Origin of the sequence: Vibrio sonorensis (assembly GCF_001854765.1) — a bacterium.
Lineage (GTDB): Bacteria > Pseudomonadota > Gammaproteobacteria > Enterobacterales > Vibrionaceae > Vibrio > Vibrio sonorensis.
In genome coordinates this window covers 1-57,671 of the sequence record NZ_LJJE01000103.1, presented here as the reverse complement: position 1 = coordinate 57,671, position 57,671 = coordinate 1, and the positions used below count along the sequence as shown (strand labels likewise).

The window sequence follows — 57,671 nt, the reverse complement described above, 5'->3', positions numbered from 1 at the left end:
TACGGTTTGGGTACAGCTGATATGAAAGGTTTCTTTGCCTTTATTATTGAAGCGGTAAAATCCATCGATTGGAGTAAGCAGACAAAACCGCTGTATGTTCTCGCCACTTGTGATGAAGAGACCACCATGTTGGGTGCGCGACACTTTACCGATTGCGCTCCTATTCAACCTGATTACTGTATTATTGGTGAACCCACGAGCCTAGTCCCTATTCGAGGACACAAAGGACACGTCGCTAATGCAGTGAGGGTCACGGGTAAATCTGGACACTCTTCCGATCCTGCGTTGGGTGTTAATGCTATCGAGATTATGCACGAAGTGCTTTATTCTCTGATGCAGCTAAGGGATAAGCTGATTAAAGAGTATCATCACCCTGGCTTTGCAATACCCAGCCCTACACTAAACTTGGGCCATATTCACGGCGGTGACAGTGCAAACCGAATATGTGGCTGCTGCGAGCTTCATTACGATGTCAGGCCACTTCCGGGTATTAGCTTAGACGGTTTAAACAATATGTTGACCGACGCGCTAAAAGAGGTCTCAGCTAAATGGCCAGATAGAATCTCTATCACGCCGCTTCACGAGCCGATTCCCGGTTATGAATGTGATCACCAACATCACTTTGTACAAGGCATGGAAGGCATATGTGAAATGCCAACTGAAACCGTTAACTATTGTACCGAAGCGCCTTTCTTGCAACAGCTTTGCCCAACCTTAGTACTGGGGCCGGGATCGATTGATCAAGCGCACCAACCGGATGAGTTCTTAGCGTTTGATTTTATCGACCCAACCATCAAGGTATTGTCAAAAGCCATCTACAAATACTGTTTTTAACAAGTAAAATGCACTTATTCGCTTTTTTTTAATCTTTGCCGATAAGTGCATTGCTAAACCCCTTGCTGTAATTAACTTTCAGCATTTGTCACAAATTCGTGTAACCAACATTCGTTACATTCAATTGCATAATTTTTGCAATCTAATCTTGCTAAATTTGACTCGCAGCAATACTTTTCGCTAGATTGTCTACTTAAATAAAGAACATTGGATGTAATTTTTTTACAAGGCAGGATATCAATGAACGAAAAATACTCTGCGCTACGTAGCAACGTGAGCATGTTAGGACATTTGCTCGGAAACACCATTAGGGACGCACATGGTGACGTGATTTTGGAGAAAGTGGAAACCATCCGCAAACTCTCCAAGTCTGCGCGCGGTGGTAGTCAAGCAGATAGGGACGCCTTAATCGAAGAGATTAAAAACCTGCCTAATGAGCAACTAACACCTGTTGCGCGTGCGTTTAATCAGTTTCTTAACCTGACCAACATGGCAGAGCAGTACCACACTATCTCTCGCCATTGTGAAGAGCACGTATGTGAGCCAGACGCAATTAACTCTCTTTTCTCTAAGCTTAGCCAGCAAGACGTCAGTAAACTCGACACGGCAGAAGCGATCCGAGATCTTAACATCGAGCTTGTGTTAACAGCGCACCCGACTGAGATTACTCGTCGTACCATGATCAACAAACTGGTCAAAATCAATGAGTGCCTGTCAAAGCTTGAGCTGACCGATCTTTCACCAAAAGAGAGACACAAAACTGAGCTACGCCTAGAGCAGTTGATTGCTCAGAGCTGGCACTCAGACGTGATCCGCAAACAGCGACCAACACCACTAGACGAAGCCAAATGGGGCTTTGCCGTAGTAGAGAACTCTTTGTGGGAAGCGGTACCAGACTTCCTTCGCGAACTCGACGAACGACTAACCAGCTATCTTGGCGAAGGTCTACCGATTGACGCGCGCCCAGTTCACTTCTCATCATGGATGGGTGGTGACCGCGACGGCAATCCATTTGTCACCCATACGATTACTCGCGAAGTTCTGCTGCTATCCCGCTGGAAGGCCGCAGACCTATATCTAAATGACATCAACGAGCTGATCAGTGAACTCTCTATGACTAAGTGCAACGACCAAGTTCGCGCCTTAGCCGGAGATGATCAACACGAACCTTACCGCGCGGTTTTAAAAGCTTGCGCAAGCTTCTCGGAGATACCCGAGACATCTTGGATGCCAAGATCAATGGCCAGAAGATGGCAATCAAAGCGCCATTGCAACGCGTAGAGCAACTGTGGGAACCTCTGTACGCGATTTACCAATCTCTTCACGAGACAGGTATGGGCGTTATCGCAGACGGCTCTCTGCTTGATACATTGCGCCGCGTTCGCGCTTTTGGTGTACATCTCGTTCGTTTGGATATCCGTCAAGAAAGTACTCGCCACTCAGATGTACTGTCAGAGCTGACTCGTTACCTTGGCATCGGCGACTACGACCACTGGAGTGAACAAGACAAAGTTGCATTCCTAACCAACGAACTCGCCTCGAAACGTCCGCTACTTCCGCTCGATTGGGAACCATCGGAGCCGGTTAAAGAAGTCCTAGATACCTGTAAGATCATCGCGGCACAGTCTAAAGAAGCCTTCGGTGCGTACGTTATCTCTATGGCGCGAACGGCTTCGGATGTGCTCGCCGTTCACTTACTGCTTCAAGAAGCGGGCTGCCCTTACCGCATGGACGTGTGTCCTTTGTTTGAAACACTTGACGACTTGAACAATGCCGAGTCGGTTATCAAGCAGTTGATGGATATCGACCTTTACCGCGGCTTTATCCAAAATCACCAAATGGTGATGATCGGCTATTCCGACTCAGCGAAAGATGCGGGTGTAATGGCTGCAGGCTGGGCTCAGTACGATGCGATGGACGCACTAGTGAAAGTGGCCGAAGAAGAAGGCATCGAACTGACACTGTTCCACGGCCGTGGTGGTACCATAGGTCGCGGTGGTGCACCTGCACATGCTGCGCTGCTATCTCAGCCACCTAAGAGTTTAAAAGGCGGCCTTCGCGTTACCGAACAAGGTGAAATGATCCGCTTTAAACTTGGTCTACCCGATGTCGCGGTTAACAGCTTTAACCTATACGCTAGTGCGATCTTAGAAGCGAACCTACTGCCGCCACCAGAGCCGAAACAAGAGTGGCGCGATCTGATGGATGTACTGTCAGAAGTGAGTTGTGAATCCTACCGTAGTGTTGTTCGCGGCGAAGCGGACTTTGTTCCTTATTTCCGTCAGGCAACACCTGAACTTGAACTAGGCAAACTACCGTTGGGCTCTCGTCCAGCGAAGCGCAACCCAAATGGCGGTGTGGAAAGTCTGCGTGCGATTCCTTGGATCTTCTCTTGGAGCCAAAACCGCCTTGTTCTTCCAGCTTGGCTCGGTGCTGGTGAAGCGATCCAATACTCGATCGATAAAGGGCATCAAGCTCTGTTGGAAGAGATGTGCCGCGAATGGCCATTCTTCTCTACGCGTTTGGGTATGTTGGAGATGGTTTACTCTAAGTGTAATATCGAGATTTCTCGTTACTACGACGAACGCTTAGCTCAGCCTGAACTGGTTAAGCTAGGAGACCGTTTGAGAGATCAGTTGCAAAAAGACATCAAGGCTGTATTGAATGTTGAAAACAATGAAAACTTGATGCAAAGCGACCCTTGGGGCCTCGAATCAATTCGCTTGCGCAATATCTATGTCGAACCATTGAACATGCTTCAAGCGGAGCTGCTATACCGAACTCGTCAGTTAGAAGAGAGTGATGCTGAACTCGAAGAAGCGCTAATGGTCACTATCGCCGGTATTGCGGCTGGTATGCGAAATACCGGTTAACGCAAGTACCACTTAAACAAAGGCCGATGGATTCCATCGGCCTTTTTGTTTACCTTTTAAACACGTTTTTACATAGGGCAACACAAAATATTCAACACATTCTTCTTTATTAGGTATAATTAGAACCATCAACAAGGAATATTCATCTCAAGAACATTCCTATTGAGATTTTTGTCAGTTTTTAGGGTAATTTTGTCCATCTATTCCACTTTATGCTTATTATTTAGATATACTACTGCTCTTTTGCGATAAACAATAAAACCAAAATAATCGCAAAGGGTTAACAACCCAACCTACCTAGGTGATAAACGGCTTTTAAGGTGACATGGCCAACGCAGTTTAGTTGGCACGGCTTAACTCCACTAAGCAGAGTGCACAAAGCACCACAGAGAGTTAAGTATACGTTTGTAGTTTATTGACCATTTGGATTGAAGACATGTCATTACCACACGTTATCCTAACCGTTCTAAGTACACGAGATGCAACCGGGTACGATATTACGAAAGAGTTCTCCTCGACTATCGGTTACTTCTGGAAAGCAAGCCACCAACAAGTTTACCGTGAGCTAAACAAACTGGCCCAAGGCGGATACGTAACTTGCGTTCTAGAGCCTCAAGAAGGTAAACCAGATCGCAAGGTTTACTCCATCACTGATGCAGGGCGTTCTGCACTAGGTGAGTGGTTTGAGCAACCGACTGCGCACCCAACAGTTCGCGACGAGTTTTCTGCAAAGCTAATGGCTTGCAGTGTTCAAGCATCTCACGCCTACCGCGATCAACTCGCTGAGTTAGTAGAAGAGTCGCGCAAGCTAGTCGCACACTACCAAGACATTGAAAACGCTTACTACGCCAACACGGCGACCCTTGATAAGCAGCAACGTTTGGAGCGTCTAACTCTGCGTCGCAATCTACTGACTAGACAAGCGTGGATTGTTTGGGCGGATGAAGTACTAGCGGAGCTAGAAGCGCTGGGATAAACAAAAAGCGGTCTTTCAGACCGCTTTTTTGATGTTCTCTGCAGTGTGCGGAGTTGGTTAAATACCATCTCCGCCTATAAAACTTTGTGAGCGGCCGTTAAACTGCTGGTCCATTTCTAGGGATGGTTTATCAGTCTTAGGGCGTCCGACAATTTTAGCCGGTACACCTGCTACTGTGGTGTGAGCGGGTACCGCCTGCAACACGACAGAACACGAACCAATCTTCGCACCTTCTCCAACCTCGATATTGCCTAAAATCTTGGCTCCAGCGCCAATCATCACGCCTTCGCGAATTTTAGGGTGTCGGTCACCACACTCTTTACCTGTCCCCCCTAGGGTTACATCCTGCAAAATCGATACGTCATTTTCTACAATGGCGGTTTCACCAATAACGATACCTGTTGCATGGTCGAGCATGATGCCATGACCCACCTTGGCCGCAGGATGAATATCAACCTGACAAGCGACAGAAATCTGATTCTGTAGATAAGTTGCTAGCGCTCTCCTACCTTGCTTCCAAAGCCAGTTCGCCACTCGATAACCTTGCAGGGCGTGGTATCCCTTTAAGTACAATAGTGGCATAGAGTACATCGCTACAGCAGGATCTCGGTTGACGGTTGCACAAATATCACAAGCCGCCGCGGAAGTGATACTGGGATCCGCATCAAACGCTTCTTCTACCACTTCTCGAACCGCCATTGCTGGCATAGAAGCCGTGTTCAGCTTATTGGCTAAAATGTAGCTCAGTGCCGCGGCCAAGCTGTCGTGTTTAATTATGGTGGCGTGGTAAAAACTCGCAAGCATAGGCTCTTGTTCCGTCGCTTCCCGCGCTTCTTTCACTATGGCTTGCCACACCTTCTGTTTTTCACAATGTTTCATCAGTTAATCCTTTACGACAGCTCCAAGCTCGGCTTGGTGTTACTTCCCTTCTGCTTTTTTATCGCGTGCCAGCAGATCTTGCGCTGCCAGTCTTGCATCTTTTCCTTGATACAATACTTGATAGATTTGTTCAACTATTGGCATCTCAACACCGTGCCTTTGAGACAATAACCATACTTCTTTGGTGTTTCGATAGCCTTCTACTACTTGGCCTATCTCAGTTTGGGCCGTATCGACGTCTTTGCCTTCACCTAAAGCCAAGCCAAATCGACGGTTTCGAGACTGATTGTCGGTGCAGGTCAGGACGAGATCACCTAGGCCAGCCATACCCATAAAAGTTTCAGGCTCTGCCCCAATAGCGATACCCAATCGGGTCATTTCAGCCAAACCACGCGTAATCAAAGCGGTACGAGCGTTGGCACCAAAACCAATACCGTCAGACATGCCTGCGCCAATTGCGATCACGTTCTTCACTGCTCCGCCTAATTGCATTCCGGTAAAGTCGCTATTGGCATAAACGCGGAACGTTTTACTACAGTGGATTTTTTCTTGTAGTTCTTCTACAAACTGATCATCCGGAGAGGCCACTGAAATCGCGGTAGGCAGCCCAGCCGCCAACTCTTTTGCAAAGGTAGGGCCAGAGAGTACCGCTAGCGGATATTGTTCCCCTAGTGTTTCGTGAGCCACTTCTTTTAATAGTCGGCCGGTTTCTGGTTCAAGCCCTTTAGTCGCCCAACAAATTCGACTGTCGTCGCGCAAGTGTGGTTTCAAGCTCGACAAAACAATGCCAAATACATGGCTAGGTACCACAACCAACAAATCACGACTGGCGGACACGGCCTTAGAGAGGTCATCTTCTACGATGAGTGAAGGTGGAAAATCAATCCCAGGCAGGAACTCATGGTTGGCTCGATCTTTTTCTAGTCGGGCCATATGATCCGCTTCATGCCCCCAAATCACTACATTAGCGCCATTGCGGGCCAGTGAAATTGCCAATGATGTGCCATATGAACCGGCGCCTATCACCGTCATTGAAATTTCTTTGCCGTATACATCATTGTTACGTATATCTGTCATCTCGATGCCTGTTAACTTGTTGGTATGATTTGGGTAAACACCAGCACTCTTCTCAGAGGTTACTTTTAATCTAGCTTACTTTGTCTCAGGTGCATTTAAACAAAAAATGCACAACTCATCAAAAGATGCTTTGTGCATTTTATAAATGGACTAAACCTTATAATAAAGCGTTGGCTTACGCTTCAGGTTGACCTTCCTGCTCAGCTTGTTGCTGTAGGTAGTTCATAAATAGTGCATCGAAGTTTACTGGCGCTAGGTTTAGTTGAGGGAAAGTACCCTTAACGACTAGGCTAGAAATCGTTTCACGTGCGTATGGGAATAGGATGTTTGGACAGAATGCACCTAGGCAATGTGCAAGCTGACCTGCTTCCATTTTCTCAGCAGTGAAAATACCGCCTTGCTGAACTTCACATAGGAAAGCCGTTTCTTCTTCGTTTTTCACGGTTACGGTTAGGCGTAGAACCACTTCGTAAACACCTTCGCCTAGTTCACGGCTTTGAGTGTCTAGATCCAGCTTAACATCTGGGTTCCACTCTTTTTGGAACATAGTTGGTGAGTTTGGCGCTTCAAAAGAAACGTCTTTTAGAAAAATACGTTGAATCGCAAAGTTTTGTTGCGCGTCTTGTGGTGCTGCTTCAGCCATTGTTGAATCCTTAATTCCTTCAAAAATTTCTAGTCTGCGTTGAGACTAACTGAGAGAAGCGTCTGTGACTAAATCCTACGAAAAAATCGTGCGGCCGTTCACATCTCTCTCCGTTAAGCGCTGACAAAGTGTTCAGCGCTTGTCGTCATTGGGTGATAGCGATTACTTTTTGCCACGTACAAGCGGCATGTTTGCTTCACTCCATGCAACCAGACCATTTTTCAGCATGTGGACTTTTTCAAATCCTGCTTTAGCCAACAAGTTGGCGCTTTCTTGTGCCGTCTGACCGGTCTTGCATACCACAATGATTGGGTCTGCTTTGCGGTTTTCAAGGCTGCCGAAGTTACCTGCTTTGATTTCTGAAGGCAAAATGTGAACTGCATCCGTAATGTGACCCTTGCGGTACTCATCTTTAGAACGAATATCAACCACAACACCATTTTCATGGTTCATAAGCTGGGTAACTTGGTTAGCTGTGATTTCTTTGTATGCCGACGTCGCAGACTTAACAACGTTCATAATCAAAGCGACAAACAGACCGATCCACACCAAAGATAGGATCATATTTTGTTGAATAAAGTCGATGTACTCTTGCATATCCTGTGCTCTTGCAATCTCGGGGATAAAATTCAGACATGGAGTATAGCGAGGATGGTGGGCAGAAGCGAGTTATGAAAAGTAAGAAGTGCGACCTCAGGTGTTTCAGAGTGAAACCGCACGGTATTTTTAGCGATTTAATTGGTTAGATGCTTTTCCAATCGGGAAAATGACCAACCTCTAGAAAGGTTTATCCCACTTGGAAGCCGTATTACGCTCTCGGAAAAGCGAATGCCGTGACTTGATCGATATGGTCACAACCTAACGCCAACATGATCAGCCGATCAATGCCAAGTGCAACGCCGGCACACGATGGTAGCCCAGCGTCTAACGCCTCAATTAAGTTCATATCTATAGGTTGTGGCTTAAGGCCCATTTTACTGCGCATTGCATTGTCTTGTTCAAAGCGTTTTAGCTGTTCTTTAGCGTCATCTAACTCGTGGAAACCATTCGCGAGCTCTATCCCTTTAAAATAGACTTCAAAGCGATCGGCAACTCTTGGGTCGTCAGCGTTAATTTTGGCTAATGCCGCTTGCGAAGCGGGAAAATCGTATACAAATGCGGGGGCGTCATTGCCAATTTTTGGTTCCACACCGATGCTAAACAGCAGTTGTAGTAGTGTGTCGCGGTCTTGCTCTTTTTCAGCGATGTCTTGCAAACCTAACTCGCCTGCGACTTTTTTCAATGCTTCCATTGAGGCGTCGAGCGGACAAACAGACAAGACGTCAATAAACGCTTGCTGATACGTCATTCTCTTTGCCGATTGGCAATCCAGTATTTGTTGCAGCAGTTCATCCATTTCATCCATCAGCTTGTGGTGATCAAAACCGACTCGGTACCACTCTAACATCGTAAACTCAGGGTTGTGATACCGACCACTCTCTTCATTGCGAAAGGCTTTATTGATTTGATAGATACAACCACTGCCTGCTGCCAACAGACGCTTCATATGAAACTCTGGGCTTGTCATAAAGTAGAGTCTCTGCCCATTGGCATACCCTGGACCAACAAACTCGGTATTGAAAGTGTGCAAGTGTATATCGGTCACGGTGGCATGACTCATGGCGGGAGTATCCACCTCTAACACCCCTTTGCTTGCAAAAAACTGACGAACCTTGGCGAGGATGTGAGCTCGTTGCTTAAGCCGTTCAATACTTGCGCTTGGAAACCACTGGGCGGTCATAATTTAAATCCCGTTTCTTTTACTGTCGGCTGAAAATATCAGTTAGCGCTGAAAATGCAACATTACGGGTTCTAGCACGCCACCTTGTAGCTCACTACTAGCGAGCTTCAATACAGTAAACATTGGCTAATAGTGGCTTTTATTGATAACGAAAATTGTTTACAACAAGCAATTAACAAGACCCTCAATACGGCCGCGCAGGGATTCTATCCTCTGCCGTGATTAAAATCACAATAAGCATAAAATTTATGCCTTTTGATGCATTATCGAGTAAAAAACCTAAACACATCAATATCTCTCTAATTTCCCTCTTCTAAACTAACCCTACTACTTTTGGGGTTTTCCCCAATCATTACAACAAGCGGAGCTCTCCGCAAATAACAACACACTGGAGGATAACTGTGAAAACTATCACCACAGATATCGCAGTCATCGGCGCTGGCGGCGCTGGTCTTCGAACTGCTATTGCAGCGGCTGAAGCAAACCCTGAACTGGAAGTTGCTCTAATTTCCAAAGTTTATCCGATGCGTTCTCATACGGTCGCAGCAGAAGGTGGCTCAGCAGCAGTTATCAAGGATGAAGACAGCTAGATAACCACTTTAACGACACTGTCGGCGGTGGCGATTGGCTATGTGAACAGGACGTTGTCGAGTATTTTGTCGCAAATGCTACCCGTGAAATGATTCAAATGGAGCAATGGGGTTGCCCATGGAGTCGAAAAGAAAACGGAGAAGTGAACGTTCGCCGTTTTGGCGGCATGAAGGTCGAACGCACTTGGTTTGCTGCCGATAAAACTGGCTTCCACATGCTTCATACTCTGTTCCAAACCTCGATGAAATATGAGCAAATCAAACGTTTTGATGAGTATTTTGTCGTCGACCTGCTGGTTGTAGACGGTGAGGTTCAAGGCCTTATTGCTATTCACATGTCAGAAGGCGAGCTTGTTACTATCAAAGCGAAATCGGTTGTCCTTGCCACTGGTGGCGCTGGACGCGTTTATCACTGTAATACCAATGGCGGTATTGTGACTGGTGATGGTATGGCTATGGCTTATCGTCACGGTATACCACTTCGCGATATGGAATTTGTTCAGTACCACCTACGGGTTTACCGGGCACGGGTATTTTAATGACTGAAGGGTGTCGTGGTGAAGGCGGTATCATCGTCAATAAAAATGGCTACCGCTATCTGCAAGACTACGGCATGGGCCCTGAAACTCCAGTTGGCGAACCCAAAAACAAATATATGGAGCTCGGTCCCCGCGATAAGGTTTCTCAAGCGTTCTGGCATGAACAGCAAAAAGGCAACACCATTAAACACCCTCTTGGTGATGTGGTTCACCTCGACCTCCGTCATCTGGGTGAGGAGTACTTACAAGAGCGTCTGCCGTTTATCTGTGAACTCTCTAAAGCCTACGTTAACGTAGACCCAGCTAAGGAGCCGATCCCCATTCGTCCAACGGTCCATTACACCATGGGTGGTATTGAGACCGACAAAGATTGTGAGACTCGAATCAAAGGGCTCTTTGCCGTCGGTGAGTGCGCATCTGTAGGTTTACATGGCGCTAACCGTTTGGGTTCTAACTCTCTTGCTGAATTTGTCGTCTTTGGCCGCGTTGCCGGTGAGAACGCCGTTCAGCGCGTCAGTGAGTTTAAAGGTTGGAATGATGACGCCATCTCAGTACAGGTCAAAGCGGTAGAAGATCGAATCGCGGCGTTAATGGCACAAGAAGGCGATGAAAATTGGGCTGATATTCGCACTGAAATGGGTCACACCATGGAAGCGGGTTGTGGTATCTATCGTCAGCAAGACCTGATGGAAGAGACCATCAAGAAGCTCACTGAGCTCAAAGCGCGCTACAAAAAAATCAGTATCAAGGATAAGGGCAAGGTGTTTAACACCGATCTGCTATATGCCATTGAAGTGGGCTACGGTTTAGAAGTCGCAGAGGCTATGGTGCATTCTGCCGTCCTTCGCACTGAATCTCGCGGTGCCCATCAGCGTTTAGATGATGGCTGTACGGAGCGTGATGATGCCAACTTCCTTAAACACTCACTGGCCTTCTATCAAGAAGACCAATCTCCTCGTGTTGACTACAGCGATGTGACTATCACTAAGTCGCAACCTAAAGCTCGTCTATACGGGGAAGCTGCGGAAAAAGCAGCGGCTGAAGAAAAAGCGGCAGCTGAGAAAGCGCAAGCCAAGCAAAGTGAGTCTAACCAAGAGGAGCAAGCATAATGTCAGCAAACCGCATTCAAAGAGTCGACATTCTGCGTTACGACCCTGAAAAAGACGCAGAACCTTATACGCAGACTTTCGAAGTCCCATACGATGAAACCATGTCTGTCCTTGATGCTATCGGTTATATCAAAGACAACTTAGATAAAGACCTGTCTTATCGCTGGTCTTGTCGAATGGCGATTTGTGGCTCCTGTGGCATCATGGTAAATGGCGTACCTAAGCTGGCGTGTAAATGCTTCTTACGCGACTATCAAGATGGCGTAAAAATCGAGCCACTGGCTAACTTCCCTATTGAGAAAGACTTGATTGTGGATATGACGCCATTTATCGAAAGGTTGGAAGCGATCAAGCCTTACATCATTGGCAATGACAGAAAACCTGAAGATGGTACAAACCTACAAACTCCGGAGCAGATGGCGAAATACAAACAGTTCGCTGGCTGTATCAACTGCGGCCTGTGCTATGCCGCTTGCCCTCAATTTGGCCTAAACCCTGAGTTTATCGGCCCAGCAGCACTCACCCTTGCCCATCGCTATAACTTGGATTCAAGGGATAACGGTGCCGCAGAGCGCATGAAGCTTATCAACGGTGAAAACGGCGCATGGGGTTGTACCTTTGTCGGTTACTGTTCTGAGGTGTGTCCGAAAAATGTTGACCCTGCTGGCGCAGTAAACCAAGGCAAAGTCGTGTCGTCTATGGACTTTGTTATCGCTATGCTTAAGCCCGATGGCAAACCAGTAGAACAGGAGGCATAAGATGAGCAACCGTAAACCTTATGTAAGACCAGTGACTCGTACTTGGTGGAAAGATCACCCTTTCTACCGTTTCTATATGCTTCGCGAAGCAACGGTATTACCTCTTATTTTGTTCACTCTGTTTCTGACAGTTGGGTTGGGGGCACTAGTGAAAGGGCCTGAAGCTTGGCAAGGATGGCTAGACTTTATGGCTAATCCTATTGTAGTGGCGATCAATATTGTTGCACTGGCGGGAAGTCTGTTTCACGCTCAGACTTTCTTTAGCATGATGCCGCAAGTTATGCCGATCCGATTAAAGGGCAAACTCGTCGACAAAAAGCTGATTGTGTTAACCCAGTGGGCAGCCGTGGCGGTTATTTCACTGATTGTACTCATCATTGTGTAGGAGGATAGCGTTGTGAATACAAACTACAGCATTGATAAAAATCCAAAACGCTCTGATGAACCTGTGTGGTGGAGCCTATTTGGTGCAGGTGGCACTTGGTTTGCCATGATCACCCCTGTAACCGTTTTGGTTCTTGGCATTTTAGTACCGCTCGGCATTATTGACGCCGAAGCCTTAAGCTATGAGCGCGTCACTGCATTTGCTTCTAGCATAATCGGAGCGCTATTTATCATTGGCACTTTAGCCCTGCCAATGTGGCACGCTATGCACCGCCTACATCACGGGATGCACGATTTAAAAATCCATGCCGGGGTGTTAGGAAAAATTGGCTGCTATGCGTTTGCCGGTTTAATTTCTGCTCTGGCGGTCGTCTTCACGCTAATGATTTGGTTGTAATTACTCGGCTGAATCTAAGCGCAGTCCGCGCAGGAATATAAAAACGAAAAAGCCGACTTCAAGTCGGCTTTTTGTTGGGTTAAGAATTACAGAATAAAACGGCTGAGATCTTCATCTTCTACAAACTCGCCTAATCGCTGATTAACGTACTCTGCATCGATGGTGAGTTTTGAACCTGATTTATCTGTCGCGTCAAATGAAATCTCGTCCATAAGTCTTTCCATTACGGTGTGCAGACGACGAGCACCGATATTCTCAGTGGTTTCATTGACCGTCCATGCGGCATTAGCAATTTGCTCAATGCCATCTTCTGTAAACTCAACATCCACTTCTTCTGTTTTGAGCAGTGCTGTGTACTGTTCGGTCAGAGACGCTTTAGGCTCTGTCAAGATACGCTTAAAGTCATCACTCGATAGGCTTCTAACTCAACGCGAATCGGCAAGCGACCTTGAAGCTCTGGGATCAAATCAGATGGTTTTGCCACCTGGAACGCACCTGACGCCACAAATAAAATATGGTCTGTTTTTACCATTCCGTGCTTAGTCGATACTGTACTGCCTTCAATTAATGGCAATAGATCTCGCTGAACACCTTCACGGGAGACATCAGGACCTGAGCTTTCTCCGCGCTTACAGATTTTATCTATCTCATCGATAAACACGATACCGTTGTTCTCTACGTTGTAGATCGCTTGCTCTTTTAGCTCTTCTTGATTGACCAGCTTCGCCGCTTCTTCTTCCGTTAACGCTTTAAAGGCATCTTTGATTTTCATCTTGCGCTTTTTCTTGGTATCCCCTGCCAAGTTGGCAAACATACCCTGTAGCTGATTGGTCATCTCTTCCATACCTGGAGGTGCCATGATCTCAACGCCCATTTGTGGCGCGGCTACATCAATTTCGATCTCTTTGTCGTCTAGCTTGCCTTCGCGTAGCTTCTTGCGGAAGATCTGACGAGTATTAGACTGCTCTTCGTTTTGCTCACTTTGGCCCCACGCGTCACGCGCAGGTGGGAGCAATGCATCGAGCACGCGTTCTTCTGCCTGCTCTTCAGCTCTGAACTTAACCTTGTCCATCGCCTGTTGGTGTGTCATTTTCACTGCGACATCTGTTAGATCTCGAATGATGGTTTCAACTTCCTTACCCACGTAACCTACTTCGGTAAATTTCGTAGCTTCAACCTTGATAAAAGGCGCATTCGCCAACTTTGCTAAACGACGAGCAATTTCGGTTTTACCAACACCAGTTGGTCCTATCATAAGAATGTTTTTTGGCGTTACTTCAACGCGCAAGCTCTCTTCGAGCTGCATACGACGCCAGCGGTTGCGAAGGGCAATAGCAACCGAGCGTTTCGCTTTATCTTGACCGATAATATGACGATTTAATTCATGTACAATTTCGCGAGGGGTCATCTCAGACATATTTCAATACCTTATAATTCTTTGCCACTACCAGAGTTTTATTTTTCAGATTCTTCTGAATACTCTAACTCTTCGACAGTATGGTGATGGTTGGTAAACACACAGATGTCGCCAGCGATTTTTAGAGATTTTTCAGCGATTTCTCGGGCATCTAAATCGGTATTTTCCAATAGCGCTGTCGCGGCTGCTTGAGCAAAATTACCACCTGAACCAATGGCAATAAGATCGTTTTCTGGTTGTACAACGTCGCCGTTACCAGTGATGATCAGAGAAGCCGTTTCATCGGCAACCGCAAGCAGAGCCTCTAACTTGCGCAAAGCGCGATCACTACGCCAATCTTTAGCTAGCTCTACCGCCGCTTTCGTCAAGTGACCTTGATGCATTTGAAGCTTGCTTTCAAAGCGTTCAAAAAGAGTAAATGCATCCGCTGTACCACCAGCAAATCCCGCCAATACTTTATTGTTATACAGACGGCGTACTTTGCGAGCATTTCCCTTCATAACGGTGTTACCCAAAGATACTTGTCCGTCACCGGCAATAATCACTTTATTGTTACGACGTACAGATACGATAGTAGTCACAGGTAGGGCCTCTCAATTTTATTCTCTGTGGAGTTAGTTTTGATATATGGGTCTAAAAAATGATTTTCAAGGTTTCCACTGTGAGCGAGGTAACGTCTAGAAAGGAATAAGCCCCGTATTACGGGGCTTATCGTTATATTTTACTGGGAAGACTTCCAAATCGCACAAGGCTCAATTTTGGCTCTTTGCAGTTTGTGACGGTCGCGTTCAGCATCGCGCTTAAACTTGTATGGACCTAGTACCACACGATACCAACTACTACCCTCTTTTTTGCGGATTTTACTATTGATACCTTGGAACGCGATATCTAATTTTCTCGCTTCCGCCTGCTCTTGGGTTTTATAGGCTCCACATTGCATTATGTATGGAACTTCGGAAACTTCGAGTTCTTTCGCCTTTACCTTAATTTCTTTGTTTGGTAGAGATTCGACGTATTCCCAAGGCTCATCCGGAGGCTTTGGCAAATCGGCTTTTGGCTTAGATTTCGGTTTGGGCTTTGGCTGAACGACAGGTGTCGGCGGCTCTGGATCCATGCTCAAGGTATACAAACCATAGCCAAATGCTCCTACAAGAAGAATAGCTATCAGGCCGCTTCGCCACGGTTTTCTTTTACGAGCAGGTTTTTTAGCCGTTTTATTTGTGCCACGGCCCCGCCTTACATAATCTTTATTTGCCACTTCAGTACATCAGTTCTAAACAAAATGGATTTCATGGTAATGCAGATTTACATTGGATGACAGTACAGAGTTGGAAGCGATGCAACAATTTACATCGCTTCCACCATTTTAGTTCACTCTCGGTGGCGCTGCGCTCTCTCGAACAACCAAATTGGTTTCTAGTAGACGTGAACCCGCTCTTACCTCGTGTCCGCGAAGTAACTCAAGCATCATCAACATTGCTTGGCGGCCTATCTCATATCTAGGTTGTGAAATTGTCGTCAACGGTGGATCGCAGTACTGAGCAAATTGAATATCATCGAAACCAACAATCGGCAAATCTTGTGGTACGCGAAGACCGCGGCGTTTCGCTTCTTGAATAGCACCAATCGCCATAACATCGTTGTGGCAGAACACTGCGGTTGGCGGTTCTGGCAGAGCTAACAATGCCTGCAGTGCTTTGGCACCGGCTTCAAAAGTGAAGTTTCCTGACACACTGTATTCTGGTGTTTGACTGATACCAGCACGGCGCAGAGCCTGTTGGTAGCCTTGATGACGGAACTGGCACAGCACTGCAGTCTCTGGGCCCGCAATCTGTGCAACGCGTTTGTGACCAAGTTGAGTTAGATAGTTCACCGCTTCAAATGCTGAAGTGAGGTTATCGATATGAACCGTTGGCAACTCAAGTTCTGGTGCGAACTCACACGCCATTACCATTGGCGGTAAGTTCTTTTGTTCTGGTTTACTCACATCAAACGGAAGATCTGTGCCTAACAACAACATACCATCTGCTTGTTTTGTAAAGACCAAATTCACAAACGAGCTTTCGCGTTTCTTTTGCTGACCACTGTCGCCAAGCAAAACAATGTAACCGTGTTCCATCGCCGCATCTTCAATACCTCTGATAATCTCAGTAAAGTACGGATCACAGATATCCGGTACGATTGCAATGATGGTTTTTGATTCATTCCTGCGCAAATTACGTGCTAGTGAATTTGGAGAATAGCCAGCTTCTAGTACCGCATCTTCAACTCTTTTCCTTGTCGCCGAAGACACTTTCTCTGGGTTCATTAACGCCCGTGAAACCGTCGCCGTCGATACCCCTGCAAGCTGGGCAACATCCTTCATTGTCGCCATAAAGATTAAACCCTCTTCATTTCCTTGGTAGCCATTTGCCACCTTAACCTTGTTGAATAGCTGCGGTGGGTTAAGCCCACTCTATTATCGCTGGCCTCGCCAGCGCAAACGATTACCCAAAAATAAAACTCAGACCGATAATCAACTGAGTTCTTAGTTTATTCATTTCGAAACATAATGTTACGGGCAGATTAACAAAATTTGTAGCGCAAGTGCGATTTTAATCACAATTTAATGAAATTACGTAGCAAAAGCTGAGTATGCCAAAGTTTACAGCCGGATATTCTTTGTACCCTAGCTGAGGTCTTGTGGGTCTATATCTAGTGACCAGCGTACTTTTTTGGCTGTTGGCAACATTTCAATGGCCGGTTTTGCGCTGTGCAATAGCTTCTGCATCAGAGGTCGACTCTGAGCTTGCAGTAGCAACTGCCATCGATGTTTACCCGCGCGCTTAGCCAAAGGAGCAGGTGTCGGTCCTAAAACCATGCACGCATCATCAAACAGTGGATGGGACTCTAGGGTATGTCGAACTTGTCTGAGAAACTCTTCGACCAAATCACTATGGTTGGCTTCGGCTCTAAACAGCGTCAAAAAGCTAAAAGGCGGTAGAAAAGCCATTTTGCGTTCTAGCAATGCGGTACGAGCGAACTCTCCATAACCTTTGGTCAACAGCGATTGTAATAAGCTGTGGTCAGGATGGTGGGTTTGTAATAACACCTCTCCTTGTTTACTTGCTCGTCCAGCACGACCCGCGACTTGGATAAAAAGCTGCGCCAAGCGCTCCGACGCTCTAAAGTCGCTGCTGTACAACGAGCCATCAACATCCAGTAACCCCACTAAGGTAACATCGGGAAAGTGATGTCCCTTTGCTAGCATCTGCGTACCGATCAAGATCTGGTACTCTCCGCGCCGGATGGCTTTGAGAGACTCTTCTAGTGTGCCTTTTCGTCGGGTGCTATCACGATCAATTCGAATGGCCTTAAACTCAGGGAATAGTTGATTTAACTGTTCTTCCAACTGCTCGGTGCCCACACCTACCGTGACGAGTTGCGTCGAACCACACCCTTCACATTGGTGCACCACTGGCTTTTGCGAGCCACAATGATGGCAGCGCATCTCGTTGCTGTGGTGATGGTAGGTGTAGTATGCATCGCAGCGTTGACATTCGGCTATCCAACCGCATTCGTGACACATCAACGCTGGTGAAAAACCTCTTCGGTTGAGAAACAGCATCACTTGATTACCCGCCTTCAAATGGCGACGCATTTCGGCGATAAGTGGAGCGGATAAGCCCGCTTCTAAATAAAGCCCTTTTACATCTAAAGCTCTATTCTTTGTTGGCGATGCCTGTCCCGCTCTTTCGGTCAGCGTCAAGTGGTGGTATTTCCCACTCAAGGCATTTTGCAATGTCTCTAATGCAGGGGTAGCCGATCCCAACACTACTGGTATATTCGCCTTACTCGCTCTCATTACCGCCACATCTCTGGCGTGATAGCGGAGACTATCTTGCTGCTTGTATGACGCATCGTGTTCTTCATCGACAATGATAATGCCGAGGTTTTTAAAAGGGGTCAGCAGTGCAGAACGCGTGCCTATCACAATGCCCGCTTCTTTGTCGCGAGCGCTGAGCCAAGCATTCAGCCTCTCCGTCTCATTCAATCCTGAGTGGATCACCTCAATGGGAACTTGAAAGCGCTTTTTAAAGCGATTGATGGTTTGCGGTGTTAGGCCAATTTCTGGTACCAGAACAAGCGCTTGTTTACCTTGTTCTAATACGGGTTTGATTAAATTTAAGTAGACCTCTGTTTTTCCTGAGCCAGTGACACCTTCAAGTAGATAACAGCCAAAACCTTGCGCGCTGTTTACTGTAGCGATCGCGACTGCTTGCTCCTCGTTGAGTTTCGGCTTGTGGTCGTCGGTTTCAACTTCTTTTGGCCAAGCCTTAACGGCTTTCTTGTGTTCTTGGGATGCTATCCAGCCTTTATCTTCGAGAGTGTTAAGGACGGTGCGGCTTACCTCCGCATCTAACATCACCTGATGCGATGCCGCCCCCCCTCTAAAATTTTCATCACCTGAGCCTGTTTTACTGCTCTACCAAAACCTTGCATCAACTGATCACGTCCCAACGGGGTCAATTGCCACTCTAACGTAGATTGAAATTCGGCTGGCTTGCCTTTGCGCAGCGCTGTCGGCATGGCATTGGCAAAGGTCTCCCCCAAGGGGTAAAGGTAAAATTTGCTACACCACGTCAGTAGCTCATAAACACTTTGTGGCCACAGTGGTGTGAGATCTATAACGCCTTTAATAGCCTTGAGTTGGGCGGAGCTAAACTCTGATGACTCAGCGAACTGCACAACAATACCCACCAGCGTTTGTCGCCCGAAGGGCACGCTGACTCGCCCCCCACAACGGGAAAAAGGTGATTGGGAATCAAATAGTCAAACTGTTTATCCAGTGGCACGGGAAGCGCCACACGGGCTATCTTGGGTCGCATACAGCGCAAATCATCGCAATATCAGAAACTAAAAACAGTCTACTGTATCCCCGCGACTAAATACAGGCTACTCATATCGTATCGCGAACTTAGCTACTCGTTGGTTTTAAGTGAGAAAACAGTGCTGAAAAAAGTAGCAGTATTATTCGAAAATAGGTTGATCAGGGGCTCGGTATTCTTTACTATATCGCGCCTCAGAGATATGGCTTGGTAGATTTTTAATCAGCTAGCGGTATCCTGACTATACTATTTATTTAACTACGTGTGGTGTCCGGCTAAGATTCGGATAGCGACGCGGCCTGATTAGAGGTTTTCCCCATGAAAGCTGGTATCCACCCAGAATACAAAGCAGTAAATGCTACTTGTTCTTGCGGCAACTCTTTCGAGTTTCTGTCTACTTTGACTAAAGAATCTATCCACCTAGACGTATGTGACAAATGTCACCCATTCTACACTGGTAAGCAACGTATCGTTGATACTGGTGGTCGTGTTGATCGCTTCAACAAGCGTTTCGGTGCTCTATCTAGCAAGAAGTAATTTTTGCACGGATAGTAAAAGGGCGCACAAGCGCCCTTTTTTGATCTTCCCAATCTCTTTTTCCACCTTTCTATTCTCTTTCTCTGGTCTTATCAGTCACTAATGACCTGTATTTCACTGAGCTGAGTCGCATTCCCACCTATGCAGCTTGACATTCTTCATTTAGAATTAAAGACCCTATTCCAATCAAGACTATAACGAGAATCAGCCATATGTCAGACGACAACCAGCAACCCAACTCCCCAGAAGAAGAGTTTCGCCAACGCGCTCTTGATTACCACGCTTTACCCACTGCAGGAAAAATTTCAGTAGAACTAAGCAAACCGGCAGAAACCGCCGAGCACCTCGCCTTAGCGTATAGCCCAGGTGTCGCTGAACCTGTTCGCGAAATTGCTCAAGATCCAGATAACGCTTATAAGTACACGGCTAAAGGTAACATGGTTGCCGTGATCTCAAACGGTACTGCTATTTTAGGCTTAGGTAATCTTGGCCCTCTGGCTTCTAAGCCTGTAATGGAAGGTAAAGCACTTCTTTTTAAACGTTTTGCTGGCCTTGATTCTATTGATATTGAAGTAAAACACCGCACCATTGATGAGTTTGTTGATACGGTGGCTAACATCGCCGACACCTTTGGCGGTATTAACCTTGAAGATATCAAAGCACCTGATTGTTTTGAAATTGAACAGCGCTTAATTGAGCGATGTGATGTGCCAGTGTTCCACGACGATCAGCACGGGACAGCCATCGTTACTGCTGCGGGTATGCTTAATGCAATTGAACTGCAAGGCAAGTGCTTGTCTGAAGCGACGATTGTCTGTTTAGGTGCTGGCGCTGCTGCGGTTGCTTGTATGGAGCTGTTGATCAAATGTGGTGCGATGCGTGAACGCATTTACATGCTTGACCGCAAAGGCGTGATTCATACTCGCCGCGATGACTTAAACGAGTACAAAAAGTTGTTTGCCAACAATACGGATAAACGCACCCTAGAAGATGTGATTGAAGGTGCTGACCTATTCCTTGGCGTCTCTGGCCCTAACTTACTTCCTGCGGAAGCATTAAAGCTGATGGCGGATAAGCCGATTGTTTTTGCTTGTTCCAACCCTGATCCTGAGATCAAACCAGAGCTTGCACACCAAGTTCGTGACGACTTGATAATGGGTACGGGCCGAAGTGACTACCCTAACCAAGTCAACAATGTGCTTTGTTTCCCATTTATTTTCCGCGGGGCGCTTGATGTTCGTGCCAGTGAAATCAACGATGAAATGAAGCTTGCCGCTGTCGACGCAATTCGCCAGCTAGCGAAAGAATCTGTCCCTGCAGAAGTTCTCTCTGCTGCGGGCGTAGATAAGCTGGAGTATGGTTCAGATTACATTATCCCGAAACCTATGGACCCACGCTTGTTGCCGCGCGTTGCAAAAGCCGTTGCACAAGCGGCCGTGGATTCTGGCGTCGCCCGAATTGAAATGCCAGAAAACTACATGCAGTAATAAAAACGAGTCGTAAGGCTCGACCCGCTTCGCTGTAGCCCCTTAACGCGCTTTACTTTTAAGGGGCTCATCAATCCAATATCATTCTAGATCGAAGCGATCCGCATTCATTATTTTTCCCCACACAGCAACAAAGTCTTCGACAAATTTTACTTGATTATCATCCTGCGCATAAACTTCAGCGTACGCCCTTAAAATGGAATTAGAACCAAAAACAAGATCGACTCTTGTCGCTGTCCATTTAACTTCACCACTAGAGCGAACCACGATATTGTATAAATTACTGCCTACTGGCTGCCACTGATACTTCATGTCAGTGAGCACAACAAAAAAATCATTGCTTAAGGTACCAACGTCATCGGTAAATACTCCATGATCAGTAGCGTCATAATTAGTACCAAGTGCTCTCATGCCACCGATTAGCACTGTCATTTCTGGCGCAGTCAAGCCTAATAGCTGGGCGCGATCGAGTAATAGCTCTTCAGGTGATACAGCATATTCTTGCTTTTGCCAATTTCTAAACCCATCCGCAAGTGGCTCTAATACCGCAAACGAGCTCTCATCAGTCTCCGCTTGAGTCGCATCCCCACGACCGGGAAAGAAAGGCACCTCAATGTCTACATTTACGGCTTTAGCGGCCATTTCGACCCCAAGATTCCCCGCCAACACAATCACATCAGCAACACTCGCGCCTGATTCCAATGCGATGCCTTCAAGAACAGTAAGAACCTTATCAAGCCTTTTCGGCTCATTACCCATCCAGCTTCTTTGGGGCTCTAGGCGAATACGGGCGCCATTTGCCCCCCCTCTCTTATCCGATTGCCTGAACGTACGAGCACTGTCCCAAGCCGTAGATACCATTTCGCTAATAGTCAGCTCACTCTGCGCAATTTTCTGCTTAACCTTACCAATATCATATTCAGTCTTTCTCGTTGATATCGGGTCTTGCCAAATCATCGACTCCTCAGGAACATCAGGCCAATGTAACGAGTTTTGGGGCCTAGATCGCGGTGAGTCAACTTGAACCAAGCGTGAGCAAAGGTGTGAGCAAAGTAATCGGGGTCGTTTAAAAAGCGTTCGGATATTTTGCGATAATGGGGATCTATTTTTAGAGCCATATCCGCATCCGTCATTATTAATTCTCCCTTTAGTGACGCCTCTTCTACGTCGACGGGTTTGTCAACTTCATCGACACTGATGGGCTGCCACTGCCACGCACCAGCAGGACTTCTTTTTAACTCCCAGTCATAGGCAAAAAGTAAGCGGAAGAAATCGCCGTCCCACTGCACGGGATTGGTTGTCCACGCTCCCTCAAGGCCACTGGTCACTGTGTCTCGCCCAACGCCTCGTGACTGATGGTTTTGCCAACCAGGCCTTGTTCAATGAGATCAGCCCCTTCAGGCTCTCGACCCTGATGGGAAGGATTTCCATTGCCATGCGCTTTTCCTACCGTATGTCCACCCGCAGTCAAAGCCACCGTTTCCTCATCATTCATCCCCATGCGGCTAAACGTTGTCCGCATATCTTGAGCCGTTTTTAGTGGGTCTGGAGTGCCGTCAACACCTTCCGGGTTTACATAGATCAACCCCATCATGACCGCTGCTAATGGATTTTCCAGATCTCTACCACCACTATAGCGACTCTGGTCTCCACCACTTGGGGCCAACCATTGCTGCTCACTTCCCCAATAAATATCTTTTTCTGACTGCCAGATATCTTCGCGGCCAAACGAAAATCCAACTGTTTTCAATCCCATAGTTTCATAGGCGACGTTACCCGCTAAAATCATTAAGTCCGCCCAGCTGATGCAGTTACCATATTTCTTTTTGATCGGCCACAACAGACGACGTGCTTTATCGAGGTTGGCGTTATCAGGCCAAGAATTAAGAGGAGCAAAGCGTTGATTTCCAGTATTTGCCCCTCCTCGACCATCACCGATGCGGTAGGTACCAGCAGAGTGCCATGCCATACGGATCATCAATCCGCCATAGTGTCCCCAGTCTGCTGGCCACCATTCTTGGCTATTCGTCATAAGCGTTGCGAGATCTTTTTTTAGTGCATCTACTTCGAGTTTCTGAACTTCGTACCGGTAGTTAAAATCGGTACTCATCGGGGTTGTTTTGGTATCGTGGAGATGAAGTATGTCGAGATTGAGTAATTTTGGCCACCAGACCGGATTTGAGTCATTCGCAACATGGCTAACACTGAACATCACCGGGCATTGCTTACTCTCGTTTTCTGTTTTCTGTTTCATTCGTTTTCTTCCTTGTTGGAATAGGCCTAAATCGACAGTTCTTTAAGTTGTAGCAGCAAAAAAAATTAAGGTTGAAAATGAAGCGAATTTTTATACAACGAATTTATGATGCCTAACTCTTAATCGCGTACTCATCATCCATGGTGGGTGGGTAAAAGGTACTGATTACAAGAGTTGCAACTTAGATAGACTCTGAAAATAGCAATTTGAAAAACACATCTGATAGATACTATTTTTAGGCCGTGGGCGAGAGTGCATTAATGAGGAATGCTATTGATAACGGGTGCTAGCTTTATCTAGTATCCGTGGACAAGAAAAATGAAATAGAGAAATGTCAGCTATTTGAGTAAAAGGTTGGCTCGTGCCAACTTTTTTTGTTTGCTCTTTATTTATTCATCAAACGATTCAAACTCTATACCCATTTCCGTCATGATCTTTTTCACTTCTGCGGGTAAATCATCGGGGCGATCCTTACGCAAATCCTCGTCGGTAGGAAGAGGTTGTCCAGTGTAAGCGTGAAGAAATGCTTCACATAGAAGTTCGCTGTTTGTCGCGTGGCGCAAGTTATTAATTTGGCGGCGGGTACGCTCGTCTGTAAGTACTTTAAGTACTTTCAGTGGAATAGATACGGTAATTTTCTTTACCTGCTCGCTTTTCTTTCCATGTTCGGCGTAAGGGCTTATATATTCGCCGTTCCAATCTGCCATTGCACACCTTCATTATATTTGTCTGTAAAAGTAACAACCACCGATTTTAGCGGGATTTAAGTCTATAAGCAAAGACATATAGACGTCTAGAAGTGTTGACGTCTTCAAAAATGAGAAGTAAAGTGTGTTAACAAGAAGGGAATAACATATAGCTATCTAGTTATAGACCACCCCGCATAATGAGTCACTACGTGCGAAAGGAATTTGTTATGAGCACTCGCAAGCCGGCTACTATAGCTGTAAGAACTGGTATTGAATCCGACACACAACACCACGCTGTTGTTCCTCCTATTTATCTCTCTACTAACTATGGATTCCCTGCCTTTGGTGAAGTGCCCAACTACGACTACACTCGTTCCGGTAACCCAAACCGCGGCTTGTTAGAGAAAGCTCTATTTGAACTCGAATCAGGTAAAGGGGCGGTAGTAACTAACTGCGGCACCTCTGCTCTCAACCTTTGGGTCTCTGCTTTTCTTGGCCCAGACGATTTAATTGTAGCGCCCCATGACTGTTATGGCGGTACTTACCGGCTGTTTAATACTCGCTCCCAAAAAGGTGACTTCAAGGTTGATTTCGTTGACCAATCCGACGATCAAGCCCTTGCTCAAGCGTTAGCAAAAAAACCAAAACTCATTCTGCTGGAAACCCCTTCTAACCCTCTAGTGCGTGTCGTCGATATTGAAAAAGTGTGTCGATTGGCAAAGCAAGTTGGGGCTTTAGTCGCTGTTGATAACACCTTTTTGACACCTGTTTTTCAGAAACCTCTAGAACTTGGTGCGGATTTCGTTATTCATTCGACAACTAAGTACATTAATGGCCATTCGGATGTTATTGGTGGTGTGGTCATCACCAAAACCGAAGAACACGCTGAAGAGCTAGGCTGGTGGGGCAACTGTATTGGCGCGACGGGTACGCCTTTCGACAGCTATATGACTCTGCGCGGGATACGTACTCTTGGTGCTCGTATGCGCGTTCACGAAGAGAGTGCCAATAAGATCCTCGGCTTCCTTCAACAAGAGGAACTGGTCGGTAAGATTTATCACCCTAGCCTGCCTGAGCACCCAGGCCACGACATTGCTAAAAAACAACAAACCGGATTTGGCTCTATGCTGAGTTTCGAGTTTGCTGGCAGCTTTGAGCAACTCAAGCATTTTGCTAGCGTACTAGATCTCTTCTCTCTCGCCGAATCGCTGGGTGGTGTAGAGAGCTTAATATGTCATCCGGCATCTATGACTCACCGTGCAATGGGTGAAGCAGCATTAGAAGAAGCTGGTGTCTCTCAGCAGTTACTTCGCTTATCCGTCGGCTTAGAAGATGCTGATGACTTAATTGAAGATTTACAACAGGCATTTCAAAGCGCCAAGGAGAATGGCTAGTCATGACTACGGCAAAACAACTGCACAAATTTGGTGGTAGCAGCTTAGCGGACCCAGAGTGTTACCAACGTGTTGTCTCCATTCTAAAAGAGTATTCAAACAGTGAAGACCTTATTGTGGTTTCTGCCGCGGGTAAAACGACCAATAATTTGATCGCTTTTACTGAGGAGCTCAATAAAGATGGTCGACTCGCCCATGAGACACTTCAATCTTTGCGTCAGTTTCAATCTCAGCTAATTGAATCTCTTCTCGAAGGAGAAGCTCAAACGTCTTTACTTACTTATCTCAATGATGAAATTAGTACGCTAGGTGAGCTCTCAGCTCCATTGAGCGAAGCGCAGTATGCCACTGTACTTGGACATGGTGAAGTGTGGTCTTCTCGCCTTCTCGCTGCTCTTTTGTCCCAAAACGATTTACCTGCAGTTGCTCAGGATTCCAGAGCTTTTTTGCGAGCGGAACGCGGTACACAGCCTGAAGTTGATAGAGGAGTGTCTTACCCTCTTGTTAAAGAAACCCTAGCTCAACACGCTCACCACCGAGTAGTTGTGACTGGTTTTATGGCGCAAAACGACGCTGGTGAGACGGTTCTTTTGGGCCGAAATGGTTCTGACTACTCTGCCACTGTTATTGGTGCTTTGGCCGATGTTAGCAAGGTGACCATTTGGAGTGATGTGGCTGGTGTCTATAGTGCCGACCCAAGACTCGTGTCTGATGCCTGTTTGCTTCCGCTGCTTCGTCTTGATGAAGCGAATGAGCTTGCAAGACTGGCGGCTCCTGTACTGCATAGTCGAACCCTTCAACCTGTCGCGCAAAGTGCCATGGATCTGCATTTGCGCTGTAGTTACGAGCCAGAATCTGGATCGACCAGAATTGAACGTGTCTTGGCTTCTGGCCGTGGGGCCAAAATTATATCTTCTCTTGATGAAGTGTTAATTATCCAACTGAGATTTAACGCCGGCCATGATTTCGAGCGTATCCAACACGATGTGTTATCTGGATTAAAACGCGCTCAATTAGAACCATTGGCGTTTGACTCTCAACCCGACCAAGCGTGCTTACTACTCGCCTACACTGAAGAGATCGCCAACGGTGCATTGAGCTACCTGCAAGATGCAGCCATTGAAGCGGAAATCAAGCTCAAGGAAGGTTACTCCTTGCTAGCAGCGGTGGGGGCGGGTGTTACTAAAAATGCCAACCACTGCTACGGATTTTATCAGCAGTTGAAGTCTTCCCCGGTGGAGTTTATCTGCGAAGCAACGTCAGGCCTAAGCTTGGTAGCCATCACTCGTAAGGCTGATACCAAGCCTTTGGTTAAATCTATACACAGTCAGCTGTTCCAAGCGCAAAAGCGTGTCGCCATTGCGTTGTGTGGTAAAGGGAACATCGGCACCATGTGGCTTGAGCTTTTTGCCGAACAAAAAGTAGAGCTGGAAAAACGTCGAGGGATGAACTTTGAGCTAGTTGCCGTTGTGGACAGTCAAACCTACCTGTTTGATGAACATGGATTAGATGCCGCCCAAGTAGAAGCGCGTTTTGATGATGAGGCGACCCCTTACCAAGAGGGCGAATGGATCCCTAAACTCGGCGCGATTCAAGGCTACGACGACCTAGTTGTTTTGGATGTCACGGCTAGTAAAGAGCTGGCGGAGAAGTATCTTGATATCGCTCATCAAGGGATGCACCTGATCTCAGCTAACAAGGTCGCGGGTTCTGCGGCTGGCGAATACTATCATCAAGTAAAAGATGCCTTTGCCAAGATCAACCGCCATTGGTTATACAATGCCACTGTCGGCGCTGGGCTTCCGATAAACCATACCGTTAGAGACCTTCGCGAAAGTGGCGATGACATTATTGCCCTTTCTGGTATTTTCTCGGGTACTCTCTCTTGGTTATTCCAGCAATTTGACGGCAGTGTCCCCTTTGCAGAGCTGGTCGATTTAGCGTGGCAGCAAGGCTTAACCGAACCGGATCCAAGATGTGACCTCGATGGATCAGATGTTATGCGTAAGCTGGTCATCCTAGCTCGCGAATCTGGCTTAGAAATTGAGCCTGAAAATGTCAAAGTTGAAAGTTTGGTGCCAGAGTCACTGACCTCAATCAGCCTTGATGACTTCCTTGATAAAGCGCACCTACTAAGCGAGTTACTGGCAGAACGTTTAGAAAAAGCGCAACGCGAAGAGAAAGTTCTGCGCTACGTCGCAAGACTTGGAAAAGATGGTACGGCAACCGTAGGCATTGAAGCTCTTTCTAAAGAACACGCTTTAGCCAACCTCCTACCTTGTGACAACATCTTCGCCATTGAAAGTAAATGGTATAAAGACAACCCACTCGTCATTCGCGGACCTGGGGCTGGCCGTGAGGTTACTGCTGGGGCTATTCAGTCAGACTTAAACCTTCTTTCGAGCTTAATCTAGTTAGCGGGCTAATTATCTCTATTAAAGGCGGTAATACAAACCGCCTTTTCTCTTCTTTGTTCCTCTCCTTGAGTTATTCTCATTGTTAAGTTGAAAAAAATTCATAATCAGATTATTGACTTTAAATCGTATTCATTACATTCTTTGGACATATAGACGTCTATACGTCAATTGCACATTTGGAAGTTGATCGATCCTCTACGGATCATATGGAGAGTAAGATGGGATATACACACGCTGGTCATATCGACGCACTAAATCAGAACATTGCTGAGCTGTCGGATAACATCAATGTTTCTTTTGAGTTTTTTCCACCAAGCAGTGAAAAGATGGAAGAGACCCTTTGGAACTCTGTTCATCGCCTGAAGACTCTTCAACCTAAATTTGTATCAGTGACATACGGTGCAAACTCTGGCGAACGCGATCGCACTCATTCCATCATCAAAGAAATTAAGGACCAAACCGGCCTTGTTGCTGCTCCTCACCTAACTTGTATCGATGCGAGCCGCGATGAGCTTATTCAGATTGCCGATGACTACTGGAACAACGGTATTGAGAGTATTGTCGCATTGCGCGGTGATATTCCACCGGGTGGTGGTAAACCTGACATGTACGCGTCTGATCTTGTTGAATTACTAAAATCTCGCCACGATTTCGATATCTCTGTTGCCGCGTTCCCTGAAGTGCACCCTGAAGCGAAAAGTGCGCAAGCAGACCTTATTAACCTAAAACGCAAAGTGGATGCAGGTGCAAATCGCGCCATTACTCAGTTCTTCTTTGACGTGGAATGCTACTTGCGATTTCGTGACCGTTGTGTGGCAGCCGGTATCGATGTAGAAATTGTTCCGGGCATTCTGCCTGTATCAAACTTCAAGCAAGCTTCTCGCTTTTCCGCAATGAACAACGTGAAAGTTCCAGGTTGGATGGCCAAGCAGTTTGAAGGCCTTGACGATGACCCGACAACTCGCCAGTTAGTTGGTGCTAGCCAAGCGATTGATATGGTACGTGTCTTAAGCCGTGAAGGGGTTAAAGACTTCCACTTCTACACTTTAAACCGTGCAGAAATGACTTACGCGCTTTGCCATACTTTGGGAGTTCGTCCTACGGCCTAAGCCAGAAAACTTCTTTGTGCAAAAGAGAAAGCCAACCCTAAGGTTGGCTTTCTCGTCTGTTTCGCTGGGAATAAAGAACTACTCCACTTCGTCCATTTTACCCAGTAGATTGCGAATGCGATCTTGCCAAGCGGCATGCTCTTGTTGCATCTGCTGAGCTTTTTGCTCAAGCTCTTCGCGATTAGCGCGTAGTTCATTCGCTTCGCTCGCTAACTTCTCTTTTTCTTCTTTTAGTTCTTCCACTTCCATTTGCAGCAAAGCAATTGTATCTACTGCAGTCTGAATTTTCGCTTCTAGTTGTTCTAATACTTCAAAAGACATCTCTTAGCCTACCTTTGGTTGATTTCTAGCTATGGACACCATTCTACAAAGGCTATCGCATAGACTCACGCTCTATATTGTCTATTTTGCGTCATTTGCTTAAAAAAGCGACTTATCTTGACACTCTCTTTACTTTACCGCGTCTTGTCCCTTTAACAACACCACTGTTGATCTTAAACAAGCAAAAAAGCAAACGTTTCCTTTGCGATATGCTAAAATCGCCGCGTTTTCCCTTCAACCCCAAATTACCGGAGTCATCATGAAACGCGACTTAGCAATGGCATTTTCTCGAGTTACTGAAGGTGCTGCACTAGCAGGCTACAAATGGTTAGGACGTGGCGATAAAAACGCTGCCGACGGCGCAGCGGTAGAAGTGATGCGCAGCCTACTCAACAAGACCGATATCAGCGGTGAAATTGTTATTGGCGAAGGCGAAATCGATGATGCACCTATGCTGTATATTGGTGAAAATGTAGGTATTGGCGGTGACGAAGTCGATATCGCCGTCGACCCAATCGAAGGCACGCGTATGACGGCTATGGGTCAATCCAATGCCCTTGCTGTTCTAGCCGCTGGCGAAAAGGGAAGTTTTCTTAAAGCCCCTGACATGTACATGGAAAAACTGGTTGTCGGTCCAGGTGCAAAAGGCTGTATTGACCTGCACAAGCCTCTTGAAGAAAACCTTAAAAACATCGCCGCTGCGCTGAACAAAACGCTTGATACCTTAGTCGTGATCACTCTTGCAAAACCTAGACACGATGAAGTTATTGCTCAAATGCAAGCTATGGGCGTTCGCGTATTTGCCGTGCCGGATGGTGATGTGGCCGCTTCGATTCTAACGTGCATGCCGGACAGCGAAGTTGACGTGATGTACTGCGTAGGAGGCGCTCCAGAGGGCGTTGTATCCGCTGCAGTGATTCGTGCACTAGATGGTGATATGCACGGCCGCTTGCTTCCTCGTCATGAAGTCAAAGGTGACACCGAAGAGAACCGAATTTTTGGCAACGCTGAACTAGAGCGCTGTAAAGAGATGGGTGTAAAAGCCAACGTCGTCCTTAAAATGGAAGACATGGCTCGTAGTGACAATGTGGTTTTCTCTGCAACGGGTATTACCAAAGGTGATTTACTGGAAGGTATCCACCGCCAAGGCAATATCGCGACGACTGAGACGCTTCTCATCCGTGGTCGCTGCCGCACGATTCGTCGTATTCAATCGACTCACTACCTCGAGCGCAAAGATCCAGAAGTGCGCGACATTATTTTGTAGCATCCTTCTGTTTAGCCGCGGCTTATCCACTTATCACTAAAGTCTGCGTGCCTGCACAAATTTATGCGTCGATGCTCCCATCGGCGCATAGTTTGATTACAATCTCGCTATCTACAACTCTTCTTTCCGATGCTATGAAAATAATTGCTGTCACTGCTTGCCCTACCGGTATTGCTCACACTTACATGGCCGCAGATGCACTGCGCAAAGAGGCCCAAAGACAGGGCATCAATATCAAGATTGAAACACAAGGAGCAATGGGAATTGAAAATGCCCTCAGCGCTTCAGACATTGCCGGTTGTGATTTGGTTTTAATTGTTTCCGATATTGATATTGAACAAAGTGAGAGATTTGTACACTGCAAACGCCTATTTGCGACGATAGAAGAGACACTTACTAATGTTTCCTCGGTGATTCAACGCTGCTTGAACGCATGATTAGCGGACGTGTCACCTTCACTCTACGCCAGCAAGGTGTGCCCAGTTGGCAGCTCAACGAGCTTAAAAAACTATGTGAAATGTTTCGCTCTGTGGTCATATGGAATAATATCACCAGAGGGAAAAATGCTAACTTAGAGAAAACTCTCGCCATTATGAGCGTGCAAAATTGTCAAAATGACTTATGTCAGTTGGCGATTGAGGGGTTAGACGCCGAGTTAGCCTGTATGGTTATTACCGAGTATATATCCCAGCATTTTCTCTTGATTTCAACTACTCACAACAGCAAAAAACTGGCAGAGTACACTCTCAGTCAGCAAGAACACCTCAATGCCCCAATAGCGGTCAATTGGCACTATCTAGAGAGCCAGTCCTTGCTAAGTAAAATCGATGTTTTAGCTCTTGCCGCAAAGAGCATAAGCCCCAAAAACCAGCACCAACTATTGTGCGCACTAGAAAAACGGGAAAATCTGAGTTCCACTTACCTTGGCGAAGGGTTGGCGCTCCCTCATATCATGCACGAAACCGTAAAAACGGTGACCATTGCCTTCATGCACTTGGAAAAAGGGACAACGTGGACACTGGATAAACCCGATGTAAACACCGTACTCGTCATCCTAATACCCAATACAAAACAAAGGGATATACTTTTGCCAGTTACCCGTTTGACGCGCTGGTTACTGTCTGCCAGCAATCAACGTTTACTTGCTGATAACTTTGACCCATTTACTCTAAAAATCATCATTAGTCATATCTTCCGCTGTTATCAGCCTGAATGTTGACCTCGATAGTCTGACGGTGTCATTCCGGTTCTTGACTTAAACACGCGAAAAAAGTAATTCACATCTTGATAGCCACATCGATTTGCTACTTCGGTCAAGCGGAAGTCATAGCGTTTTAGCATAAACTTAGCTCTGTCCATTCGCACCCAAGTAATGTAATCGGCCATTGTCATATGCCCTTGCTGACGAAACATCCGTGATAGATGGTTGGGTGAAATATTAAAACGTTGAGCGATACTGGTACGCGATATAGGGCGATGAAAGTTCTCTTGTATATAGATACAAATACCTTGGTAGAGATCTTCACTTCGCTTTTTACTGTCGTATTCTGGCTGGCTTAGCAGTTGCTTACTGTAACTCAACAACGCTGCTAGCAAGTGCTCATCCATGGGTTTTTTATTCGGTTCTCGAGCTAATGCATTTAGGGACTCCAGTATATGATCGATAGCATGACCGGTTCGAGTCTGTACACTGTGTTTGCGCACATCAAAAAAACCCTGTGCGCCTTTTTCTTTGCTCACTAAGCTAAAGCCCAGCTGTCTTCGACCAAACAGTAAACTCAGTACCGAACAGGACTCATTCCAATCCGGCTTATTCCAACAATTGGGGGGAACATAAAGGGCATCCCCAGCATGAATGCTTACGCGAGCAACACCGTGTTCTCCGTCTTCAATCTCATTAACATAAGTTCCGGCGACAACCAGTTCCAATCTGGGGAAGTTAACCTGATAACTAAATGCCGGCGGTGTATGTTGATCACCCCCAAACCAGATGCGCTGAAAATGTTCTCTTTCAGTCAATAACACATCCAGCATGTTTTCAAACGTCGTATGTGGTTTTAGAGAATTCAATGTGGTAACACCCCCAAACAATCGGTTACACCAGTCCAACTAAAAGCTTATCACCCTCCTAATAACAACACAAAAACAGTTCCAATTATCACTGTAAGCATTTGTTTTTAATAAACTTATAGATAACATTGTGACGTTTTGCACATTAGTTATAAGCAAGATCAAGATCACGAATAAAATCAGAGGTTACAATAATCCAGTAAATGTCTCTTCTCTGCTCTATCAGCACTTCACAAGTGTGTTCAAAATATACCCAAGCTTAAAAACAAAAATCATAACTGCAGGGGTGCAAACTATGATCACATCCATTATTAATAAAGGTCTGATTCAGCTAGACCTTAAAGCAACCAGCAAAGAAGAAGTCTTTGCTGAACTGACTCAACTTCTCGCAAAGCAAGGCAAAGTAAATGATGCTCAGCAGTTTTTAACTGACATCAAAACGCGTGAGTCCCTTGGTAATACGGGATTTGAGGGCGGCGTCGCTCTTCCACATGCTAAGAGTTCGGCTGTCGTGGAACCTGCTGTGGCTATCGGTATTAGTCGTTCTGGCATTGAGTACGGTGCAGAAGACGGACTGGACTCTAAGCTGTTCTTTATGATCGCTTCTCCCGCTGGTGGCGACGACCATCATATTGAAGTATTGGCCGAGCTTTCTTCAAAGCTTATTGAAGAGGGGTTTATTGATGCTTTCCTCGCTTGCGAAACGTCAGAAGAAGCTTTAGAGCTACTGCTACTAAAAAAAGAAACAAGTGATATCAATCCTGAGCAGAACAAGGGGCTTATCATCGGAGTAACGGGTTGCCCTGCTGGTGTCGCCCACACTTACTTAGCGGCTGAAGCCCTTGAGAAAGGAGCATGCGAGCTCGGTTACCAAGTGAAAGTCGAGACCAATGGCTCTATCGGCGTCAAAAACAGCCCCACGGCGGATGAGATTGCCAATGCCGATGCCATCATCGTGGCCTGTGACAAGCAAGTTGATATGGCTAGCTTCGCTGGAAAGCGTCTAATCGAAACTGGGGTAAAAGCCCCCATAAAGGACGCAAAATCGCTTATTGAGCAAGCGTTGGTGGCTCCAAAGTTTGTCGCTGACAGCAGTGGCACACCTAGCCCATCATCCACCAGTAAAGCGTCTCAAGCGCGTTCCGATTTATACCGCTATTTGATGAATGGGGTTTCTCATATGATCCCATTCGTTGTGACTGGCGGTTTGCTAATCGCACTTGCACTCGCCATTGGCGGCGAACCCAGCGGAGCTGGTATGGCCATTCCCGATGGGAGCATGTGGAATCAAGTGCTCAATGTTGGTGTGGTAGCCTTCACCCTTATGATCCCTATTTTAGCAGGTTATATTGCCTATGCTATTGGTGATCGCCCTGCCCTCGCTCCCGGCTTAATCGGAGGCTGGATTGCCAACAATGGCTCTTTCTACGGTGCAGAAGCGGGAACTGGATTTATTGGTGCTATCGTCGCTGGCCTATTAGTCGGTTACTTTATTCGCTGGCTAACCAGCATCAACTTCCATAAATTTATTCAACCTTTGGTGCCTATTATGATTGCACCAATTACCGGCTCCCTGTTCATTTCTAGCTTGTTTATCTTTGTCATCGGCGCGCCTATTGCCAGCCTGATGGACAGCTTAAATGCAATGTTGACTGCAATGAGCACTGGTAACGTCATTCTTCTGGGTATTGTTCTTGGTGGTATGGCTGGCTTTGATATGGGTGGCCCATTTAACAAAGTGGCTTTCCTATTTTCAGTCGGCATGATCGCCAGCGGACAAACTCAGTTCATGGGTGCAATGGCTTGTGCTATCCCAGTCGCTCCTTTGGGTATGGCATTAGCTACTGTATTGGGCCGCAAACTGGATCTGTTTGAGGGCTCAGAAATCGAAGCGGGTAAAGCTTCCGGTGCAATGGGCTTAGTAGGCATTTCAGAAGGTGCAATTCCTTTTGCCGCCCAAGACCCAATGTCGGTAATCCCTGCCAACGTCCTAGGCTCTATGGTGGCAGCGGTAATGGCTTTCTCATTCGGTATCACAAACAGTGTCGCACATGGTGGTCCTGTAGTTGCTCTGCTAGGTGCGATGAACAAACCGCTTCTTGCTCTGTTCTGCATGGCGGCAGGTGCAGTCGTCACCGCCTTGGTCTGCGTCACACTTAAGAAGATCCGTCAGGCAAAAGCTATACAAGCCGCTGCCTAACATTCCCCCTAAGTTGGTCGCTCTGGTAAAATAAAGTCGACCAACCCTAATAATACAAGGAGCTTTGGGCTCCTTGTATGTTTTCATTTAGTTCGCTTTTGCTGGTAATTTCACAATGTCAGAACAATATAATAAGACCTGTTTACTTCCTATGCACAACGTCATTCAAGACTATGCGTGGGGAAGTCGCACGTCTGTTTCTCAGCTATTTGGATTTGCTAACGATAACCAACAACCTCAAGCAGAAGTGTGGATGGGGGCTCACCCGAACGGTTGTTCCCACGTTGAAGTCGCCGGTGAGTCACTGTTGCTAAGTGATTTTATTGCCTATGATCCGCAAAAAGTTTTAGCCAACGCTTATCACGCGTTTGGTGAACTACCGTATCTTTTCAAAATTCTGGCGGCGGAAAAAGCACTTTCCATACAGGTTCATCCAAGTAAAACTCAAGCGGAAGAAGGTTTTGCACGAGAAGAGAAAGCCGGGATTGAGTTAAAGGCGTTCGATCGAAATTACAAAGATCCAAACCACAAACCTGAATTAGTTTATGCTCTCACTTCTTATCAGGCGATGAATGGGTTTCGCAATTTTGAAGAAATCATCACCCTATTTAAAAAGTTGAACAGCAGAGCCCTAGCGCCTCTTGTCACTCAATTTCAAGCATCACCTGACAGCGCCGGATTAGAGCAGTTCTTTTCTGCTCTACTCTCTCTTGAACAACAAGTCCGAAAGACAGCGGTTGATGAGTTATTAGATTTTGCCAGTCGGAATACAGACGAGGAAATATGGCGATTAATCTTAGAGTTAGCGGAACAGTATCCAGGTGACATTGGCCTATTCTGTCCATTAATGCTCAACGTACTCACTCTAAACCCCGGCGAAGCCATGTACCTAGACGCGCAAACACCTCACGCTTATATAAAAGGGACAGGCCTTGAGATAATGGCCAATTCAGACAACGTATTAAGAGCGGGCTTAACACCAAAGTATATGGATGTTAAGGAGTTAGTTAAGTGTACTCGATTTGAACCCAAGCTATTTGATAGCCTACTCATCACCCCTGAAGTCCACAACAATGTACAAAGTTACTTCGTACCGATTAAAGACTTTAAGTTTTCAGTGATAAATGGTGCTCAAAGCTTACATATAGATTCAACGAGTGCCGATATTTTACTCGCCATAGATAGTGACGTTTTGATTAGCCATAAAAATGGTGAGCAGTTAACTATCTCAAAGGGCCAATCGGTATTTATACCAGCCTATGCTGATGGATATCTTGTATCATCCGAGGGCCGAGTCGCTAGAGCCTATTATTAAGTTACAGAAAAATAGGTGTCACTAGCAACTTCATTGTGACACCTAAATTTGGGGGAAAGGTCAAGGTATGTTCTAGATTTTGTTATTTTTTATAGCATTTAAAACACTTAAAACTAGACTATCAGCACCTTCTTGGGTGTTTGATTCGGCATAACACCTTAGCTCTGGAGCATTGCCCGATGTACGTAAGTGAATAATTTCATCATTATTCAGTATTAATCGCACTCCATCTGTAACGTCTACACCATTAACACAAATCCCATTAATAGAGTTTGGTAGTGCTTTTAAAGCGATTTCTGGTGATTTTCGAACCTTCTCTAACAGAGATAAGCCTTCACTGGTAGGGTAATTTTGTAAGCGGTCACTCGACGTAAATCTATCAGGTAAACTTTCAACCAAATCAATGATGCTTCTTCCATTTAAGTTTGCTAGCACAGCAATCACGGGAAGAATAGCGTCCCTAGTAGGCAACCCAGATATTACTGAACCATTGATGTTTAAATCACTTCCTAGCAAATAACCACCATTGGCTTCAAAACCTCCAACTGAATTAAAAACAGGCTTTAGAGTATTGATCCCTTCAATGACATAAGGAGAACCAATTTTGGTTTTTTCTACCGTTGAAAAACTTGCGATATGATCAATCGATGTGTTGCTATTTACTGGCACGACTACCGCCTCGATATCCAAAGCCATCGATGCCAGCAACCCTAAAGTATCTCCTCTCAAATACTTACCTGTTTCGTCTGAAAGTAATGGCCGGTCACCATCCCCATCAGTAGAGAACACATAGTCTAATTTATAGTGATTTAACCATTTTTGAGCCTGTAGGTTATCACTCGGAGATACAGCCTCAGTATCGATTGGTACGAAATGGTCACTGCGGCCTAAACTAACTGTTTCTGCACCCAGTGCTTCAAATATACGGCTATATACGTCTCTACCAGAACTTGAGTGTTCATAGATACCTATTTTTAGCCCTTTTAACAGGGATGATTCATACGGTTTAGTATAGCGTTCAATATATCTATCAATTGCAATAGTGGAAGTTGTAGGTAATTCAAAGTCGTCAATTCGAACCAGTGGCTCATGCACTGAAAGTATCTCCAACTCATCGTTTTTGGAAATCTCACCGTCAGGTTTGTAAAATTTAAGCCCATTGCGGTCAAAAGGTATATGGCTTCCGGTAACCATAATGGCAGGAATCGCCTCACTCATCGAATAATGAGCTAATGCAGGCGTCGGTAGTACCCCAAAATATTCAATTTCAAAACCAAGCCCTGAAGCGGCTGATGCACAGCTTTCAGCCATTTTGCAACTACTAGGTCGGTTATCAACACCTATAGCAAGACGCCCTATACCTTTGAATTTTTTTAAAAAAGACACGGTAAATGCCGCACATGCGTCTTCAGTAAACTGTTCAACAAGCCCGCGAGCGCCACTAGTTCCGAACAGCACCCCACTACTCGCGATTACATCATTAGTAAAAGTATCTATATTAATTTTTCCCATGAGAACTACCTAACCGAACTATATCGTCTTCTTCAATGTAGACTCCCGATTGAACCTCAATAATTTTTAAAGGTATTTTCCCCGGATTTTCTAATGAATGAACGACACCAGCAGGAATATATGTCGACTGATTAGAAGTTAAGAATTGAGCTTTATCCGCAATTTTTATTTTGGCAATTCCAGAGACAACAATCCAGTGCTCCGCACGATGATGATGAAGTTGAGTAGACAGCTTTGCTTTTGCATTGACGGTAATTCGATTTACCTTATAAAGCTCGCCTTCATCGATAACATCAACTTTCCCCCATGGTCTACATTCAGTTCGATGTTTTAGCCACTCATCACGATCCGCATCTTTTAAGATATCCACAATACCTTTAATGCTTTGTACATCTGAGTGCTTTGCAACCAACGTTGCATCTGGGGTATCCACGATAACGCAATCATCAAGGCCAAGTGCCGCAATTAGTCTCCCATCAGTACGAATGTAAGAGTTTAGGCAGTTGTGTACTATTGCGTTATTACTGACTACATTGCCGTTCATATCTTTTTCAGATATTTCCCACAACTGCTCCCAGCCACCAACATCATTCCAGCCACAATCCATAGGAACTACAATAGCATTGTCTGTATGTTCCATCACAGCATAATCAATTGAATCAGAAGGACACTTTGAAAAACTATTCTTACACACTCTTAAAAAGTCAAAGTCTTCTTGCGAGTGTTGCATCGACTTTTGACAATGGTAGTAAATATCTGGTCGATGCTTTTTGAGTTCATCCAGGTAGACACTTGCTTTAAAAAGAAACATACCACTGTTCCAATAATAGCTACCTTCGTCAAGATAATGTTTGGCTGTCTTTTTATTTGGCTTTTCCACAAACTTATCTACGAGAAAAGCATTCTGGGAAACACGCTTACCCGACTTAATATATCCATAACCAGTTTCCGGTTTACTTGGAGTGATTCCAAAGGTAACTAAATTACCCTCCAAAGCATGTGGTATAGAACTTTCCACTGCGCGACAAAAGCTATCTTCATCTTCAATCAAATGGTCAGCGGCTAAAACAAGAATCAGATCGTCATCTTTCGAGCAGGAATCATTTAGTTTATAGAAAGAAGCTAAAGCTACAGCTGGAGCCGTATTCTTTCCTTCCGGTTCAAGTATAATCCCACCATTTTCCAAACTTTCGGAACGAAGCTGTTCTGCAACAGTAAATCGATGCTCTTCGGCACAAATAACTATTGGCTCAACGTTCGTCAGCTGGCCAGTGCGTAAAACCGTTGACTGCAACATTGTTTTATCACCAAACAAAGTTAGAAACTGCTTGGGCAATATCTGGCGAGACATCGGCCAAAGTCTGGAACCAGACCCACCGGCCATTATTACTGGGGTTACCATATTATTACTTTAAACATATTGAAAATAAAAAGTTAGAAGAATAGTAAACATTATAAAACCTGAATAACCAATCAGATAAAAGCGAATAGTGGGTTCAATAAGACCTAACTGAACTAGAAGCTTTTATCTAGAAAAATACTAAAATATCAAAACTGCTTTTAATCTTAAATTAACCATTCAAATTAAGTTTAGGACTGGTGTATAGATTAATAAGCCTAGCTTATTTAACATGATACTACACATAAGAGTCATCAAAAGCAGCAGATGTACCACATATGAGCTTTCTTTCAAAAGCTTAGACAATAAGGCTTTCGTCTACTTCAGTTTTAACTCAGGTTCAGTTACATATTTCAACTATTCCCAAGGTGCGGCTTAGGTTATGGCCTTACTATTGCGATGAGTGAAAAAAAGATTATTAGGCAAGAGACAACCACAACTAATTTCTCTGTAAAACCAAACTCGTGGGATTCATAGTGGACATCTCAAGCTTTCGTAAACATATTAATTTGACAGCCTTAAACATAACGAGAGTAGCTAAACTCAAGTCAGGTTTGCGCCGACTAAAACGCTGCTCTGGTGTATATGGCCCTCCTAGATATGTCTTTTGAATAGCTGCGAACGTGCTAATTGTAGCTGATCGCATTTGACACAATCAGGCAAATATTCCTCTTAGAAAATACCGTTGGTCGGACTCTACAATCCAACCAACGGGTTTCGACTAATAACTATTTAAGGTGTAAAAGCGAATACTCACTAACATTCCGTATTCACTTCGGCCATGGTTCGTAATGTTGGTGACCATCACGACTCTCGTCGCACTACATCATACCGCCCATACCACCCATACCGCCCATGCCACCCATATCAGGCATGGCTGGTGCATCTTTTTGCGGTAGATCTGTCACCATCGCTTCTGTAGTGATCATAAGACCCGCTACCGATGCTGCGAACTGAAGTGCACTACGCGTTACTTTAGTTGGATCTAGGATACCCATCTCTAGCATATCGCCGTACTCACCTGTTGCCGCATTGTAGCCGTAGCTACCTTCGCCAGCTTTCACGTTATTCGCCACAACAGAGTCTTCATCACCTGCGTTAGTGGTGATTTGACGGATAGGTGCTTCCATTGCACGTAGTGCAACACGGATGCCCACGTTTTGTTCTTCGTTGTCACCTGTTAGCTCTACAATCTTAGAAGCTGCGCGGATTAGTGCAACGCCACCGCCTGCAACAACGCCTTCTTCTACCGCTGCGCGAGTCGCGTGAAGTGCATCTTCAACGCGGTCTTTTTTCTCTTTCATTTCAACTTCAGTCGCTGCGCCGACTTTGATTACTGCAACACCGCCTGCCAGTTTAGCAACGCGCTCTTGTAGCTTCTCTTTGTCGTAGTCTGAAGTTGCTTCTTCGATCTGCTGACGGATCTGAGCAACACGGCCAGAGATCATTGCTTCTTCACCAATACCATCGATGATCGTTGTGTTCTCTTTTGTGATTGCAACACGCTTTGCTTGACCTAAGTCTTCTAGAGTCACTTTTTCTAGCTCTAGACCGACTTCTTCAGAGATGACAGTACCACCAGTTAGAATAGCGATGTCCTGTAGCATAGCTTTACGGCGGTCACCAAAGCCTGGCGCTTTAACCGCAGCAACTTTCACGATACCACGCATGTTGTTCACAACTAGAGTCGCCAACGCTTCGCCTTCTACGTCTTCTGCAATAATAAGTAGTGGACGTGACGCTTTTGCTGCTGCTTCTAGAGTAGGTAGTAGCTCACGAATGTTCGATACTTTCTTGTCAATCAAAAGAATGAATGGGTTTTCTAACTCAACAGAGCCCGCTTCTTGGTTGTTAATGAAGTAAGGTGAAAGGTAACCGCGATCAAACTGCATACCTTCTACAACGTCTAGCTCGTCATGTAGCGCTTGACCTTCTTCAACCGTAATTACACCATCACGGCCTACTTTTTCCATTGCTTCTGCAATGATGTTACCTACGCTTTCATCTGAGTTTGCTGAGATAGTACCTACCTGCGCAATGGCTTTTGTATCAGCACATGGGACAGATAGACCTTTCAACTCTTCTACTGCAACGGCTACTGCTTTGTCGATACCTCGCTTAAGATCCATTGGGTTCATACCCGCTGCAACCGCTTTAAGGCCTTCGTTTACGATAGCCTGAGCAAGTACTGTTGCCGTCGTTGTACCGTCACCCGCAGCATCGTTTGCTTGCGACGCTACTTCTTTAACCATTTGAGCACCCATGTTTTGGAACTTGTCTTCAAGTTCAATTTCACGAGCAACTGAAACACCATCTTTAGTGATGGTTGGTGCGCCGAATGACTTGTCCAGTACCACGTTACGCCCTTTAGGACCTAGTGTTACTTTTACCGCGTCAGCCAGAACGTTGACACCTTCTAACATTTTTACGCGTGCATCATTTCCAAATAGAACGTCTTTAGCAGCCATCTTTTCTTTCCTTTCTAAATTCTTTAGTTGATTTCGTTGTCGTTCAGAACGAATTACTCAACGATTGCCATAATGTCGTTTTCAGACATGATCAGTACTTCTTTACCGTCAATCTTTTCTGTCTTTGTGCCGTAACCTTCAGCAAAGATCACCGTATCACCCACTTTTACGTCTAGTGGCTGTACAGAACCGTTCTCTAGAATGCGGCCTTTACCCACTGCTAGAATCACGCCGCGTGTTGATTTTTCTGCAGCTGAGCCAGTTAGTACGATGCCACCAGCGGATTTTGATTCAACTTCTTGGCGTTCAACGATAACTCGATCATGTAATGGACGAATGTTCATTGGTCGTCTCTCCTGAATTTCCATTTAGTATTGATAAATACCCTAATGCGGGCGTCTCAAGTCTTTGTTGTTCTTATATGTGGGATGAAGCCATAAATCCCAAGGGGCTGTGTAAAAAAAACGCCCCTGTAAATCAAAAAAGTGACATGCTCCACATCATACTGACTCCTTACCGAGTTTGGGGGGAGCGCAGGCATCGCCATTCGATAAGTAAATCCTTTCCTTTATTAACCCCTTCACTCATAATAAACGTGCTGGAAGAGGAAAATAATGAAAACAATCGATCGTATATTGCAGATCATAAAACGCGACGGTGCGGTGACTGCAAAACAGTTAGCCGAAGAGCTAAAGATTACGACCATGGGTGCAAGGCAGCACCTGCAAGGTATGGAAGATGACGGTGTTCTTGCGTTTGAAGACGTCAAAGTCAAAGTAGGTCGTCCTACTCGACATTGGTCTCTGACAAAGAAGGGGCACGGTCAATTTGCCGATCGGCACGGTGAGCTCACTATCCAGGTGATTGATGCCATTGAAGCCATTTTTGGGCAAGATGGTGTGGAAAAAGTCACGGCTGAGCGAGAACAACAAACCTTATCCCTTTACCAAAAAGCCTTAGCGCGGTGTAACTCTATCGAAGATAAACTAGAAGAACTGGTCAAGCTTCGCGAGCAAGAAGGTTATATGGCCGAACTTGAAAAAACCGACTCTGGCTATCGGCTGATTGAAAACCATTGCCCTATATGTAAAGCCGCAGAGCGTTGCCCTAGTCTTTGCAAATCTGAGCTTAGTATCTTCCAAACACTGCTTGGCAAAGAGTTCGAGATCAAGCGAAGGGAGCATATCATTCTAGGTGAACGTCGTTGCACCTATGATATCAAACACTTAAGTTCACCCAATTTGTAATAGTAACCATCCTCCCCTTCGAACAACCGTCTCAAAATTGAGAACCAATAACCAGATTCCAACTTTATGGTCTATCCTTGATTATGCTTATAAAGGATTGTTGATAATTTAATCACTTCATAGAGTAGGAGTTCGCAATGGGTGCCCCTTCATTAAACCAGACACTTCCTTCATTTGATGAAATGATGGAGTTGGCTGAACATAACCCTGAAGCATTCGCGCAGTTCAAAAAAGAGATGTGTGAAGAAATGATTATGTCCGCATCTAGCGAGATGCAGGATAGGCTTTGGGCTCAGCAAAGCCATATTGATCGGGTGGTAAGACATTGTAAAAACCCCAACCACACTAACATTGTTTTAATGAAAGAACTCTCACTTCAGATGAACAAGTTCCAATGTGCATTAGATGGGGATGTTGAACTCGATGAGGAGATAGGCGCCCAAGTCATCCCCTTTAAACCGAAGGATACAAATTGGGGGTGAGTATTTACTCACTTTTCCTTAGTGAGATTTCTCCCCCGATAAACGTTTCTAATCCGTTATCAGTTTCAAGGATCACTGCCCCTTGTTCATTAATACCTTGAGAAATGCCAGTTATTTCTCGACTTCCCATGATCAGTTTCACTTTTCTTCCAATGAAATTATCCAATCGATTCCAGCGCTCGACAAAACCCGTCATCCCGCTTAGCTCGTAATCATCCAATACCTGATGAAGTGTCTTTATCATATTAATTGCAAGTTGGTTACGGTCGATATCTCCGCCGTCAACGACTTCTGACAACGATACCCAAGGTTGAGTAATGCCATCCGTTTGCGCTGACATCGCAAGATTCATCCCCATACCAATAACGAGATTCGCTGCTCCCCCAGCCTGACCTGACATTTCAACCAAAATCCCCGCCAGTTTTTTATCTTGATAGTACAAATCGTTTGGCCACTTCAGCTTAACACCATCGATACCTTGTTGCTCCAGTGCTTCTACGATACCGACACCGACGACAAGGCTTAACCCATGCTGCCGCCATACCCGCATCCAATCGCCAGAACATCGACATATAGAGATTACTCCCAAAAGGAGAGACCCACTCTCTTCCCCTGCGACCACGCCCTTTTGCTTGGTATTCTGCAATGCAGACTGCCCCCGACTCTAAGCTTTCACTGCGTTCGAGCAAATACTGATTAGTAGAATCAATGATTGGAATTAGTGATATTGGTTTACTCACACCCTGCTTTAAGGCCTCTTCATCCAGCATCTGAAGAGGCTGAGCAAGTCGATAGCCCTTACCTTGCACGCGAAAGACGTCTACGCCCCATGCCTGTATGCCCTTAATGTGTTTACTCACCGCCGCTCTCGACATGCCAAGTGCATCACCAAGCTCCTCTCCTGAATGAAATCCACCTCGAGAAAGTGTTCTTAAAATCGATAACTTTGCACTGTGATCTTTCATTTTCGAGACTCCAATATTTGGGTAAGGTTGGTTTCGCCATCTGAACCAATAAAGCGTACCTCATGTTCTAACTCAACTTGATACTTTTCCCAAACCTTTTGCTTCACATAGGCAGCTAGCTCAATCACATCTTTAGAGGTCGCTTCACCTTGGTTGACGATGACCAGTGCTTGCTGGGGGTGGACCATTGCACCACCGACTTGATGGCCTTTTAATCCACATTGGTCAATCAACCAACCAGCGGCAAGTTTGACCTTGTCCCCAGAGGAGTAACCAACGATATCTGGATATTGGGCTTGAAGGTCCTCAAACTTATTGCGCTCGACCATAGGGTTTTTAAAAAACGAACCCGCATTGCCTTGCCTATTAGGATCTGGCAGCTTACTCATCCGAATACTGCATACACGGTTGAAGATCTCTTTTGCAGTAACGGGAACATCGCTCTCATCTAATGATTTAAGCGGGCCGTAAGCAATATTGGGCTTCCAGTATTTTGCTAACTTCAGTCCAACCGCGACGACAATGGCTTTTTGGTATAGCTCGTGCTTAAAAATTGAATCACGATAACCGAACTTGCACTCCAGCTTTGATAACCGCTTCACTTTCCAACTATCTAAGCACAAAATGTCAACATACTCACACACGTCTTGAAACTCGACACCGTAGGCACCAATATTTTGGATAGGAGCCGACCCACTACAGCCGGGAATCAAAGCTAAATTTTCTAGACCTGCGTACCCTTGCTTGATTGACCACTCGACTATGGTTGGCCAATCTTCTCCACCATTAATATGAAGCTGCCAGTGCTCCTCACCTTCTACAACTTCAATCCCCATTAACCTATTGAGTAAAACTGTACCATCAAAGTGATCGGTAAAAAGTACATTGCTACCTTTACCCAAAAACAAAACCGCTTGCTTGGCTTCTAAAAGAGACTGGTATATTTCAATAAGTTGTTCTATCGAGTGGATCTCTACAACGTTTGAACACGTCTGACTTATCGCAAATGTATGAAATGGCTTTAGGTTAGGTGTTAATGAGGTTTGCATCGGGATCATCAGGTCAATTAAACTCTGCGTATTCTACATGAGTTCATTGGTAATGTAACAATGCATGAACTGCGAATTGAAACATTAGATCCCATTAAAATGCCTCTGGTTACAAGGCTATATAAAAGCCACTACCCTTCAGGCAAGGCGAAGAGTAATGAGAAAACTATCGTCGCCTATAACAATAATACTCTTATTGGTGTGGTGCGCTTTAGGCCAATCGAGCAATACCAGCTACTAACTGGAATGCTTGTTGTACCTGAGCATAGAGGTAAAGGTGTTGGTCATGAACTAATGAAGCACTGTCGACATCAAGTGCTGGACACCGATGTCTATTGCTTCGCTTACCAGCATTTGGAATCGTTTTACTCTCAGCATGGTTTTACAACCATCGAAGCAGAAGCCTTACCCAATAACTTAAATCAATTGTTTAATCGATACACCCGAAGTGGGAAATGTCTCATTCCTATGCATTTCCTACCGGATAAAAGCTGATTTACGTTCCTTTTCTGGTAAAGCGATAGCGAGATTTGCTAATATTCAATGTCTGCAATTTTGCGAACTGTTAAGGTAAGCCGTCAACAATGATGACAAATAGGAATCTATTTGAGCACCTCCCTACTCTGGCTCAGGATCCCAATCAATTTGAAACCCTTTTTTCAGCCAGCGATTTTCGTGGAAGGCTGATTCAGGCGATCCGTGAAGCCACTAAGAGAATTTACCTTGTTGCCCTTTATTTAGAGGATGATGAGGCTGGGCGAGAAGTACTGACGGAACTGTACGAAGCCAAACAGCGCAACCCTGGGTTAGAAATACACGTTTGTGTTGACTGGCATCGTGCGCAACGAGGATTGATTGGTGCGCAGGCCAGTGAAACCAATGCAGCGCTATACACCAAGTTTGCAAAAAAGTATCAACACTGCATTCCTGTATACGGCGTCCCTGTTCGAGGCAGAGAAGTATTTGGCGTTCTTCACCTGAAGGGCTTTGTTGTCGATGACACTGTTATCTATAGTGGTGCAAGCCTTAACAATATTTACCTTCATTTTAATGACAGGTATCGCTTTGACCGCTACCACGTTATACATAACGCGCAGCTAGCACAAACCATGGTCAACTTTGTGGATCAAGAAATTATTGCTCATCCCGCTGTCAATGATCTTACTTGTGCTCAAAAACCTTCGACCAAAGAGATTAAATCTGACATCCGTCAGCTAAGAGCCTCTCTTGCGAAATCTAGCTATCAGTTTTATTCGCAGCCTATCCCTGCAACTCACGTTGCGGTAACACCTTTAGTTGGAGTGGGTAAAAAACGCAATCGCCTCAACCAATCAATTAATCAGTTGATTGCAATGGCACAGGACGAAGTGTTTATCTGCACTCCGTATTTTAACTTTCCGCGTAGCGTGGCAAAAGAAGTTAAACGAGCAATTAAACGTGGGGTTAAAGTGAGCATCGTTGTGGGTGATAAAACAGCGAATGACTTTTATATTTCTCCTGAAGAAGAATTTAAAACCATTGGCGGGTTACCCTATTTATATGAGCGTAATTTAAGGCAATTTGCCAAAGCAAATGAGGCGCATATCGCAGCACGTAACTTATCCATCCACCTTTGGAAGCACGATGACAATAGCTTTCATTTGAAAGGGGTTTGGGTTGATAAGCGCTACATGCTTCTCACTGGTAACAACTTAAACCCTAGGGCTTGGAAGCTCGATTTGGAAAACGCCATTCTTATTCAGGATCATTATGCGCATTTGACTGAGCAGTTTGAACAAGAACGAGAAAACATCCTCCAACATACGCAGTTGATTTGTACCTATAAGCAACTTGAGAAAGAAGAGCACTACCCTGACGCCGTTCAGAAACTGATGCGCAAGATTACTCGAGTTAAAGCGGATAGGGTTTTGAAGCAGATTTTGTAGGTCGTCAAGTATCGATATGATTGTAAAATGAAGCATGAGATCACTAAAATGGGTGCCCGCACTTTACCTCATTGGCTTGTATTTCTTTTTATAGTCTCAATACAGGCTTGGTGGACGAATACCTACCACCCGTCTTTTCCCCACACTACATTGATCAGCATGCTGATCACTTGCTTTACTTTTATCACTAGCTCTATTGCCTTCTACTCATCTTCCTATTTTGATTTTTATAACCATCAAATCAGCAGAAGCATAAAAGTCTTACTCTTCTCGTATGGCATAACATTTTTTTTCATCTTGCTTTTTCGATTAGACTACTCCCGCCCTATATTACTTTTTGGGTGCATTTGCTCTGCATTATGGTTCTCCGGATATCACTACTGGCAAGCCAAAAAAACTCCCATTATCTTCCATGTTCTAGGCAATATTAAAAACCTAAACTACGCAAACCATCCAAATATAGTGTTCAAATATTTCGAGTGTGAACCTAACCTCAAGGAAGTTAATGCTGGGGTAATTGTTGACCTTCACGCACCACTCACTGACAAACAACAGCGTTTTTTGGCTGAATGTGTATTGTCTAATATCCCAGTGATCGACTTAAGTTCACTGCATGAACATTTGACGGGTAAACTCTCTACTACCCATCTCTCTGAAAACGCTTTAGGCACTTTAGAATCCAACTCCTTGTATGCGAAATTTAAGGCGACGGTTGAACGAATCATCATCCTTTGCGCTCTTCCAGTATTAGTGCCTACTCTTTTCTTAATCGCTGCGATAATCAAGGTCGTGGACAGAGGCGAAGTTTTCTACACACAAGAAAGAGTTGGCCATAAAAATAAACGCTTCACTATTTATAAGTTTAAAACAATGCGTGACTCTGCTCCATTAGGTTCTAGTCCATTTGCCACACATCAAAGTCAACGAATTTCTAAGCTTGGAAAACTATTGCGAAGAAGTCGGCTAGATGAAATACCTCAATTTTGGAATGTACTAAAGGGTGAGATGTCAATCATTGGTCCAAGGCCAGAACAAGCGTTACTTGTAGAAACCTTCAGTAGAGATATTCCATTTTACTCTTATCGTCATATCGTAAAACCGGGGCTTACTGGTTGGGCACAAGTCAATTTAGGTTATACGGATAGTATTTCAAGCAGCAAAGAAAAGCTGGCCTATGACCTGTTTTATTTAAAACACTGTGGTTTAGCCTTGGATTTCCAGATTTTATGTCGCACTATAGTTGTTGTTGTAACGGGTAAAGGCGCTTTTTGATGGATACCGCTTGCCAGCCACACTCAGTTCATATACTCATAGATAATGCGGTAAGGTTGCGTTTTTTTCAGCAAGTTTGTGCTCAAGAGAAAATCACTCCCAGTTTAGTGTATCACTCAAGCCTTTTTACTTGGCTGAAAGCAAAATTCAACCGTTTCCCTGGACAACACCTTCTGCTAAATCGAAGTAACCAACCCCGCTTATCAACACGAGTGAGTATTGAAGAAATTAAGTCTGGAAAAACCATTCAATATGGCCTTCACTTGGCCCATTCAAACGATGAACTGAAACGAGCGACTTTATGGGTATTTTCCGGCTTCCAGTTCTCCGCCATGGAGTTAGCCCAGCTTTATAACTCTACTCGTTATTTTGAAATCGCTAATTTCCCCAATAAGTATCAATCCAGCTATAAAGGTGTCAACGCCGATGCCGATCATGATAAAAAAGTCCGCTCTCTTTCGTCTTCGCACACCATAACTCAAGAGGATATGTCGGGGCTCGTGAACCTTTTAAATCACTATCGTCCTCCACATGTTGACACTTCCATATTGAGTAAATCTGTTGAGCAGGTGATCAATTTACTCGGGTTCTATGTATTAAATACCGCCGCCCCGCAAGCTTCTCCACTGGCTCAAATTAAAACAGCATTTGAGATTCAAAAGTGCAGAAAATTGATTGAGCGCTTCCAAGCTACTCCCTTACCAGAGCGATATTCCTTGTTTATCGGTCAAGTGTCACAAGACTCACAGACCGTACTCCAGTCTAAGGTTAATACCAAGCAGGCGCTAATCAACGCGTTGAATGATATCGACAAACCCCATTCTCATCTTGTTTTACGACTGCATCCCGGTGAAAAAAAGCTATCTGCAATAACTGAACTCATTGAATTTAGTAAAGAGCATAACATTATTGTTTCCAACAAGGGTTCACTGTTCGAGGTTGCGGCGCATTGCGAAAAGGTCTACACCATAAACTCAACCGGAGGATTGCAGTGTTTGCTGTTGGACAAAGAAGTAACGACATATGGCGATGCTTTTTATAAAGGGTGGGATAAAAAACTTGTAACTGCTTACTATAAATATGTTTTGAGAGAACTTGTTAGTGAGTAACCCAACGCATTAATTTCATTGCTAGCTCTCCTTACAGTTGCTCTTACTGTTGAAGGCGACGAGAAAATATCCACGTCAATATAGCGTAAACAGATTTAGCCCCTAATATAAAAGCTAAAAAACCAACAATCTGATATTGGTTTGTGAAAACAATGACACCAACAAATGAAAATATCATGCTAGCAAAAGATGCGAGTAAAACCTTGTTTTCGATGTTTTGTGCAATCAGTAAATTCTCACACCAACCAAAGGCAAAGGCTGGTAGTAAAGCGAATACCCCAAAAATTAACGCATTATGACCATGAGAATATTGCTCTCCAAAAACCGTCAATATTTGCCCACCGAAAAAAATGATGAACGTTACACTTAGCGTCCATACGAGCAGCGGAAAAGTCATCCCTAACTGGCACAACTCTTTTAGCTGTTTTCTATCTCGCTTAGCATAGCTTTTTACCATTCTAGGCAACAAAAGTAGCCGTACACTGGTAACCGTAAAGAAGAGTACATTACACACTCGAACTATTATTCCCGTTAAAGCGACACTTTCATCACTGAGCCAAATGGCCCCCAATGGCAATAGTAAATGCGTTGCTACTAGCCCTGCGAACATAACCCCAAAATACGTGGAACATTCCTCTACAAATTGCTTCAGTGATCCTTTTGGCAATGCCGTTCGCAATCTGTACCCTTTTTTAACAAGGTATAAAAATGCCAGCATCGAGCAAAAAGCACTACTTATTGCAAAAAGCTCAATCAGCGTAAAGGACGTAAAACCATAAAGTGAGAGGCACAAGAATACAAAAGGCTGGATAATGTATTGGAAAAAGACCGCTAAACCCGATGCCCCCTCTCCATAAAAGACGGCAACAAACACAAAGTAAAGCGACATTGAGAACAAGCCATAAATCGGCAAGATCTGCGGTAGCTGAAAAGCGCCAACAAGAACCGAGTATGCAAAATAGCTTATTGAACAGCCCAAGCTCACCAACATCATCGACATCATTAAATATGAACTGCTTAATGTCATCGCGTTACTAGCTGCTATCTTTTTGATGATAAGTTTAGAAGCACCTAATGTTGAGATCTGAGCTAAGAAGACAGCAATCCCTAAAGCGACTAAATATTGGCCCATCATCTCTGCTGGGTAAATTCGATAAAGAACAATTTGTACAAGAAGAGAGAAGAACATGCCAAAAATACGAAGAAAGCCCATTGATAGGACTTGCTTCACAAACCACTTGGCGTTGTCTAATTTCACCTTATACTCGGTCCCCTGAGCCTTTACCAACAACAGTTTGAACTATGTAAACAAAATAGTTTTTAAGTGAGAGAGTAAGAATCATTTTTTCGTCCCACTCAGCTAGCAGTTCTGGCGTGGACATATCGATCTCATTAATTTGTGCTAAACCAGTAATACCTGGTCTCACATCAAAGACTGATTTTTCTTGTCGCGCTTCAATCAGCTCGTTTTGGTTAAAAAGACAAGGGCGTGGACCAACAAGGCTCATCTCACCTTTAAGTACATTAATTAATTGTGGCAACTCATCGAGCTTAGTTTTGCGCAAAAATGAACCTAACTTTGTCACGGAGCTTGCACCCACTAAGTGAGTCGCCACTGATGCAGTCTCAACTGGCATAGTTCTAAATTTAATTAAGATGAAAGGGCGCTGGTGTCTTCCGACTCGTTTTTGAAAAAATATTGGTGATCCGGTATCAAAATAACCTACCAAGCATATGATCAAAAATACTGGCCACAAAAAAAGCAAGCCCACTAAGGCGAAAATAAAATCTAAAACACGAATCAAACCAATACCTATTTAAGTTAGTTATTATTTATTGCTTAAGTAATGTTCTACTGTCGCACGAATCCCTTCTTGCAAGGTAAACGGAGGTACCCACCCTAATGTTTCTCGGGCTTCAGATGAGTCAATTTGTAAATTACTACATATTCGTTGCGCGACTTTGGGTTTACCCAACAAGTTTGCTCCCCACTGGATCAACTTTACAGGTATGGGAAACAGATGGGCTCTTTTGCCCATCACTTTTGCGATTTCTTGAATCAACGAAGCTGTTGAAACATCTTCTCCATCTGACAACAAAAACGTTTTGCCTACAGCCGCCGGATGTTTACTCGTAGTTAGAATAAAATCGATGAGGTTATCGAGGAACAGTAAACTTCTTCTGTTATCAATAGAACCTAATGGTAGAGGTATTCCTTTCTCTACCCACTTCATCATAGTTAAAAAATTGGCTTTAACATTAGGTCCATATACTAAAGGAGGGCGTATAATCACTACCTCCAAACCTGTACCTTGAGCAATTATTTGCAAGCCCTGTTCTGCTTCATACTTACTCAACCCATATGGATCATCTGTCGTTGAAACATCTTCCGATGTAAAAGGGCGGCCACTATCAGAAAATTCCCCATTAACCTTAATAGAGCTTATAAAAACAAATCGTTTCACACCCATTTCTGCCGCTTGGCGCGCCAAGTTTAACGAGCCTTCCGTATTGACTTCTCGGTACAGAGAAAGTGAGTCTTCTCGTTCTTCTCCCATTTGATGAACGCGAGCGGCACAATGAACAACACAATCAATATCCACTAAAGCAGGTTTCCAGTTAGTGTTTTTGTCAATTGAAGAGATACTAAATACACTCTCATCAACAACACTTCCCGAGTTTCTTTGGGCTTTAGTGAGACAATAACCCCGCTGCTTAGCAACAACAGTTAACCGAGATCCAACAAAGCCATTACAGCCTGTTACTAATATTTGCAAAACTGGTACCTAAAGTGGCCTAAATTTGTTAGTGCATTTTTTGACGAAATCATACACCTTTCTACTAGCCAATAACATTAAAGATTTTTAGAATAAGGGCGACGACAATATAACATTCATTGGTAGCTCGAAAACATGTTTACCCCGATCAGGCTTCTCCTAAATACGAACCGAAAAAAAAAAGCGCCTAATTAGCATAAGTTACGATATGCTAGCTGTAATAGTATCACTTTATCTAGCAATAGCATTACGAATAGGAGACCCAACCTTTACCGTTGGACTGGACGAACTAGCTAGTTTATTTGCAACTCTACTTGTTACAATTTACTGCTTCATAAGATTAGGTATGTATCGAGCCGTACTGCGATATATGATGCTTCCAGCTGTTGGACACATATTTTTAGGTGTTTTTTTCTCTTCTTTAACCCTCGCTCTTAGTGGTTTTTTCTTTCACTCCTTCATCCCAAGAAGTGTACCATTTATTTATGCAGGATTAGCGATCCTAACCCTTGGGGGACCAAGGATATTACTGCGGATCATTTACTATCAATATTATAAACGTCAAAAACCAAATGTTTTCATATACGGCGCTGGAGCAACAGGCCGTGACCTAGCTTATGCCTTAATCCAAGGTGATGAATACCACCCGGTAGCAATATTGGACGATGACGTTTCAAAGTCTGGTCAAATACTGTTTGGTATACGTGTGCATCACGCTAATGAGTTTGAGCAGCTTCAATCTTTATACCAACCCGTAAAACTTTTACTTGCAATAAACAATATAAACAAAGGAAAACGGCTTAGACTCGTAGAAAAATTATCACATTGGCCAATAGAAGTTCAGTCAGTCCCTTCAGTCGAAGACATTGCTGCTGGTAGAGCTTCCCCTACAGAAGTTAAAGATCTTGAAGTTGCTGATCTATTGGGAAGGGCTCCCATCGAACCAGACAAAGAGCTATTGTCCAAAAATATTACCGGAAAGAATATTATGATCACTGGAGCCGGTGGCTCTATAGGATCGGAGCTGTGCCGGCAAATAATTACACAAAAGCCTAAAACAATAGTCTTGTTCGAACTAAACGAGTATAACCTGTACACCATCGATCAAGAACTAACATCTATAAAAGCAAACTTAAATATAAAAACAACTATTGTTACTGCCCTTGGTTCGGTACAAAACCAAAATCGACTAGTAAAATTAATGAAAGCGCACTCTGTAGACACGGTTTATCATGCGGCGGCATACAAACACGTACCTATCGTAGAGGATAATGTAATTGAGGGGATCCGTAACAATGTATTCGGTACTTTGGCATGTGCAAATGCTGCTATAAGTTCAGGGGTATCTAATTTTACTTTAGTCTCAACAGACAAAGCGGTACGTCCAACGAACATCATGGGGGCAAGTAAGCGAATGGCTGAACTTGTTCTACAATCTTTAGCAGATACAAATTCGATGACCACATTTACTATGGTTCGGTTTGGTAACGTTTTAGGTTCATCAGGCTCCGTTGTACCATTATTTAAAAAGCAGATTCGCTCCGGAGGGCCGGTAACGGTAACACACCCAGATATCACTCGGTATTTTATGCTAATACCAGAGGCAGCTCAGCTAGTGATACAAGCTAGTGCCATGTGTCATAACGGTCAAGTTTTTGTCCTTGACATGGGAGAGCCTATAAAAATTCTAGACCTCGCTAAACGGATGATTCACTTGATGGGACTAACTGAAAATATTGAATCAAAGTACGGGGATGGGGATATAGATATTAAATTTACGGGATTACGGCCCGGAGAAAAGCTGTACGAGGAGTTGCTAATTGGAGACAACATTCAAGGGTCTGGTCACGAAAAAATCCTGGCAGCGCAAGAGATAAAAATAGACTGGCATGAGATGGAGACAATCCTGCATCACCTAGATGATAGTTGTCATGAATTTGACGTAAAATCCGTAAGAAATATACTCTTGAACTCTCCTATTGGTTATAAACCTAAGGGTAAATTTAATTTATGACATTATTCATTTCAATAGTTAACCATAACCATGACGATATAATTACAAAAAACAATGAATTAAAAAAAATAGCAAAAACAAACCAAGTAATAATAAAGTCTAATACCAATCCAAAAGGTATTCTAGTTGATTATTGTAAAAAATCTGGCATACATTTAGTTACAACAAACGAAAAAAAAGGGTTCGGGGCCAATAACAACGAAGTATTCAACTATGCAAAAAATAAACTAGGAATGTCTAATAAAGACCATTTTCTAGTCATGAACCCCGACGTAACCATTAACTTGGACTCAATAGCTCAACTACAACAAATATCGCATACATACCCATCTTCTATTCTGACAATCAACCTGTACCTAGATAAGAATAAAAAGATATACGATGAGTCCATAAGAAAGTTCCCATCACCTATGAATCCCTTCAAAGGTTTATTCAAAATTAAAAGACAAGATATTTATGACAAAGCTACCATATTTCAACCTACTGCTGTAGATTGGGCTGCTGGTTCATTCTTGTTGTTTCAAACGTCGAATTATGAAACTCTCCACGGATTTGATGAATCATATTTTATGTATTACGAAGATGTCGATATTTGCTTGAGAGCTAAACGTAAAGGAATAAATGTCATTTATTTACCATCTATATCTGCAGTACACGATGCTGCTTACGATAATAGAAAGATGCTTAACAAGCTTTCCTTAAGATACGCTATTAGCTATTTTAGGTATTTTTTCCGAAATGTTTTCAACTAAATATGCAATCTTTAAAAACACTGAAATCACTCAGGTACACATAATAGATCAGAGAATAGTATGACAAATGAAATTATTAGAAAGTTAAAGAATCGCTTATATAGTCTTAAGGCTATGTCTAAATTTTTTGTAACAAATGAGCCACCTAGAGCTTTACCAGTAGAGGTGGTTGAAGTTTCAGATGCGTTACTCTCTAAGGTTCAAAAGCAATTCTCTTTAGGTTCTTACCATTCGGTTATAACTGAGCTCAGTGCTCTCGTAGACAAAGACAACAATATATATGCGTTACTTGTTAGGTCGTGCTTAAAAATAAATGAAGAAGATATGGCACTTAAATATCTGAGGGAATGGAAAAAACTATTAGGTTCTATCCCTAGCTTTGAATTTTATCAAATATCTGGTGAATTCTTATCAACTTCATATTCAAATGAATCGATATCTAACTTCTTACTCGATGAATTATTCTTCCAACCAGATGATTCCCTCGTCCCTGGAAGCGTCCCTGTTTTAAGCAATATTCTATTTCATCATCATGAATACAATAGGGAAGTATACCTAGAAATACTCAATAATTTAAAAAAACGTTATAAAAAAATTTATACCAAAAGAATTTCAGATTTCTCCATGTGTGCTTCTACAGCTGCATTAACTTTTGGCTTACTCGCTCCAAAAGAAAGAAAACACCTTATCGAACGCTATTTCTTCAAATTCAAAATCAAAGAGCATTGATCATTTATACTTGTTACAAGTGCTTACAATAGTATTTGGGATGATGCGATAAAAGATACAATTTCATCAAACTACATAGTAAAGAATTATATAAGATCATTACTTAAAAATAGGTATAAATTTGACGCAAAGCAGCTTTACCATACAATTATCTTAGCAAGCATTTGTGATAGAACGAGTATCAATAAGTTGATTGAAATTGAATATTCCAACTTACACAACAAAACTCACCATCCCTATGAAAATGATATAAATATGATAAGAGAAAATAGTCACAACAGGTGTTCCAGTGGTTCTCTTTCGACATCAAAGAAGTTGAACATCGCAATATGTGTATCAGGCCAATTACGAGGCTGGAAAAAAGCCTTAAAGTCCTGGAAGAATCTTGGATTAGAAGGACACAATGTCACGACTATTGTACACGTTTGGAAGGGTACTGGTGTAACGGTCCCAATTCCTCCAAAGGATGAGAGATCTTTACCAGAAAACTTTCAAAAAGCTTATCGCGAAGTATGGAACAAACTTGGCGCCGAAAAAATGTATTCTCGTTACTCAAACTTCTTTAGCCTTTGGGGAGCCAACGAAACTAATGTGACATATGAGAATTTGTCCAAAGCATACCAGTCAACACAAGTTACAATTGAAGATGACAGCGTAAAGCCATTTGTTGGAATGACAAATGCGGAAAAAATGTACTACAAAATATCCAAATGTCAAGAAGCGTGCGACAGCTTGGATTTAACATTCGACTTAATAATTAGAATACGCCCAGACTTAGAGTTTACAAGCGATAAAAAATTAGATTGGAATGAAGTATATAGGTCTAGTCACATGGACAACATACTCTACTGCGAAAGCTACACTAGGTACTTGTTTCCCAACATAGGCTTCAGCATGACGGATCATTTTGCCATTGCATCCCCAACAGCAATGAGAGCCTATACGTTGGCGTACGAGATGACAAAGAAACTATCAGATAAACAGACTCTCTTTCCTAAAAATCTAATGGCACATACCAATGTGGCATATTCTACGTTGTATAACGGAATAAACATCGAGTCAGTGAGTTTGCCATGTGTTCTTTCTCCTTCTTACGCCCCGACGAGCGCTATGATAAAAAAAGCTTTGGAAGCTGACAGTAAAGATAGAAATGACTCGTTTGACAGACTTCTTATAAAAAGCCTAACTTAAATGTAGTGGCATAGTGAATTTTGCCACCTGATTTAACAAGTTAGAATGTACCACGTTCACAACAGGTGGATTTATGACAAAGCGCACGTGAAGAACTTTCAGTCCAGAATTTAAACTTGAAACGGCCCAGCTAGTCGTTGACCAAGGTTACTCAGTGATCGAAGCAGTTAAAGAGATGAATGTAAGCTAGTAGTTATACCAATCTAAGTAAAAATATGATCTAATTGAGGCTGTTACTTTCTTGTGAAAACGGATGCTATGGACAGCCTCGATAACATTGACTTTAAAAAGCTCGCTAGCCAACAAAAATCTATCCAGATGAAGATGGTCACTCTCGCACCCAAATCGCCAAGTTCCTTAAAGTCAGTAGAACCAGTGTGACCAGATGGGTACAAACGTTCCTTGAGGAAGGACTTGAAGGGCTGCAAGAAAAACCAAGAACAGGTCGGCCTGCCTTTCTTAACCCTCAACAACGTGAGCAATTAAGCCTATACATAAAGAATCGAGCAGAGGATTCATCCGGGGGCAGGTTAACTGGCGCTGATATTCATGCCTATATCGTCGAAGAGTTTGGTAAATACTACCATCCAGACTCC

The 57,671-nt window shown here is 44.3% G+C and carries 44 protein-coding genes and 8 pseudogenes (1 of these 52 running past the window's edge); 29 read left to right on the top strand and 23 right to left on the bottom strand.

Annotation, left to right across the window (positions count from 1 at the left end):
• The 3 genes and pseudogenes from argE to BLO31_RS19075 form a co-directional block, all read left to right on the top strand.
• Window positions 1-834 carry the 3' portion of an acetylornithine deacetylase gene (gene argE, locus BLO31_RS19085; RefSeq protein WP_070970558.1) on the top strand. It extends 303 nt beyond the left edge of the window, so the window shows 834 of its 1,137 coding nt (coding positions 304-1,137); the start codon falls outside the window, past its left edge; it ends in the stop codon at window positions 832-834.
• Window positions 835-1,074: 240 nt separating this feature from the next.
• Window positions 1,075-3,707, top strand: a pseudogene (gene ppc, locus BLO31_RS19080) (phosphoenolpyruvate carboxylase).
• 436 nt (window positions 3,708-4,143) lie between these two features.
• On the top strand, window positions 4,144-4,683 hold the full coding sequence (locus tag BLO31_RS19075) for a PadR family transcriptional regulator (RefSeq protein WP_070970555.1): 540 nt from the start codon (window positions 4,144-4,146) through the stop codon (window positions 4,681-4,683).
• A gap of 57 nt (window positions 4,684-4,740) precedes the next feature.
• On the opposite strand, the gene cysE is transcribed toward BLO31_RS19075, so the two are convergent.
• The 5 genes from cysE to epmA form a co-directional block, all read right to left on the bottom strand.
• On the bottom strand, window positions 4,741-5,562 hold the full coding sequence (cysE, locus tag BLO31_RS19070; RefSeq protein WP_070970552.1) for a serine O-acetyltransferase: 822 nt from the start codon (window positions 5,560-5,562) through the stop codon (window positions 4,741-4,743).
• Between the two features lie 39 nt (window positions 5,563-5,601).
• Window positions 5,602-6,639, bottom strand: coding sequence for an NAD(P)H-dependent glycerol-3-phosphate dehydrogenase (gene gpsA / locus BLO31_RS19065; protein WP_070970549.1), 1,038 nt, complete (start codon window positions 6,637-6,639; stop codon window positions 5,602-5,604).
• A 175-nt stretch (window positions 6,640-6,814) separates the two neighbouring features.
• Window positions 6,815-7,282, bottom strand: coding sequence for a protein-export chaperone SecB (secB, locus tag BLO31_RS19060; RefSeq protein WP_070970546.1), 468 nt, complete (start codon window positions 7,280-7,282; stop codon window positions 6,815-6,817).
• 162 nt (window positions 7,283-7,444) lie between these two features.
• Complete coding sequence (locus BLO31_RS19055; protein ID WP_070970544.1) at window positions 7,445-7,879, bottom strand: rhodanese-like domain-containing protein; 435 nt, start codon at window positions 7,877-7,879, stop codon at window positions 7,445-7,447.
• 211 nt (window positions 7,880-8,090) lie between these two features.
• On the bottom strand, window positions 8,091-9,062 hold the full coding sequence (gene epmA, locus BLO31_RS19050) for an elongation factor P--(R)-beta-lysine ligase (protein WP_070970541.1): 972 nt from the start codon (window positions 9,060-9,062) through the stop codon (window positions 8,091-8,093).
• A 401-nt stretch (window positions 9,063-9,463) separates the two neighbouring features.
• Between epmA and frdA the strand changes: the two are divergent.
• The 4 genes and pseudogenes from frdA to frdD all read left to right on the top strand — a co-directional run bounded on the left by frdA (window position 9,464) and on the right by frdD (window position 12,839).
• A pseudogene (frdA, locus tag BLO31_RS19045) lies at window positions 9,464-11,300 on the top strand (fumarate reductase (quinol) flavoprotein subunit).
• On the top strand, window positions 11,300-12,058 hold the full coding sequence (locus BLO31_RS19040; protein WP_070970537.1) for a succinate dehydrogenase/fumarate reductase iron-sulfur subunit: 759 nt from the start codon (window positions 11,300-11,302) through the stop codon (window positions 12,056-12,058). Before frdA ends, BLO31_RS19040 begins: the two are co-directional and overlap by 1 nt.
• Window position 12,059: 1 nt before the next feature.
• Entirely contained in the window at window positions 12,060-12,443 is a 384-nt protein-coding gene (frdC, locus tag BLO31_RS19035; RefSeq protein WP_070970533.1) for a fumarate reductase subunit FrdC, read from the top strand.
• 12 nt (window positions 12,444-12,455) lie between these two features.
• Window positions 12,456-12,839: a fumarate reductase subunit FrdD gene (frdD, locus tag BLO31_RS19030; RefSeq protein WP_070970530.1), complete on the top strand. Its 384-nt coding sequence runs from the start codon at window positions 12,456-12,458 to the stop codon at window positions 12,837-12,839.
• An 86-nt stretch (window positions 12,840-12,925) separates the two neighbouring features.
• Here the strand turns inward: frdD and hslU are convergent.
• From hslU to priA, 5 genes and pseudogenes are all read right to left on the bottom strand, one after another.
• Window positions 12,926-14,256: pseudogene (hslU, locus tag BLO31_RS19025) on the bottom strand (HslU--HslV peptidase ATPase subunit).
• Between the two features lie 38 nt (window positions 14,257-14,294).
• A complete protein-coding gene (gene hslV, locus BLO31_RS19020; protein WP_070970526.1) occupies window positions 14,295-14,837 on the bottom strand; it encodes an ATP-dependent protease subunit HslV in 543 nt (180 codons plus the stop codon).
• A gap of 140 nt (window positions 14,838-14,977) precedes the next feature.
• Window positions 14,978-15,514, bottom strand: coding sequence for a cell division protein FtsN (gene ftsN / locus BLO31_RS19015; protein ID WP_070970523.1), 537 nt, complete (start codon window positions 15,512-15,514; stop codon window positions 14,978-14,980).
• A 108-nt stretch (window positions 15,515-15,622) separates the two neighbouring features.
• A complete protein-coding gene (cytR, locus tag BLO31_RS19010; RefSeq protein ID WP_070970646.1) occupies window positions 15,623-16,630 on the bottom strand; it encodes a DNA-binding transcriptional regulator CytR in 1,008 nt (335 codons plus the stop codon).
• A 294-nt stretch (window positions 16,631-16,924) separates the two neighbouring features.
• Window positions 16,925-19,124: pseudogene (priA, locus tag BLO31_RS19005) on the bottom strand (primosomal protein N').
• Between the two features lie 318 nt (window positions 19,125-19,442).
• On the opposite strand from priA, the gene rpmE reads away from it, so the two are divergent.
• Complete coding sequence (gene rpmE, locus BLO31_RS19000; RefSeq protein ID WP_070970520.1) at window positions 19,443-19,661, top strand: 50S ribosomal protein L31; 219 nt, start codon at window positions 19,443-19,445, stop codon at window positions 19,659-19,661.
• A 212-nt stretch (window positions 19,662-19,873) separates the two neighbouring features.
• Window positions 19,874-21,148, top strand: a complete 1,275-nt coding sequence (locus BLO31_RS18995; RefSeq protein WP_070970518.1) for a malic enzyme-like NAD(P)-binding protein — start codon at window positions 19,874-19,876, stop codon at window positions 21,146-21,148.
• A gap of 81 nt (window positions 21,149-21,229) precedes the next feature.
• Here BLO31_RS18995 and katG read toward each other — a convergent pair.
• Window positions 21,230-23,402: pseudogene (gene katG, locus BLO31_RS18990) on the bottom strand (catalase/peroxidase HPI).
• Between the two features lie 389 nt (window positions 23,403-23,791).
• Window positions 23,792-24,109 carry a met regulon transcriptional regulator MetJ gene (gene metJ, locus BLO31_RS18985; protein WP_070970515.1) on the bottom strand — a complete coding sequence of 106 codons (318 nt, stop codon included), beginning with the start codon at window positions 24,107-24,109 and terminating at the stop codon, window positions 23,792-23,794.
• Window positions 24,110-24,318: 209 nt separating this feature from the next.
• On the opposite strand from metJ, the gene BLO31_RS18980 reads away from it, so the two are divergent.
• The 3 genes from BLO31_RS18980 (at window position 24,319) to metF (ending at window position 29,011) form a co-directional block, all read left to right on the top strand.
• The gene (locus BLO31_RS18980) at window positions 24,319-25,485 is read left to right on the top strand and encodes an O-succinylhomoserine (thiol)-lyase (protein WP_070970512.1); all 1,167 of its coding nucleotides are present in this window, start codon (window positions 24,319-24,321) and stop codon (window positions 25,483-25,485) included.
• Between the two features lie 2 nt (window positions 25,486-25,487).
• Window positions 25,488-27,899, top strand: a complete 2,412-nt coding sequence (locus BLO31_RS18975; RefSeq protein WP_070970510.1) for a bifunctional aspartate kinase/homoserine dehydrogenase II — start codon at window positions 25,488-25,490, stop codon at window positions 27,897-27,899.
• A 221-nt stretch (window positions 27,900-28,120) separates the two neighbouring features.
• The gene (gene metF, locus BLO31_RS18970; RefSeq protein WP_070970507.1) at window positions 28,121-29,011 is read left to right on the top strand and encodes a methylenetetrahydrofolate reductase; all 891 of its coding nucleotides are present in this window, start codon (window positions 28,121-28,123) and stop codon (window positions 29,009-29,011) included.
• Between the two features lie 78 nt (window positions 29,012-29,089).
• On the opposite strand, the gene zapB is transcribed toward metF, so the two are convergent.
• The gene (zapB, locus tag BLO31_RS18965; RefSeq protein ID WP_070970504.1) at window positions 29,090-29,332 is read right to left on the bottom strand and encodes a cell division protein ZapB; all 243 of its coding nucleotides are present in this window, start codon (window positions 29,330-29,332) and stop codon (window positions 29,090-29,092) included.
• Between the two features lie 259 nt (window positions 29,333-29,591).
• On the opposite strand from zapB, the gene glpX reads away from it, so the two are divergent.
• The 3 genes from glpX to BLO31_RS18950 all read left to right on the top strand — a co-directional run bounded on the left by glpX (window position 29,592) and on the right by BLO31_RS18950 (window position 31,818).
• On the top strand, window positions 29,592-30,599 hold the full coding sequence (gene glpX / locus BLO31_RS18960; protein ID WP_070970502.1) for a class II fructose-bisphosphatase: 1,008 nt from the start codon (window positions 29,592-29,594) through the stop codon (window positions 30,597-30,599).
• A 134-nt stretch (window positions 30,600-30,733) separates the two neighbouring features.
• The gene (locus tag BLO31_RS18955) at window positions 30,734-31,036 is read left to right on the top strand and encodes a PTS fructose transporter subunit IIB (RefSeq protein WP_070970643.1); all 303 of its coding nucleotides are present in this window, start codon (window positions 30,734-30,736) and stop codon (window positions 31,034-31,036) included.
• Window positions 31,033-31,818, top strand: coding sequence for a PTS sugar transporter subunit IIA (locus tag BLO31_RS18950; RefSeq protein ID WP_070970499.1), 786 nt, complete (start codon window positions 31,033-31,035; stop codon window positions 31,816-31,818). The genes BLO31_RS18955 and BLO31_RS18950 overlap by 4 nt, the downstream gene beginning before the upstream one ends.
• Here the strand turns inward: BLO31_RS18950 and BLO31_RS18945 are convergent.
• Window positions 31,803-32,633 (bottom strand): helix-turn-helix transcriptional regulator, encoded by an 831-nt coding sequence (locus BLO31_RS18945; protein ID WP_070970640.1) that lies wholly within the window; start codon window positions 32,631-32,633, stop codon window positions 31,803-31,805. The genes BLO31_RS18950 and BLO31_RS18945 overlap by 16 nt on opposite strands.
• A 331-nt stretch (window positions 32,634-32,964) precedes the next feature.
• Between BLO31_RS18945 and BLO31_RS18940 the strand changes: the two genes are divergently transcribed.
• On the top strand, window positions 32,965-34,869 hold the full coding sequence (locus BLO31_RS18940) for a fructose-specific PTS transporter subunit EIIC (protein WP_070970497.1): 1,905 nt from the start codon (window positions 32,965-32,967) through the stop codon (window positions 34,867-34,869).
• A 115-nt stretch (window positions 34,870-34,984) separates the two neighbouring features.
• Complete coding sequence (gene manA / locus BLO31_RS18935) at window positions 34,985-36,184, top strand: mannose-6-phosphate isomerase, class I (protein ID WP_070970495.1); 1,200 nt, start codon at window positions 34,985-34,987, stop codon at window positions 36,182-36,184.
• Between the two features lie 72 nt (window positions 36,185-36,256).
• Here the strand turns inward: manA and BLO31_RS18930 are convergent, their stop codons facing one another.
• The 4 genes from BLO31_RS18930 to BLO31_RS18915 all read right to left on the bottom strand — a co-directional run bounded on the left by BLO31_RS18930 (window position 36,257) and on the right by BLO31_RS18915 (window position 41,907).
• Window positions 36,257-37,696: a phosphomannomutase gene (locus BLO31_RS18930; RefSeq protein ID WP_070970493.1), complete on the bottom strand. Its 1,440-nt coding sequence runs from the start codon at window positions 37,694-37,696 to the stop codon at window positions 36,257-36,259.
• A complete protein-coding gene (locus BLO31_RS18925) occupies window positions 37,683-39,098 on the bottom strand; it encodes a mannose-1-phosphate guanylyltransferase/mannose-6-phosphate isomerase (RefSeq protein WP_070970490.1) in 1,416 nt (471 codons plus the stop codon). Before BLO31_RS18925 ends, BLO31_RS18930 begins: the two co-directional genes overlap by 14 nt.
• An 818-nt stretch (window positions 39,099-39,916) precedes the next feature.
• The gene (gene groL / locus BLO31_RS18920; RefSeq protein WP_070970487.1) at window positions 39,917-41,563 is read right to left on the bottom strand and encodes a chaperonin GroEL; all 1,647 of its coding nucleotides are present in this window, start codon (window positions 41,561-41,563) and stop codon (window positions 39,917-39,919) included.
• Between the two features lie 53 nt (window positions 41,564-41,616).
• A complete protein-coding gene (locus BLO31_RS18915; RefSeq protein WP_032551221.1) occupies window positions 41,617-41,907 on the bottom strand; it encodes a co-chaperone GroES in 291 nt (96 codons plus the stop codon).
• 270 nt (window positions 41,908-42,177) lie between these two features.
• Here BLO31_RS18915 and BLO31_RS18910 point away from each other — a divergent pair, with 270 nt between their 5' ends.
• The gene (locus tag BLO31_RS18910) at window positions 42,178-42,810 is read left to right on the top strand and encodes a helix-turn-helix transcriptional regulator (protein ID WP_070970484.1); all 633 of its coding nucleotides are present in this window, start codon (window positions 42,178-42,180) and stop codon (window positions 42,808-42,810) included.
• A 137-nt stretch (window positions 42,811-42,947) separates the two neighbouring features.
• Window positions 42,948-43,292 carry a DUF3135 domain-containing protein gene (locus BLO31_RS18905; protein WP_070970481.1) on the top strand — a complete coding sequence of 115 codons (345 nt, stop codon included), beginning with the start codon at window positions 42,948-42,950 and terminating at the stop codon, window positions 43,290-43,292.
• Between the two features lie 4 nt (window positions 43,293-43,296).
• Here BLO31_RS18905 and birA read toward each other — a convergent pair.
• A pseudogene (gene birA / locus BLO31_RS18900) lies at window positions 43,297-44,257 on the bottom strand (bifunctional biotin--[acetyl-CoA-carboxylase] ligase/biotin operon repressor BirA).
• Window positions 44,254-45,306 (bottom strand): UDP-N-acetylmuramate dehydrogenase, encoded by a 1,053-nt coding sequence (gene murB, locus BLO31_RS18895; protein WP_175443257.1) that lies wholly within the window; start codon window positions 45,304-45,306, stop codon window positions 44,254-44,256. The pseudogene birA and the gene murB overlap by 4 nt, the downstream one beginning before the upstream one ends.
• Before the next feature lie 60 nt (window positions 45,307-45,366).
• Between murB and BLO31_RS18890 the strand changes: the two genes are divergently transcribed.
• From BLO31_RS18890 to BLO31_RS18875, 4 genes are all read left to right on the top strand, one after another.
• On the top strand, window positions 45,367-45,801 hold the full coding sequence (locus BLO31_RS18890) for a GNAT family N-acetyltransferase (protein ID WP_070970474.1): 435 nt from the start codon (window positions 45,367-45,369) through the stop codon (window positions 45,799-45,801).
• Window positions 45,802-45,890: 89 nt separating this feature from the next.
• Window positions 45,891-47,231, top strand: a complete 1,341-nt coding sequence (gene pssA / locus BLO31_RS18885) for a CDP-diacylglycerol--serine O-phosphatidyltransferase (protein WP_070970470.1) — start codon at window positions 45,891-45,893, stop codon at window positions 47,229-47,231.
• Between the two features lie 462 nt (window positions 47,232-47,693).
• On the top strand, window positions 47,694-48,503 hold the full coding sequence (locus BLO31_RS18880; protein ID WP_175443256.1) for a sugar transferase: 810 nt from the start codon (window positions 47,694-47,696) through the stop codon (window positions 48,501-48,503).
• 212 nt (window positions 48,504-48,715) lie between these two features.
• Complete coding sequence (locus BLO31_RS18875) at window positions 48,716-49,612, top strand: capsular polysaccharide export protein, LipB/KpsS family (RefSeq protein WP_245688524.1); 897 nt, start codon at window positions 48,716-48,718, stop codon at window positions 49,610-49,612.
• A gap of 43 nt (window positions 49,613-49,655) precedes the next feature.
• Here BLO31_RS18875 and BLO31_RS18870 read toward each other — a convergent pair whose 3' ends face one another.
• From BLO31_RS18870 to BLO31_RS18860, 3 genes are read right to left on the bottom strand one after another with little or no spacing between them, the layout of a single operon-like run.
• Window positions 49,656-50,870 (bottom strand): lipopolysaccharide biosynthesis protein, encoded by a 1,215-nt coding sequence (locus tag BLO31_RS18870; protein ID WP_070970463.1) that lies wholly within the window; start codon window positions 50,868-50,870, stop codon window positions 49,656-49,658.
• A 1-nt stretch (window position 50,871) separates the two neighbouring features.
• Window positions 50,872-51,417 carry a sugar transferase gene (locus BLO31_RS18865; RefSeq protein ID WP_070970461.1) on the bottom strand — a complete coding sequence of 182 codons (546 nt, stop codon included), beginning with the start codon at window positions 51,415-51,417 and terminating at the stop codon, window positions 50,872-50,874.
• 24 nt (window positions 51,418-51,441) lie between these two features.
• Entirely contained in the window at window positions 51,442-52,389 is a 948-nt protein-coding gene (locus BLO31_RS18860) for a UDP-glucose 4-epimerase family protein (protein ID WP_070970458.1), read from the bottom strand.
• Between the two features lie 135 nt (window positions 52,390-52,524).
• Here BLO31_RS18860 and BLO31_RS18855 point away from each other — a divergent pair.
• The 6 genes and pseudogenes from BLO31_RS18855 to BLO31_RS18835 all read left to right on the top strand — a co-directional run.
• A pseudogene (locus tag BLO31_RS18855) lies at window positions 52,525-54,403 on the top strand (polysaccharide biosynthesis protein).
• The gene (locus tag BLO31_RS18850; protein WP_070970455.1) at window positions 54,400-55,155 is read left to right on the top strand and encodes a glycosyltransferase family protein; all 756 of its coding nucleotides are present in this window, start codon (window positions 54,400-54,402) and stop codon (window positions 55,153-55,155) included. The pseudogene BLO31_RS18855 and the gene BLO31_RS18850 overlap by 4 nt, the downstream one beginning before the upstream one ends.
• 60 nt (window positions 55,156-55,215) lie before the next feature.
• Window positions 55,216-55,884: a hypothetical protein gene (locus tag BLO31_RS18845; protein ID WP_070970453.1), complete on the top strand. Its 669-nt coding sequence runs from the start codon at window positions 55,216-55,218 to the stop codon at window positions 55,882-55,884.
• A 189-nt stretch (window positions 55,885-56,073) separates the two neighbouring features.
• The gene (locus BLO31_RS18840; RefSeq protein ID WP_139159068.1) at window positions 56,074-57,075 is read left to right on the top strand and encodes a hypothetical protein; all 1,002 of its coding nucleotides are present in this window, start codon (window positions 56,074-56,076) and stop codon (window positions 57,073-57,075) included.
• Between the two features lie 73 nt (window positions 57,076-57,148).
• Window positions 57,149-57,259: pseudogene (locus BLO31_RS25300) on the top strand (transposase); the annotation flags it as partial.
• Between the two features lie 124 nt (window positions 57,260-57,383).
• Window positions 57,384-57,671 (top strand): helix-turn-helix domain-containing protein (locus BLO31_RS18835; protein WP_425425310.1); only part of this gene is annotated, 288 nt, incomplete at its 3' end.

Excerpts from the sequence above, each read along its gene's own strand:
- BLO31_RS19075 (WP_070970555.1), top strand. The coding sequence starts at position 4,144 with ATGTCATTACCACACGTTATCCTAACCGTTCTAAGTACACGAGATGCA.
- cysE (WP_070970552.1), bottom strand. The coding sequence starts at position 5,562 with ATGAAACATTGTGAAAAACAGAAGGTGTGGCAAGCCATAGTGAAAGAA.
- gpsA (WP_070970549.1), bottom strand. The coding sequence starts at position 6,639 with ATGACAGATATACGTAACAATGATGTATACGGCAAAGAAATTTCAATG.
- secB (WP_070970546.1), bottom strand. The coding sequence starts at position 7,282 with ATGGCTGAAGCAGCACCACAAGACGCGCAACAAAACTTTGCGATTCAA.
- BLO31_RS19055 (WP_070970544.1), bottom strand. The coding sequence starts at position 7,879 with ATGCAAGAGTACATCGACTTTATTCAACAAAATATGATCCTATCTTTG.
- epmA (WP_070970541.1), bottom strand. The coding sequence starts at position 9,062 with ATGACCGCCCAGTGGTTTCCAAGCGCAAGTATTGAACGGCTTAAGCAA.
- BLO31_RS19040 (WP_070970537.1), top strand. The coding sequence starts at position 11,300 with ATGTCAGCAAACCGCATTCAAAGAGTCGACATTCTGCGTTACGACCCT.
- frdC (WP_070970533.1), top strand. The coding sequence starts at position 12,060 with ATGAGCAACCGTAAACCTTATGTAAGACCAGTGACTCGTACTTGGTGG.
- cytR (WP_070970646.1), bottom strand. The coding sequence starts at position 16,630 with ATGGCGACAATGAAGGATGTTGCCCAGCTTGCAGGGGTATCGACGGCG.
- rpmE (WP_070970520.1), top strand. The coding sequence starts at position 19,443 with ATGAAAGCTGGTATCCACCCAGAATACAAAGCAGTAAATGCTACTTGT.
- BLO31_RS18995 (WP_070970518.1), top strand. The coding sequence starts at position 19,874 with ATGTCAGACGACAACCAGCAACCCAACTCCCCAGAAGAAGAGTTTCGC.
- metJ (WP_070970515.1), bottom strand. The coding sequence starts at position 24,109 with ATGGCAGATTGGAACGGCGAATATATAAGCCCTTACGCCGAACATGGA.
- BLO31_RS18980 (WP_070970512.1), top strand. The coding sequence starts at position 24,319 with ATGAGCACTCGCAAGCCGGCTACTATAGCTGTAAGAACTGGTATTGAA.
- BLO31_RS18975 (WP_070970510.1), top strand. The coding sequence starts at position 25,488 with ATGACTACGGCAAAACAACTGCACAAATTTGGTGGTAGCAGCTTAGCG.
- metF (WP_070970507.1), top strand. The coding sequence starts at position 28,121 with ATGGGATATACACACGCTGGTCATATCGACGCACTAAATCAGAACATT.
- zapB (WP_070970504.1), bottom strand. The coding sequence starts at position 29,332 with ATGTCTTTTGAAGTATTAGAACAACTAGAAGCGAAAATTCAGACTGCA.
- glpX (WP_070970502.1), top strand. The coding sequence starts at position 29,592 with ATGAAACGCGACTTAGCAATGGCATTTTCTCGAGTTACTGAAGGTGCT.
- BLO31_RS18955 (WP_070970643.1), top strand. The coding sequence starts at position 30,734 with ATGAAAATAATTGCTGTCACTGCTTGCCCTACCGGTATTGCTCACACT.
- BLO31_RS18950 (WP_070970499.1), top strand. The coding sequence starts at position 31,033 with ATGATTAGCGGACGTGTCACCTTCACTCTACGCCAGCAAGGTGTGCCC.
- BLO31_RS18945 (WP_070970640.1), bottom strand. The coding sequence starts at position 32,633 with ATGCTGGATGTGTTATTGACTGAAAGAGAACATTTTCAGCGCATCTGG.
- BLO31_RS18940 (WP_070970497.1), top strand. The coding sequence starts at position 32,965 with ATGATCACATCCATTATTAATAAAGGTCTGATTCAGCTAGACCTTAAA.
- manA (WP_070970495.1), top strand. The coding sequence starts at position 34,985 with ATGTCAGAACAATATAATAAGACCTGTTTACTTCCTATGCACAACGTC.
- BLO31_RS18930 (WP_070970493.1), bottom strand. The coding sequence starts at position 37,696 with ATGGGAAAAATTAATATAGATACTTTTACTAATGATGTAATCGCGAGT.
- BLO31_RS18925 (WP_070970490.1), bottom strand. The coding sequence starts at position 39,098 with ATGGTAACCCCAGTAATAATGGCCGGTGGGTCTGGTTCCAGACTTTGG.
- groL (WP_070970487.1), bottom strand. The coding sequence starts at position 41,563 with ATGGCTGCTAAAGACGTTCTATTTGGAAATGATGCACGCGTAAAAATG.
- BLO31_RS18915 (WP_032551221.1), bottom strand. The coding sequence starts at position 41,907 with ATGAACATTCGTCCATTACATGATCGAGTTATCGTTGAACGCCAAGAA.
- BLO31_RS18910 (WP_070970484.1), top strand. The coding sequence starts at position 42,178 with ATGAAAACAATCGATCGTATATTGCAGATCATAAAACGCGACGGTGCG.
- BLO31_RS18905 (WP_070970481.1), top strand. The coding sequence starts at position 42,948 with ATGGGTGCCCCTTCATTAAACCAGACACTTCCTTCATTTGATGAAATG.
- murB (WP_175443257.1), bottom strand. The coding sequence starts at position 45,306 with ATGCAAACCTCATTAACACCTAACCTAAAGCCATTTCATACATTTGCG.
- BLO31_RS18890 (WP_070970474.1), top strand. The coding sequence starts at position 45,367 with ATGCATGAACTGCGAATTGAAACATTAGATCCCATTAAAATGCCTCTG.
- pssA (WP_070970470.1), top strand. The coding sequence starts at position 45,891 with ATGATGACAAATAGGAATCTATTTGAGCACCTCCCTACTCTGGCTCAG.
- BLO31_RS18850 (WP_070970455.1), top strand. The coding sequence starts at position 54,400 with ATGACATTATTCATTTCAATAGTTAACCATAACCATGACGATATAATT.
- BLO31_RS18845 (WP_070970453.1), top strand. The coding sequence starts at position 55,216 with ATGACAAATGAAATTATTAGAAAGTTAAAGAATCGCTTATATAGTCTT.